We start from the raw sequence: 55,969 nt of genomic DNA, 5'->3' as shown, positions 1-55,969 counted from the left end.
ATCATCCTGACCAGGCCCGCGGTCGAGGCGGGGGAGCGGCTCGGGTTCCTGCCCGGCACCCTCTTCGACAAGATCGACCCGTATCTGCGCCCGCTCTACGACGCACTCCACGACATGCTGGACCCGGACTCGATCCCGCGGCTGATGGCGGCCGGGACGATCGAGGTCGCGCCGCTGGCCTACATGCGGGGCCGGACGCTGAATGACGCGTTCATCATTCTCGACGAGGCGCAGAACACCAGTGCCGAGCAGATGAAGATGTTCCTCACCAGGCTCGGCTTCGACTCGAAGATCGTCGTGACCGGCGATGTCACCCAGGTCGACCTGCCGAACGGCACCAAGAGCGGTCTGCGCCAGGTGCAGGACATCCTGGAGAACATCGACGATGTGCACTTCTCCCGGCTCACCTCGCAGGATGTCGTCCGGCACAAGCTCGTCGGCCGTATCGTCGACGCGTACGAGAAGCACGACAGCCAGCACAGACTGTGACATGTCACGCCACGACGGGAACCGGCCATGACATGAACCGGCTGTGACGCGAACTGGCTGTGACATTAACCGGCTGTGACATAAACCGAGAGAGTCCCCACGCACCATGTCGATCGACGTCAACAACGAGTCCGGAACCGAGGTCGACGAGCAGGCGATCCTCGATATCGCCCGGTACGCCCTCACCCGGATGCGGATCCACCCGCTCTCCGAGCTCTCGGTGATCGTGGTGGACACCGCCGCCATGGAGCAACTGCACATCCAGTGGATGGATCTGCCCGGCCCGACCGATGTCATGTCCTTCCCGATGGACGAGCTGCGTCCGCCGGCCAAGGACGACGAGGAGCCCCCGCAGGGGCTCCTCGGTGACATCGTGCTCTGCCCCGAGGTCGCCAAGCAGCAGGGCGACGAGGCGCCGACCCAGCACTCCATGGACGAGGAGCTCCAGCTCCTCACCGTCCACGGTGTGCTGCATCTGCTCGGATACGACCACGAGGAGCCCGACGAGAAGGCCGAGATGTTCGGTCTCCAGGCGGCCATCGTCGACGGCTGGCGGACGGAGAAGGGGCTGACAGGTCCCTCCCCGGCGCCGACCGTTTCATGACCACCCAGCTGATCGTCGGCGCGGTCGCCCTGGTCGTCGTCGCCTGGCTGGCGGCGAGCGCCGAGGCGGGCATCGCCCGCACGTCGACCTTCCGGGCGGCCGAGGCCGCCCGGTCGGGGCGGCGCGGCAGCGAGAAACTGGCGCAGATCGCCGCCGATCCCACCCGATATCTCAATGTGGCGCTGCTGGTGCGGGTGGCCTGCGAGATGGCGGCCGGCTCCCTCGTCACGTACGTCTGTCTGCAGGAGTTCTCCGAGACCTGGCAGGCCCTGACCCTCGCCATCGGCGTGATGGTCCTGGTCAGTTATGTCGCGGTCGGTGTGTCACCGCGCACCATCGGCCGCCAGCACCCGCTCAACACGGCGACCGCGGCGGCTTACGTGCTGCTGCCGCTGGCCCGGGTGATGGGCCCGGTCCCGCAGCTGCTGATCCTCATCGGCAACGCGCTGACGCCCGGAAAGGGTTTCCGCAAGGGGCCGTTCGCCTCCGAGGCGGAGCTGCGCTCCATGGTCGACCTGGCGGAGCAGGCGTCGCTCATCGAGGACGACGAGCGACGGATGGTGCACTCGGTCTTCGAGCTGGGCGACACCCTGGTACGCGAAGTGATGGTCCCGCGCACCGACCTGGTCTGCATCGAGCGCTCCAAGACGATCCGTCAGGCCACCACCCTGGCGCTGCGTTCGGGCTTCTCCCGGATCCCGGTGACCGGCGAGAACGAGGACGACATCGTCGGCATCGTCTATCTCAAGGACCTGGTCAGAAAGACCCACATCAACCGGGACTCGGAGACCGATCTGGTCTCCACGGCCATGCGCTCCGCCGTCTTCGTGCCGGACACCAAGAACGCCGGTGATCTGCTGCGCGAGATGCAGCAGGACCGCAATCACGTCGCCGTCGTCATCGACGAGTACGGCGGCACCGCCGGCATCGTCACCATCGAGGACATCCTGGAGGAGATCGTCGGTGAGATCACCGACGAATACGACCGCGAGCTGCCCCAGGTGGAGAATCTGGCCGAGGGCCGCTTCCGGGTCACCGCGCGCCTGGACATCGACGACCTGGGCGATCTCTACGGCCTGGACGAGTTCGACGACGAGGACGTGGAGACCGTGGGCGGTCTGCTGGCCAAGGCGCTGGGCCGGGTGCCGATCGCGGGCGCGTCGGCCGTCGTCGACCTTCCGGACGGGCGGCGGCTGCGCCTCACCGCGGAGTCCCCGGCAGGCCGCCGCAACAAGATCGTCACCGTACTCGCCGAGCCGGTCGAGGCGGCGGAGACCGCCGAGTGAGGGCAGCCGAGTGAAGGGGACACGGGCATGACACCGCAGGAACTCAGGTCCTTCTGCCTGGAGTTGAACGCCGCAGCCGAGGAGTTCCCCTTCAACCCGGAGACCTCGGTGTTCAAGGTCTGCGGGAAGGTCTTCGCGCTCACCCAACTGGACGGCGACCCGCTGCAGATCTCCCTCAAGTGCGATCCGGACGAGGCGGTCCGGCTGCGCGCCGCCCACGAGGGCATCGTGCCGGGCTGGCACCTCAACAAGCGCCACTGGAACACGGTGACGGTCGGGCTGCTGCCCGACCGTCAGGTCCGTGAGCTCATCGAGGATTCGTACGACCTGGTGGTGGCCGGTCTGCCGAAGGGCGAACGCCTCCGGCTCGACCGGCCCTGAAACAGCGACCGACCCTGACGCAGTGCCCGGTCACCGGCCGGACCGGTCGCCGGCCGCCGGCCGCCGGCCGCCGCACCTGCCGGTAGTTGCTGCCCGGACCGGCGGCGACCAGCAACCGGTCGCGGGCTGATCGTCACCGGCCGGGCGGGTCACCTTATGCTCGGCGTATGAGCGACAACACCGACACCGATGCCGGGGCCCTCGACGCCGAGGACCGCAAGATCATCACCCTGGCGCGCAGCGCACGGGCCCGTAACGGGGTGCCCGAGGGCGCAGCCGTGCGGGACGAGACGGGACGCACGTACGTCGCCGGCACCGTGGCCCTCGCATCGCTGAAGCTCTCGGCGCTCAGGACCGCCGTCGCGATGGCGGTGGCGAGCGGCGCGCGGTCGCTGGAGGCGGCTGCCGTGGTCGGCGACGCGGTGGCTGTGGCGGACGAGGACCGGGCCGCCGTACGGGACCTTGGCGGCCCGTCCACCCCCGTCCTGCTCGCCGCCCCCGACGGCACCCTCCGCGCCACCGTCCCGGCAGCCTGACCCCCGCCCCCGGCGTTCCCCAGGTTTACCTCCCAGGCTTCGTCCGGGGGACCCCCACGGAGGTGGCCCCAGAACGGGGTCGCTGAGGCGGCCGGTGCGTCTCCGGCTCCGAAGGAAGAAATCATCAGCCCGTCCTGCGGGCACCGCCCAGCGTTAGCTGGGGGACGCTTGAGGACAAAGCGGCCGCAGGCCGCCTCTCCCCGCCGGGACCCGAGGTCACAACGCGTCGGGGCCGCGCTCGCCCGTCCGGACCCGGACGATCGTCTCGACCGGCACGGCCCAGACCTTGCCGTCGCCGATCTTCCCGGTATGCGCGGCGCTCACCACCGCGTCGATGACGGCATCGAACTCGGCGTCCTCCACCACGACTTCGATACGCACCTTCGGCACCAGATCGATCCGGTACTCAGCGCCCCGGTACACCTCGGTGTGGCCCCGCTGACGGCCGTAACCGCTTGCCTCGGTGACGGTGAGACCGTTGACGCCGAGTTCCTGGAGGGCGGTCTTCACCTCGTCGAGCTTGTGCGGTTTCACAACCGCCGTGATCAGCTTCATCGCGTGACCGGCTTCATGGCTTGACCTTCTGCATCGCGGAGGCGGAGAGCGGGGCACCGTGTCCCAGCACGCCATGATCGTAGGCGCTCTCGGCATGCACCGTCAGGTCCAGGCCCCGATACTCGTGCTCCTCCTCCACCCGGAAGCCGGTCAGCCGGTCGATCGCCTTTCCGATGCCGTAGGTGACGGCGAAGGCGTACACCCCGACAGCCACCACGCCGACCGCCTGCCGGCCGAGCTGGCCGAAACCGCCCCCGTACAGCAGGCCCTCCGGACCACCGGTCATCGCCGAGGTGGCGAAGAGGCCGATGAGCAGGGTCCCGACGACGCCGCCGACCAGGTGCACCCCGACGACGTCCAGCGAGTCGTCGTAGTTGAGCTTGAACTTCCAGCCGACGGCGTACGAGCAGAGCAGGCCGGCCGCCAGACCGACCGCCAGCGCCCCGACCAGACCGACTGAACCACAGGCCGGGGTGATCGCTACGAGACCCGCCACCGCGCCGGACGCCGCGCCCAACGTGGTCGGGTGGCCGTCCCTGCGCTGCTCCACGAAGAGCCAGCCGAGCAGACCGGTGCAGCCCGCGGCGAGGGTGTTGAGGAAGGCCGCGGCCGCCAGACCGTTGGCACCCAGCGCCGAGCCGGCGTTGAAGCCGAACCACCCGAACCAGAGCAGTCCGGCGCCCATCACGACCATCGGCATGTTGTGCGGGCGCATCGCGTCCTTCTTGAAGCCGAGCCGCGGTCCGAGGACCAGACACAGCGCCAGCCCCGAAGCGCCGGAGCAGATCTCGACCGGCATCCCACCGGCGAAGTCCAGCGCCTTCAGGTCCGCGACGATCCAGCCACCGGGTCCCCACACCCAGTGCGCGACCGGAACGTATACGAGCAGCGTCCACACCGGGACGAAGATCAGCCAGGCACCGAACCGCGCGCGGTCCGCGATCGCCCCACTGATCAACGCCGCCGTCACGATCGCGAAGGTGAGCTGGAAGGTCGCGAAGAGCAGGGTCGGGACGGACCCCTGCACGCTGCCCGGGCCGATCCCGGCCATGCCGATGTGTCCGAGACCACCGATCAGCCCGGCGGCGGTGTCGTCGCCGAAGGACAGCGAGTAGCCCGCGATCAACCACACCACGGTGACCAGCGCGATCGAGACGAAGCTCATCATCAGCATGTTGAGCACGCTCTTGGTGCGGACCATGCCGCCGTAGAAGAGCGCGAGGCCGGGCGTCATCAGCAGCACGAGGGCGGTCGCGGCGAGCAGCCAGGCGGTGTCGCCGGTGTCGATACCGGCCGCCAGTGTGGTCAGGGGTGTCGCAGGCGTCGCGAGCGTCACAAGGGGGTCCACCTCTCCCGGTACGGTCCGTAGAGGGTCGCCTGTTTGCGTTTCCAGGTGGCTGCACCCGTGTTTCGTCCATATTTCGTGTTGCGGGAGCATTGCCGGAAGCTCACCGGGCCGTGGTCTGGTCGGCGGGGACCGGCCGATCGGGGAGAATGGGCGCCATGAGCGTTCACACCCAGACATCCGAAGCCGCCCACCGGGCCGGCTTCGCCTGCTTCGTCGGCCGCCCCAACGCGGGCAAGTCCACTCTCACGAACGCTCTCGTCGGCAAGAAGGTGGCGATCACCTCCAGCCGTCCGCAGACCACCCGCCACACGGTCCGTGGCATCGTGCACCGCCCGGACGCGCAGCTGATCCTGGTGGACACCCCCGGTCTGCACAAGCCGCGCACGCTGCTCGGGGAGCGCCTCAACGACGTGGTGCGGACCACCTGGGCCGAGGTCGACGTCATCGGCTTCTGCGTGCCCGCAGATCAGAAGCTCGGCCCCGGCGACAAGTTCATCGCCAAGGAACTCGCCGGGATCAAGAAGACCCCGAAGATCGCCGTCATCACCAAGACCGACCTGGTGGACGGCAAGCAGCTCGCCGAGCAGCTCATCGCGATCGACCAGCTCGCCGTCGAACTCGGCTTCGAGTGGGCCGAGATCATCCCGGTCTCCGCGGTCGGTGACAAGCAGGTCTCCCTGCTGGCCGACCTCATTGCCCCGCTGCTCCCGGTCAGTCCGCCCCTGTACCCGGAGGGCGACCTCACCGACGAGCCCGAGTTGGTCATGGTCGCCGAGCTCATCCGGGAGGCCGCGCTGGAAGGCGTACGGGACGAGCTGCCGCACTCCATCGCGGTCGTCGTCGAGGAGATGCTGCCCCGCGAGAACCGCCCGGCGGACCGGCCGCTCCTCGACATCCACGCCAACGTCTACATCGAGCGGCCGAGCCAGAAGGGCATCATCATCGGGCCCAAGGGGGCCCGGCTGAAGGACGTCGGCATGAAGTCCCGCAAACAGATCGAGGCCCTGCTCGGCACACCGGTCTTCCTCGACCTGCACGTGAAGGTCGCGAAGGACTGGCAGCGGGACCCGAAGCAGCTGCGGAAACTGGGCTTCTGAGCGGGCCTTCTCAGAGCGGGAGCAGCCGGGCTGCCGCCTTTCGCGCTCTCCTCGGTCAGGGCCTCCGCCTTGCCACGGGAAAGCAGCGAGTTCAGCCGGGGCATGTGGGTACCCGCCTGAGTGGTGCTGGACGAGCCAATGATCGCGCTCACTCTGCGGTCCTCGACGAGCCAGGCGGACAGCCCTTCGGAACCGAGCGTCGTACCGGTGCAGTTCTTCGGCGAGGAGTTCATTGCGCGGTGAAGCCACGAGGATGTGCGGCCCGAACCGGGGTCACGCCCCCTCTTTCAGCACCCGCGAGATCAGCGCCCGCTGCGCCTCGCTGAGGTGCGGGTCCGCGCAGTGGACCGTGCGGTCGCCCACCGTGATCCGGTAGTGGAAGCCGTCCGGCACCCCGGCGGGGGGCGCGTCCCGGCCCGTGCTGACCGCCTGGTCGGCCAGGACGTGCCACTCGTCCGCGTCGGGCAGGGCCGAGGTGTCCACCTCGGCCCGACGCGGAACGCCGGTGAATCCTCCCGTGCGGCTGACTTCGATACGCATGGGAACGGTCTACCCGCTTCTCGCTCGTTACGCGCCCGTCGGGACACCGACCGTGGACCAGGCCTTCACGACGGCCTCCTGCTCATCGCCGCTGCCGAACCGGGCCCGGGCGGCGGCCACGGTCAGCCGGGCGAAGTCCGCGAAGCTTGCGGCGGCCGGCAGTTCGCCGCCGGTCAGGGTGTCGTACCAGACCTGCCCGGCCCGCTCCCAGGCCTTGCCACCGAGGGCCGTGGCCAGCAGGTAGAACGCGTGGTTGGGGATGCCGGAGTTGAGGTGCACCCCGCCGTTGTCGTCGTCCGTGGTGACGTAGTCGCGCATGGTGGCCGGCTGCGGGTCCTTGCCGAGTACGTCATCGTCGTACGCGGTCCCCGGGGCCTTCATCGAGCGCAGCGCCACACCGGAGACACCGGGCGCGAGAAGCCCGGCGCCGATCAGCCAGTCGGCCCGGTCGGCCGTCTGGTCCAGGGCGTACTGCTTGATGAGGGAGCCGAACACGTCCGATACCGACTCGTTGAGCGCGCCGGACTGGCCGGAGTAGTCGAGGTTCGCGGTGTACTGGGTCACGCCGTGGGTGAGTTCATGGCCGATGACGTCCACCGGGATGGTGAAGTCGAGGAAGATCTCGCCGTCGCCGTCACCGAAGACCATCTGCCGGCCGTCCCAGAAGGCGTTGTTGTACTTCTGGTCGTAGTGGACGCTCGCGTCGAGCGGCAGACCGCTGCCGTCGATGGAGTGCCGCCCGTACGCCTTGAGGTACAGGGCGAAGGTCGCACCGAGCCCGGCGTACGCCCGGTTGACGGTCGCGTCCTTGACGGCCTCGTCGCCCTCGCCGCGCACCTTCCTGCCGGGCAGACCGGTACGGTGCCCGGCGTCGTACACCGTGCGCTGCGGGGTGTCGCCGGGGGTGGCGCCGGGCGCGACGAGGGTGGCGGCGAGCCGGCGGCTGCGGTGGCCGGCGTCCGCCTGGAGAGTGCGGCGGGCCGGTCCCGATACGGCGGGGTCGTCGGCGGCCGCCAGCTTCTCGAGGATGTGGGGCGGCACGATCGTGCAGAAGACGGGATGCGCGTTCATGTCCTGCAATGTGGCACTGTGTGGCAGCCATGTCACCTGTTGTGAAGCGGATTGCCGAAAACGAGTGATCAATACCGGGTGGCCGTTACCCCTCCGGCATCCCGCATGGTGATACGGCAGCGGCATTCCGGGCGCCGCTCCGCTAGGCTGCCGGACATCATGCGTTTCGGGCTGCTTCTCCTTAGCTGCCGCGGCGAGGGCCTGTAGTCGTAGGCCGACCCCCTCCCCGCGGAGTCTGGTGCTGCAGCGAGACCCAGTCGGCCTCTTCCGTTGGACACCCGAGGAGCCCTACGCAGATGTCGAATCCGACGCCGATCACCAACGCCACCCAGATGCAGCAGCCGTCCGGCATGCCGGTGCACAAGTACCGCCCGTACGAAGCGGTGGAGATCCCGGACCGCACCTGGCCCGAGAACCGGATCACCCGGGCCCCGCGCTGGCTGTCCACCGACCTGCGGGACGGCAACCAGGCCCTGATCGATCCCATGTCGCCCGCCCGCAAGCGCGAGATGTTCGATCTGCTGGTGAAGATGGGTTACAAGGAGATCGAGGTCGGCTTCCCCGCTTCCGGCGACACCGACTTCAACTTCGTGCGCTCCATCATCGAAGAAGAGGGCGCGATCCCCGAGGACGTGACCATCTCGGTCCTCACCCAGGCCCGCGAGGACCTGATCGAGCGCACCGTCGAGTCGCTGCGCGGCGCGCGCCGGGCCACCGTGCACCTGTACAACGCCACCGCGCCCACCTTCCGCCGGGTGGTCTTCCGCGGTTCGAAGGACGACATCAAGCAGATCGCGGTGGACGGCACCCGGCTGGTGGTGGAGTACGCGGAGAAGATCCTGGGGCCCGAGACGACCTTCGGCTACCAGTACAGCCCGGAGATCTTCACCGACACCGAGCTGGATTTCGCCCTGGAGGTCTGTGAGGCCGTCATGGACGTCTGGCAGCCCGAGGCCGGCCGCGAGATCATCCTGAACCTGCCGGCCACCGTGGAGCGTTCGACGCCGTCGACGCACGCGGACCGGTTCGAGTGGATGTCCCGCAAGCTGTCCCGCCGCGAGCACGTCTGCCTGTCGGTACACCCGCACAACGACCGCGGCACGGCCGTCGCCGCCGCCGAACTGGCCATCATGGCGGGTGCGGACCGCATCGAGGGCTGCCTGTTCGGGCAGGGCGAGCGCACCGGCAACGTCGACCTGGTCACCCTGGGGATGAACCTGTTCAGCCAGGGCGTCGACCCGCAGATCGACTTCTCGCAGATCGACGAGGTGCGCCGCACCGCCGAGTACTGCAACCAGATGGAGATCCACCCCCGCCACCCCTACGCGGGCGACCTGGTCTACACGTCCTTCTCCGGCTCCCACCAGGACGCCATCAAGAAGGGCTTCGACGCCATGGAGACCGAAGCGGCGGCGCAGGGCAAGACGGTCGACGACATCGAGTGGGCCGTCCCGTACCTGCCGATCGACCCCAAGGACGTGGGGCGTTCCTATGAGGCCGTCATCCGGGTCAACTCGCAGTCCGGCAAGGGCGGTATCGCCTACGTCCTGAAGAACGAGCACAAGCTGGACCTGCCGCGCCGGATGCAGATCGAGTTCTCGAAGATCATCCAGGCCAAGACCGACGCCGAGGGCGGCGAGGTGACCCCGCAGGACATCTGGTCGATCTTCCAGGACGAGTATCTGCCCAGCCCCGGCAACCCGGCGTCCCAGTGGGGCCGTATCCAGCTGCGCTCCGGCCAGACCACCACCGACACCGACGGCCGGGACACCCTGACCGTCGAGGCGGTCGTGGACGGTCAGGAGACCGCGCTGACGGGCACCGGCAACGGCCCGATCTCCGCGTTCTTCGCGGCGCTGGCCGACACGGGCGTGGACGCACGGCTGCTGGACTACCAGGAGCACACGATGAGCGAGGGCGCCAGCGCGCTGGCCGCCTCGTACATCGAGTGCGCGATCGACGGCAAGGTCATGTGGGGCATCGGCATCGACGCCAACACCACGCGCGCCTCACTGAAGGCGGTCGTCTCCGCGGTCAACCGGGCCGCCCGCTGACCCGTCGATCACCGGGCCACGACCAGTGAGCCATGATCACCACCGGGGACCGTCCGCTCGGACCCGATTATCTGTTCCGATTCGGTCCCGCGACGTGAACCCTCAGTGACCTGGCGTTTCTACCGGCCCCGGCCACCCGCGACGGTGGCCGGGGCCGAGTGATCTCGGGTCAGGGGCTGACGTCAGATCGCCAATGTGGCTAACATCACGTGCACGCGGCAATGATGCCGAGGTGTTACGGAGGTGAGCCGTGCTGCCAAGCAAGGGACGAAGCGGCAAGAAGTCGATCATCTGGGCCGTCCGCACCTCCTGGGACACCGTCGGCGACGGCGAGTTCTTCTGCGCCGACTGCGGAGGAGACCGCAACTACCGCCGTGTCACCGGCCATCGCCGTCTCACCGTCCTCGGCCTGCCGCTGCTGTCCCGGGGTCGCACCGGGCCGTTCGTCGAATGCACGGCCTGCGAGGCCCACTTCTCCACCGAGGCCCTCGACCACCCCACCACCACGCGCTTTTCCGCGATGCTGCGCGACGCCGTGCACACCGTCACCCTCGCCGTCCTCACCGCAGGTGGCATCTCCTCGCACACGGTCACCGAGACCGCCGTCGCCATCGTCAGGGCCGCCGGGTTCGACGAGTGCACGGAGGAGCAGCTGACCGCCCTGGTCGACGCGCTCGCCGCCGACACCGGCCGCTTCCTCACCGACGCCGAGCCGTGCGGTGCGGCGCTCACCATCGAACTCCACGAGGCGCTGCAGCCGTTGGCGCCGCATCTGGCGCCGGTGGGCCGCGAATCCATTCTGCTGCAGGGCGCCCGTATCGCTCTGGCGGACGGCCCGTACAGCCCGGCGGAGCGCGAGGTACTGGCCACCATCGGCGGGGCGTTGCAGCTCTGCGCCGATGACACCACCCGGTTGCTGGTGGCCGCGGCCCGTATGCCGTCCTGAACCGACCGGCCGTCCGGACGGCACGCTCGACGAGCACCGGCGAGGGGGCCGCGGCGTACGGCGTCGGATCCTCCTGGACCGCTTCTCGTTGCGACGGCACATCGAGAGCGAGAATCGTGCTTCCGCTCGCGCGGCCGAGTGCGGCGAGCAGGGTGGATTCTCCGACGGCTCGCGGGCCGTTCAGCACGATCTCCGGCCTGGGCGAGCGCTGCAGTCGGCACAACCCTCAAGGGGTGCGTGCCAGGGCGCGGAGGGCTGCGACCCGGTCGTGGACGTCGGGTCCGGTGTCGGTCTGGGTCTGGGGCTGGGTGCCGGTGGTGGTTGGCTGCGCGCCGGGTGAGGCGATGCGGCATGGGCGGCAGAGGCCGTCGGGCAGGGCTTCGGGGCGGCCGGGGGTGCCGCATGTGGTGCATTCCACCATCACGCGAGGGGTGGGCGCACCGGGTTTGCGGGCCGGGGGCTGGTGTGGCGGCATCTTGTGTGTGAGGCGGCGGCGGACGAAGCCGAGGGGCGAGTTGATGGGTCCGGCGGGTAGCCCGGCGGTGAGGACGTGGACGAGGTACGCCGGTGTCACTCCGCGCGCCAGCCATTGTTTCGCGAGGCTCTCCAGCTCCTCGCAGTCGGCCGCTGAGAGGGCCAGGCGGTGGTCTGCGCAGCCGAGTTGGGCCAGTGCCAGGTAGGCGGGTGAGGGGCGGCCCGGGTCTGGCTCCGGCTGTTGCGGCACGACGGGCGCGGGCGGCGCGGGCAGGGTGGCGGGCTCAGCAGTGACTGGCGGCCCAGGGGCCGGCGCCTCTGTCGGTGCCGGGGCTGAATCGGGTGCCGGCGGCGCGGGGTCCAGGTCTTCGGCTGCGGCGCGGCCGGCCTCGGCGGCGAGGAACGTCATCCACCACTCGTTGTCACGGGCGGTCCGTGACCAGAGCGTCCGGAACACCCAGCGGACCTGGTCGCCGGTCCTGGCAATGCAGCGCACTCGGCGCAGATGGCCTGCGACGGACAGTGCGGTGAGCGCGGTGCTGACGGCCTGCTGGCCGTAGGGCGGGAGTTGCTTGGCGAGGGTCTTGATCGTCATCGCGGCGCCGTCGGGGAGCCGGTCGACGAAAGCAGCGATGTAGCGCTCGCGCTCCGGCAGCAGCAGGAAGTCGTCGGGTCGGCGGGGAGCCTGGCCGGGGGCCGACCGCTTGCCGTAGCCGGGGGCCGCCATCGGGTGGGCGGGTAATGATGCGGGGGCGCGCAGGGCAGCGCTAAAGTTCTGGACAGCCACGGGATCGCTCACTTCGATCTTGGGGTCAGACCCTGGCTTGGTGCTGATAACACCACGTCGGGGTCGTTTAGTTGCACGCACCGTAGGCAGCCGCGCCCGCGCGCCGCAAGTTGGTCCCGGTTAGTCATATTTCCTCACCGTTAGGACGGTGGGGAGGCGGGGAGGCTTTCCCAACCCCCTACCTACCCGGTAAAGGAGGAATCTCGGGTCCCGAAGCTCGCGTCCCGGCGCTCCTGTTCCGGCGCTCGAAGCTTGGCCCTCGAACCCCGGGCTTCGGGAGCGTGACGGCGCAAGCGGGGAGCGGGTCAATTCCGACGACGTACGTCAAATATCGTACGGCGCACGGGTTTCTGGGAATGACAGGCGCGGAGGGAATCCGCCTGGTGTCTGACCCGGTCTCGACAGCGGGGGCGTCATGCGGCGGCAGGGGGCCGCGGACTGCTGTCGAGGTCAGCGGTTGATGGCTTGGATTTCGTCGACGGTGACGTCTTGGGTGGTGCCGAAGGTTCCGGTGGGGAGCGCAGTCGAGGCGGGGTGCCCGGTGCCGGTCCAGCTGATCTTCCAGGTGATCGTGGCTTTGAGCTTGTACGGCCCGTTGTTGCCCGAGGCGCGGAGATACGTGACGCCGCAGGGCGGGGTTTTGTCGGCGTTGCCCTTGACGTAGGGGGTGCCGATGGAGTCGTCGGCGTTGATGGCGCATTCTCCGGATGCGGGGTACAAATCGGCGTCCGACGTGCCAGGTTCGATCTTCAGAGAGACCGGTGTGGCGGTCGTCGTGGCCTGGATGTTCAGTACCGGCACTGAGGCGGCGACGGAGACGGGCTTGAAGTCGGTCTTGTCGAGCCAGGCCCAGGTGGGGAGGTTCACCTTGGTCGCGCCACTCGGGGCGAGCGTGACCTTGGTGTCGGGAACGCGGATTTCGGCGTAGGCGAGCTGCGACAGGATTTCGGGGGTGATGGCCTCTGGGATGTCTGCGGGTGGTGGGTCACCCTTGTCCACCCAGAAGATGGGTTTGTCGCAGGACAGCGCGCCTGGTTCTCCGATGCGTGAGTGGTCGACGTAGGAGTCCCACCAGTAGCCCTTGCCGGTTTTGGCTTTGTTGAAGTCCTTGTAGTCGCCGTCCTTTCCGTCTCCGTTTACGTAGTGATTACGTTGTGTAAGGTCCCACTGGGATCCCGTGGACGGGGCCTCCCAGATGGGCTCGAGGTATGCCTTGAGTTCGGCAGGGGAGTACTTCGGGGCATACCAGCACGGCGGAGGTGTCCAATTGCCTGCCGCGACGACCGGGCCAACGGTCGGACCCGTTCCATTATTGGAGCGGTTAAATTTGACGCCTGCTGAAGCGGAAATCGTCCCATGGTCACCGTCGTCCTGGGCGCTTCCGGACGTGGAGGCGTCGGACTCGCGACTGCCATCAGGCGAGGTTACTCCAGCCCATGCATCGAGAGAACTCATCACTAGTAGGATTCCTGAGAATGCGCATAGAACGAGCGCTGACCTACTCACTGCACGCATTTCGCCGCTCCTGCCGTCGAAACGATACGGGTGGTTTGCCAGACTCCGTCACTGTTCTTTTCGAGTTCAGTGTTGTAGAGGATGAAGTCGTTCTTCGATGGCACGGTCATCTTTGCTTTGCCGGTCTTGATTACCTTTGAGTACGCTTTGCTCTCGTCTGCGCAGAAAATCAGAGACGCCGAGTCGTTTTTGACGGTGGCTTTACGGTCGAAATAGTTGATGGAACCTGTCAAGGAATATCCGGCCTTCTTGAATTTCTCGATCCAAGTCGAGGCTGCTTCAAGCGCCCTTCCCTTGTTATAGAAATTCACGGCTGCGTATTTTGGGTCGCCGCCTGTGATGGCTCCGTTGACCGCTCGCATGCGCTCCGCACCATCGGCCAGGACTGCATCCTGTGCAGGGTCGCCGGTTCTTGCCGGTTCGAAGACCATCTTCAGGTCTGCTGGCAGGGTAACTTTCGGCCGCCCGGGAGCCGTCGAAGCCGACGGGCTGGGTGAGGAGGGCTTCGACGTTCCCGTGTCGGCGCCCGCGATCTTGTCCGAGTCCTTGGACTTGCTGTCACCACCGCCGCCGCACGCGGTGAGGAGGAGGGTCGCTGCAGTCGTGAGCGCGGCGGCAACGGGCAAAGATCGGCGGTTCACAGGCGACTCCCGGTGGGGCGATTGCGGACTATAGGTAATTGACGCTATCCGGACGGTACTTGGTTTCACCAGAGCGAACCCACTACAGAGCACCGGACACTTGTGGCTTTTGGGACGAACATGCTGGGGAAGTGGGAGGGGTAGCGGCGCGAGGGTGGTCGGTTGCCTGGGGGCCTGGGGCTGAGGCGGCTGCCCGTTGCGGCGAATGTTTCGCCTTGGTCACGCTTGGTTCAAGCTTCACGTATCCCGGAGGGCGCCCTTTGGGCGGGCGTCCCGTGCTCTCAGCGCCATCCTTCGATCGGAGGTCGCCCGCTGAGACCGGACTGATAGCCACGACCGTTTCGAAGTCGGTGACGGGAGCGAAGCCTGCCCCAGGGATTAGGGAAATCCAGAACGCTGAGGTTTCAACCGGGCGGAGATGAGGCTATGGCGCCGGCGTGTGCGGCGATTGCCGCAACCGCGTCATCGACGGGGATCCGAGCTATCCGAACGCCCCGGGACCTCACCTACTCTGCGGGGTGCTTCGTGATCCAGATGCGCGACGTCACGGCCCTTGAGCAGGCGGACAAACCGAGCCTGACGGGATCCTCATTTGATGAGGTACGAGCAGTGGACCCTCCAGGACGCCGACTGGCTCCGCTCGGTGGTGGTCAGTGCGACGGAAGGCGCGGAGGACTGTGGTCGGCGCATCCCTGTGCCTGCGTCGAGCCTCACACTTCTTCGTACTCGTCGACGAACTTGACGCCGCGAACGAACTCATCAATGTGCGGTTCGGCTGCGGCGAGCCTCCCGAGGTGTTCTGAGGAGACGAGAATCACCAGATCTAGGTTGCGTTGATCGTCGCGAAAGGCGTACCAAAGATTAATGGAAACGGTTTCGTCGGGGAGCATCACATGATTCCGTGAACGCAATCCCGATCCCAAGTGTTCTGTCTCAACTACTTCAGTCTGAGGCGGAATGACTACGTCGGGGCTATCGGCACGTGCAAGTCTCCGCAACGTGCTCGATCGCTCTCCTTCCGCTGGCCAGTAGGAAATATGCAAGGAAAGGCGCAAATCTTCCTGCGGGCTAGAAAAATACAAAAAGTGTTCGGTTCCGATTGCTGTTTCTTCGTAAACCTGACGTGCGCCGATGAGAATTTTAGATAGGCGCTTGACTTCGCTTCGTTTCTTGGGGAGATTGTTAAAGAAAAGAAGAGTTTCCGCTGCGAATTTAGCCCACTCTTTCTCACTTCCCCAAGATGTGTTCTCCCAGGAAATATTGGACGGTAGTTCCACCCAATACTCGAACTCTTCGTCGGTGCTGAGCCAGCTCATGTAACCTATTCCTTATGGAGCGTAGTCGTATAGGCCGGAATTGTAAAAGTTCCAGTCTTTCGCATCGCTGTAGGGCTTGATGTTTGGCTTACTGGGGGAAATATCGCTGCTTCCTACTGCCTTGTCGCCCAGGTCTATTGCGGTTCCGCTCACGAATAGACTGAGATTTTGTGCACCTGCCCGGGAGGTCTGACGTGCCGCTTTAAGCGTCGCTGTATCGGAGCCCCGTTTGGCTTCTTCTCTCGCTGCATATTTCAGCTGTGCCGCAGTTTTCGGATCGCCACCGGCGTTAAGAACTTCACGAGCGGTCGGTTTCGGCAACTGTTGTGCAGCGCCCTTCGCCTTGAGCTTCACGTTGTAAGCCTTGAGGTTCTTCGATGCAGCTCTTCTGGCGTTTTTTCCCTTCGCTTGCTGGACCGCAAGCTTGAGCGCCTCCCTCTTCGGGCTGTTTGCCATCGCGTCCGCAGTTGCCCTGCGGGCTGCCTGGGTGGAGGCCCGTTGCGTGGCGGCCGCGCCCTCTTCCACGCCGCGCGCTACCGCGCCGCCCGCCTTGAAGGTGAGCAGGCCCAGGATGTCGAACCCGACATCTCCCCAGCCGCCGTTGCCGGTGGCGGCCATGAGGGTGTGCATTCCCAGCGAGACGACGGAGGCCACGGTGCCGAAGGTCAGCAGCATGGGGGCTAGGGCCAGGAGGAGTTCTGGCATGACAATGCAGGCTGCGAGGACCGTAATGGCGAGCGCAACTATGGCGGCGATTGTTGCGACGTATCCGATGACTTCGAGTGTGATTTTGATTGCGTCGATATTTGCTTCGATGATGTTGGAGACCCAGCTCCAGAACCCGTCTTCCAGCGCATCATCGATAATGTCGCGAATTTTCTTGGCGATGTTCTTCGACTGAGTGTCATAGGATTCAATCGCATGCTGGTATTTTCTTTGCGCCGCCGCGAGATCGCTACGGGCCCGGTGAAGTTGTTCCTTCTTGTGCGAGTCCAGTTCGTCTTCGGCCTTCTTTGCCGCCTCCGAGTCCGGATCCGTGCTCCCCACCAGCTTTTTGATGTCCGCCTGGGCGCTCTTCGCCGAGCTCAAGGCGTCTGCCGTCGAGGTTTGTATGAATTTGAGGTCTGTCGCCCATTTTTCGAGTTGCGCAGAGACCCGCTCGTACCGGCCCGCTGATTTCTCCAGCTTGCCGCGGAACTTGTCCGCGCCGCTCTGCAGTTCGTCGACGTACTTGCCTTTGAGCGTCTTGTCGTCACTGATGGTCTTGAGCTTTTTGATCTGCAGGCGGATTTCCGCAGCCGTGGCCTGCATGTTCTTCTGGCCTGCGGTCACGCCATCCACGTCGCCCGGCGTCGGATCCGTGTCCCCGAGTGGTTGCCAGTCGGTCGGACGCCTCTTTGTCCCTGTTCCCATGGTGCGCTCCCCCGAAGCTCGCTTACCGCGGACCCTTGGCCTGACGCGCGAGCTTATTATCCGTCGACTCGAAACTTTCCCTGGTCGTGGTCACCAACTTGAGGACGTCATCGAGATTCGACAGCATCTGCTTGCGGTTGCCGGACCAGTTGTCCGCGAACTCGTGCATGGCGTCACTGAGGTGCTTGGCTCCGACGTCCTCGGCGAGCTCGTCCTGCCTGGTCCCGCACTTCCTGAACTCGCGCCTGATGTTCTTCAACGACCGCTCTGTATCCGTCAGAAGGTCGTAGTCCACCTTCAAGTTCGATTCGTCAGCCATGCGTTGCCCTCCCTCATGAATGATCACCATTTCGCAGAGCCTCGTCCCCGGTCAAGTAGGCCCACGTCGACGGTCGGGGTGTGTAGGCCGGTCCGACGGGCGGCGGTGATGGATCGCCTCGCTGGGTCAGTAGGCTGATCGACCATGAGCGTTGACTCGAAGCAGCCGATGTCCATTGCTGGTTACTCACTCGTACTGCCGCCCGGCTGGGTGCGGATCCCACTGCGGAACGGGTCGGAAGACGCAGTACGTCGTGCGGCGAAGCAGGTATTCCAGGGGGCGCACGAGGATATCCCGCGTGACGAGATGGGCAAGTACCGATTGAAAATTGAAGGAAAGCTGCGGGAGGTTGCCGCACAGGCAGCGAGGAGTGGCGGGGTCGACCTGTACCTGCCCACGTCACTGCGGGGCGGGGTCGCGACCCCCTGTTCGATTGTCGTTTCGGAAATGCGACTGCCCGGGGGCGAGTCCGTGGAAGCGGGGGACATGCTCCGACGGCTCACGGAGGATGCCGACTTCCGCGCGGCTGATGTCGACGGCTCGGCGGGCGCTCGAAGTGAACGTCTTCGCACGACCACTCTTGAACAAGGGGCCAAGGAGACGGCGCGCCACGTCGACTATGTGCTGCTGGTGCCGGGGAATTCCGGCCGATGGCTCAGCATCGCTTTTTCGACGCCGGGCGACGGTGATCCGGATGGTGAGTTCGCGCTGCTGCTCGTTGAACTCTTCGACGCGATCATGGCTACGTTCAGTTGGCAGCATCACACTGTGTGAGCGCGGGCGCCCGGGAGCCGCCGCTTCGGGAATCGTGCCACGGCGCCGCGCGTGTCGCCCGTACGGGACAATGGACCCCATGAGTCTGTTCCGGGACGACGGCATCGTGCTGCGGACCCAGAAGCTCGGTGAGGCCGACCGCATCATCACGCTTCTGACCCGCGGCCACGGGCGGGTGCGCGCCGTCGCGCGGGGGGTGCGGCGTACGAAGTCGAAGTTCGGCGCGCGGCTAGAGCCGTTCTCCCATGTCGATGTGCAGTTCTTCGCGCGCGGCAGTGAACTCGTCGGGCGCGGGCTCCCGTTGTGCACGCAGAGTGAGACCATCGCTCCGTACGGTGGCACCATCGCCGGGGACTACGCTCGCTACACCGCCGGCACGGCCATGCTGGAGACCGCGGAACGCTTCACCGACCATGAGGGCGAGCCGTCCGTGCAGCAGTATCTGCTGCTGGTCGGTGGGCTGCGCACACTGTCCCGGGGGGAGCACGCGCCGCATCTGATCCTCGACGCGTTTCTGCTGCGCTCACTCGCCGTCAACGGCTACGCCCCCAGCTTCGACGACTGTGCGAAGTGCGGCCTGGAAGGGCCCAACCGTTTCTTCTCGGTGGCAAGCGGCGGAGTGGTGTGCGGCGACTGCCGGGTGCCCGGCAGCGTCGTACCCTCTGCGGAGGCCGTCGGGCTGCTCAGTGCGCTGCTGACCGGGGACTGGACGACGGCCGACGCGGCCGAGCCGCGGCATGTCAGGGAGGGGAGCGGGCTGGTGTCCGCCTATCTGCACTGGCACCTGGAGCGTGGACTGCGCTCGATGCGGTACGTAGAGAAGTAGTGAGAGGAAGACGAGCTCATGGCACGACGCGGCATTCTGGGGCGCGGCAAGCGCGAGTACAAGGTGCCGGAGCCGCACCCGTCCGGCGCGCGCCCACCGAAGATCCCCGGCGAGCTGGTCCCGAACCACGTCGCGATCGTGATGGACGGCAACGGCCGTTGGGCCAAGGACCGGGGGCTGCCGCGCACCGAGGGGCACAAGGTGGGCGAGTCCACCGTGCTGGAAGTGCTCAACGGCTGTATCGAGATGGGCGTCAAGAACCTTTCGCTGTACGCCTTCTCCACCGAGAACTGGAAGCGCTCACCCGACGAGGTGCGCTTCCTGATGAACTTCAACCGCGATGTCATCCGGCGCAGGCGTGACGAGATGGACGAGCTCGGCATCCGTATCCGCTGGGTGGGCCGGATGCCCAAGCTGTGGAAGTCGGTCGTCGAGGAGCTGCAGGTCGCGCAGGAACAGACCAGGACCAACGATGCGATGACGCTGTACTTCTGCGTCAACTACGGCGGCCGCGCGGAGATCGCCGACGCGGCGCAGGCCATCGCACGGGACGTGGCGGCGGGGAAGCTCGATCCGTCGAAGGTCAACGAGAAGACGTTCGCGAAGTACATCTACTACCCGGACATGCCGGACGTGGACCTCTTCCTGCGCCCGAGCGGCGAGCAGCGTACGTCCAACTACCTGATCTGGCAGAGCGCCTACGCCGAGATGGTCTTCCAGGACGTCCTGTGGCCGGACTTCGACCGGCGCGACCTGTGGCGGGCCTGCCTGGAGTTCGCCCAGCGCGACCGCCGCTTCGGCGGCGCGATCGAGGAGGCACCGCCGGCATAACCGGGGGCTCCGCCCCCGCACCCCCGGTCCTCAATCGCCGGACGGGCTTGTTCTGGGCTGAGCCCGAATTCCAAGCCTGTCCTCGCCCGGAGGGCGTCCAAGGGGCTCAGCTCAACCCCGGCCGTCCTCCGCCAAGGAGCCCGCACAGTCGGCACAGGTCCCGAAGACCTCCACCGTGTGCGCCACGTTCACATACCCGTGTTGCGCCGCGATGGACTCGGCCCACTTCTCCACCGCGGGCCCCTCCACCTCGACCGCCTTGCCGCACGCCCGGCAGACCAGATGGTGATGATGCTCACCGGTCGAGCAGCGCCGGTAGACGGACTCGCCGTCGCCGGTGCGCAGCACATCGACCTCGCCCGCGTCGGCGAGTGACTGCAGGGTGCGGTAGACCGTGGTCAGGCCGACCGAGTCGCCGCGGTGCTTGAGGACATCGTGCAGCTCCTGCGCACTGCGGAACTCGTCCACCTCGTCGAGTGCCGCAGCCACCGCGGCCCGCTGCCGGGTCGACCGGCCCCGTACTGGTGCTCCCGCTGTCACAGGTGCCTCCTTGCCGTCCGTCGCCCGCAGATATGTCGGGCCATTGTGCCAGCTCGGTCAGGCTCCGACCGAGTCCCTCGGCTCCCGCATGGCCGGCACCGGGATGTCGCGCCCGGCGTCGGCCGCCTCGACGGCCCGTGCGCGCCGCCTCGCCAGCGGGGTGGCCAACGCGGTCAGGGCGATGAAGACGCCGATGGCCAGCAACACAATTGTCGCGCCGGGCGGGACGTCCTGGTAGTAGGAGACGACGGTTCCGGACAGGGTCGCGGCCGTGCCGATGACGACGGCCAGTGTGAAGGTCAGTGCGAACGACTTCGACAGCTGCTGGGCCGCCGCCACCGGAACCACCATCAGCGCGCTGACCAGCAACAGCCCGACCACGCGCATGGCGACGGTGACGGTGACGGCGGCGGTCACCGCGATCAGCAGATTGAGCGCCCGCACCGGAAGCCCGGTGACCCGGGCGAACTCCTCGTCCTGGCTGACCGCGAAGAGCTGCCTGCGCAGCCCGACCGTGACCAGCACCACGAAGGCGGCGAGCAGACAGATCGACGTCACTTCGCTGCTGGAGACGGTGGCCAGCGAGCCGAAGAGGTACGAGGAGAGGTTGGCGGTGGAACCGGTGGAGGAGATGTTGATCAGCAGCACACCGCCCGCCATACCGCCGTAGAAGAGCATCGCCAGCGCCACGTCGCCCCGCATCCTCCCGTAGGAGCGGATCAGCTCCATGGTGACCGCGCCGAGGACCGAGACCAGGGTCGCCATCCACACCGGGCTGCTGTTCAGCAGAAAGCCCAGCCCGACGCCGGTCATGGCGATGTGCCCGATGCCGTCGCCCATCAGGGCCTGGCGGCGCTGGACGAGGTAGATGCCGATGGCGGGGGCCGTGATCCCGACCAGGACAGCGGCGAGCAGGGCCCGCTGCATGAGAACGCTCTGCAGGATTTCCATGGTCAGCTCAGCAGTCCTGTGCGGGCCGGCTCGACGGCCGAGGAGTGGGGGTGTACATGGTCGTGACCAGGGAGAGCGTGCTGTCCGACGGCCTCCGGCGGAGGCCCGTCATGGGTGACGCAGGCGTCGCGCAGTACAACGGCCCGGTCGATCAGCGGCTCCAGCGGACCCAGTTCGTGCAGCACCAGCAGCACGGTCGTCCGCGCGGCGACCTGCTCGCGCAGGGTCGAGGCGAGGATCTCCTGGCTGGCCAGGTCGACGCCCGCCATCGGCTCGTCCATGATCAGCAGTTCGGGTTCGGAGGCCAGCGCGCGGGCGATCAGGACCCGCTGGTGCTGGCCGCCGGAGAGGGCGTTCACCGAGTCGCCCGTACGGTCGGTGAGCCCCACAAGCTCGATGGCCCGCGCGACCGCGGCCCGGTCCGCCCTGGACGGCCACTTCAGCTTCGTACGGGACAGCCGCCCGGAGGCGACGACCTCGCGCACGGTCGCGGGCACCCCGCCGGCCGCGGTGGTGCGCTGCGGCACGTAACCGATGCGGGCCCAGTCCCGGAAGCGGGCCAGCGGCGTGCCGAAGAGTTCGATCCCGCCGCCGGTGAGCGGGACCTGCCCGATCACCGCGCGGACGGCGGTCGACTTGCCCGAACCGTTGGCGCCGAGCAGGGCGACGACTTCGCCGTGGTGCACGGTGAGGTCGATGCCGCGCAGCACCGGGCGCGAGCCGAGGCTGGCTGTCGCTCGCCGCAGGGAAATAACGGTTTCGTGCTCCATAAGGCGTGCCTCCGGGGCCGGGATCGTTTCTGTCACTTCGCGCCGAGTGCCTTCTGGAGCGCGACGAGGTTGGACTGCATGACCTCGATGTAGTCATCGCCCTTGGACTTGCCGGTGATTCCCTCGAGCGGGTCCAGTACGTCCGTCTTGACGTGCAGGTCGCCGGCCAGGGTCTTCGCGGTGTCGGGGTCGGCGATCGTCTCGAAGAACACCGTGGACACGTGGTGTTCGGCGGCGAGCGTGTGCAGGTCCCTCATGCGCGAGATGCTCGGTTCGCTCTCCGGGTCGATGCCGCTGATGGCCTCCTCGGTGAGGCCGTAGCGCTCGGCGAGGTAGCCGAAGGCCGCGTGGGTGGTGATGAAGGTGTCGGACGTGCGGTTCTTGAGCCCGTCGGTGTACTGCTTGTTGAGCGCGTCGAGCTTCTTGACCAGGGCGTCGGTGTTCTTCTGATAGTCCGCCCGGTGGGCCGGGTCGGCGGCGGCGAGCGTCTTGTTCACGCCCTGGGCGATCCGGGCGAACCGCACCGGGTCGAGCCAGACGTGCGGATCGGCCCCCGCCTCGGTCTGCGAGTGCGAGTCGTTGTTGCCCGTGGTGTGGTGGTGGCCGTCCACCTCGGTGCCGTGCTTCTCGAGCGTGACCATGGAGGCGGCGTCGGCCGTGTGCCTGACGCCGGACTGCTTGATCGCCTCGTCGACGGCCGGCTGCAGCCCCTTGAGGTAGACGATCGCGTCGACGCCGGAGAGCGCGACGGTCTGCTTCGGGCTGAGCTCGAGATCGTGCGGCTCGACGCCGGGCTTCGTCAGATCGGTGACCGAGACGTGGTCACCGCCGATCTGCTGGGTCAGGTACTGCAGCGGATAGAACGACGCCACCACGTCGAGCTTGCCGTCGCTGCGGTCCGCCGCGGTGGGGGAACCGGAACAGGCGGAGAGCAGGACCATGCCGAGAGCGACTGCTCCGGAGACGGCGGCGGCGGGTATGAGGCGACTTACGTTCATGACAGTCATTTTCAACAAAACTGGAAACGATTGTCAACAAGCACCTCTCGGCAGCCGATCCGGGCCCCGGGGCCGGCCGATCCCGGCCCCGAGCGGGAACCGATTTGATCCGGGGGGTGCAGCCGCCGGTAACCTGAAGCATTCCGCTGTTCGTCATCGTCGTAATGAAGAGAGCACCGTGGCCGCCGACAAGATCGACACCATCGTCAGCCTGAGCAAGCGCCGTGGCTTCGTCTACCCCTCCAGTGAGATCTACGGCGGCCAGCGAGCCGCCTGGGACTACGGGCCGCTGGGTGTCGAGCTGAAGGAGAACATCAAGCGTCAGTGGTGGCGCTACATGGTCACCTCGCGCGAGGACGTGGTCGGTCTCGACTCGTCGGTCATCCTGGCCTCCGAGACCTGGGAAGCCTCCGGCCATGTGGCGACCTTCTCCGACCCGCTGACCGAGTGCACCTCCTGTCACAAGCGCTTCCGCGCGGACCACCTGGAGGAGGCGTACGAGGAGAAGCACGGCCACCTGCCCGCGAACGGCCTCGCCGACCTCAACTGCCCCAACTGCGGAAACAAGGGCACCTTCACCGAGCCCAAGAACTTCTCCGGTCTGCTCTCCACCCACCTCGGCCCGACCCAGGACAGCGGCTCCGTCGCCTACCTGCGTCCGGAGACCGCCCAGGGCATCTTCACCAACTTCGGCCAGGTGCAGCAGACTTCGCGCAAGAAGCCGCCGTTCGGCATCGCGCAGATGGGCAAGTCCTTCCGGAACGAGATCACTCCGGGCAACTTCATCTTCCGCACCCGTGAGTTCGAGCAGATGGAGATGGAGTTCTTCGTCAAGCCGGGCGAGGACGAGCAGTGGCAGGAATACTGGATGGAGCAGCGCTGGAACTGGTACCGCGACCTGGGCCTGCGTGAGGAGAACATGCGGTGGTTCGAGCACCCGAAGGAGAAGCTCTCCCACTACTCCAAGCGCACCGCTGACATCGAGTACCGCTTCCGCTTCGGCGGCGGCGAGTGGGGCGAGCTGGAAGGCGTCGCCAACCGCACCGACTTCGACCTCTCCGCGCACGCCAAGGCCTCCGGCACCGATCTCTCCTACTTCGACCAGGAGAAGGGCGAGCGCTGGACGCCGTACGTCATCGAGCCCGCGGCGGGTGTCGGCCGCACCATGCTGGCCTTCATGCTCGACGCGTACAACGAGGACGAGGCGCCCAACGCCAAGGGCGTGATGGAGAAGCGCACCGTGATGCGCCTCGACCCGCGCCTGGCACCGGTCAAGGTCGCGGTGCTCCCGCTGTCCCGCAACCCGCAGCTCTCGCCAAAGGCCAAGGGTCTGGCGACCGACCTGCGCAAGAACTGGAACATCGAGTTCGACGACGCGGGTGCCATCGGCCGCCGCTACCGCCGTCAGGACGAGATCGGTACGCCGTTCTGTGTCACCGTCGACTTCGACACGCTCGACGACAACGCGGTGACCGTCCGCGAGCGCGACACGATGAAGCAGGACCGCGTCTCGCTGGACCAGATCCAGTCGTACCTGGGCAGCCACCTGCTGGGCTGCTGAACGCCTGTACGTGAACTGACCGGCGGCCCCGGTCCCGCTTCGGTGGGGCCGGGGCCGCCGTTTCGGGCTCACAGACCTGCCGTGTGCCGCGCTTCCTCCGTCCTGCGCTTCCTCGACCGGGGCTGCGAAGCCGCCGGTGTCGAGATCGATAGTGAAGGGCGCCGGGATATGCACCTTCTCACCGATTCTCACCGAAGGGGAGGGTGAGATGCGAGGCGTATCCCCTGGCTGAGGGCGACTGGAAGACGGTGGTTTCCTCCTGCATGTCCAGCAGGAGTCATCATGCGCCTTCCCCATGGAGTAAGCCAGTCACCACTCACGGTAACGGCGGCCACTGACAGCGTGGTCCCCGTCGCTTCACGGGCCGTGCAGGCATCAGCGTGATGCGGGCTCCGGCTCGCCCTGCGACGCCGGCCCGGGGGCCGGGAGAGCGGTGGGCAGGTCGCACCGGCGGCGGATCGGGGAGAACCACAGGAGCGATGCCGCCGCCGGGAGCCCCGCGATGGTGATCCACAGTGCGGTGCGGGTGCCCAGCGCCTCGCCGAGCGCGCCGCCGAGGAGGGCGCCGAGCGGGATGGTGCCGTAATTGAGGAAGGCGGCGGACGCGCTGATCCGGCCCAGCAGCTCCTTGGGGCAGTACTGCTGCCGGAACGTCGAGGAGATGATGTTGCCCGCGATGACCCCGAACGAGACCGACATGTAGCCGATCAGGAAGAGCACCAGGCCCGGTCCCCGGGTGGTCAGCGGGATCAGCAGAGCCAGCGACGGAAGCAGTTCGAAGAAGAGCAGGGCGCGTGCGGTGCCGATGCGGGCGGCGAGGCGGCGGGCGGCGAAGGCGCCGAGGATGCCTCCGATGCCGCCACCGGTCATCAGCGCGCCGATGACGCCCGAGGAGAGGTGGACCTCGCGGACCAGGAAGACCACCAGGATCGACTGATAGGCCATCAGGGCCAGGTTGGCGGCGCCGCCGTTGACGGTCATGGCGCGCAGATACGGGTCACCGAAGGTCAGCCGGAGCCCTGTGCGGATCTCCCGGCCGAGTGCGCCGCGCGAGCGCGGGGCGACGGGACCGCGCGGCTCGCGGTACTTGATGCGCAGGACGCAGAGGAAGGACACCGCGAACGTCGCGGCGTTCACGAAGAGCCCGTTGGCCGCGCCGATCGCCTGGACCAGGAAGCCGCCTGTCCCGAATCCGGCGAGCTGGGCCGCTGACTCACTGCCGTGCAGTTTGGAGTTGCCTTCCGCCTGGTCCTCGGGCGCGACGAGGTGCGGGAGCAGCGCGGTGTACGCGGTCTGGAAGAAGACGGTGGCTGTGCCGACCAGCAAGGCGGTGACGAGCAGATAGCCGATCGTCAGCAGTCCCAGCCAGGCGGCCGCGGGTATCCCGGCGAAGAGCAGCAGTGCGGCGGCGTCGGCGACCAGCATGACGGGGCGGCGCGGCAGTCGGTCCACCCAGGCGCCGGCCGGCAGTCCGATGAGCAGCCACGGCAGCCAGGTGACCGCGGTGAGCAGGCCCACCTGGAAGGTGGAGGCGTGCAGGATCGTGACCGCGACCAGCGGGAGAGCGACCGAGGTGACCGAGGCGCCGTACTTCCCGGTGGTGGAACCGGTCCAGAGGTGCCGGAAGTCGCGGTTGCGGAGGAGGAGGCTGCGGGGGGCGGTGCGCTCGGTCGTGCCCGTCGTCGTCATGGCCCTGAAGGTACCTTGCAGAGACTCCTCTGCACAGTCATTTGCAGAGAAGTCTCTGCAATATTTCTTCGGGATGCCGTCGGCGGCTCAGTCCTTGCGTTCGCGGCGCGGGAACGCCTGGATCTGGATACTGACCGGCAGCGACCCGGGCGCGGGCGGCTCGTCCGCCGACGGGTAGTAGGTGTCGATCACGGCCATCAGCTCGGCGTTCAGTTGCTTCAGCCGGTCCGGCGTCAGGCGCAGGTCGTCCCAGTTGGAGATGGTCCCGGAGCGTTCCCACTCGTCCGGCCATGCCTGGGAGAGATAGGCGGTCACCCGTTGGAAGTGCTGCTGGATCAGCTCTTGCAGATACACGTCGACGGCTTCACGTGCCGTCGGGTCCTTGCGCAACTGCTCGGTGTGCAGCACCTGCCGGTCGTCGATCGCCCGCCACCAGCGCTCGCGCTTCGTACCGCGCTCCGCGTCCTCCTCGATGAAGCCGTGCTCGGCGAGATGCCGCAGGTGCCAGCTCACCGTGCCGGTGTTCTCCCCGAACTCCCGGGCCAGCCGGGTCGAGGTCGCAGGCCCGTCGCGGCGCAGTGACTCCAGGATGCGCACCCGCAGCGGGTGCGCGAGGGCGCGCAGGCTTCGGGCGTCGATGGTCCGTACGGGCTTGTCACTGGACATGCGGGCAGCGTAACCGGCCCTCAGTCCTGCTCTCCGGCTTCCCCCGGGGCTGTCACGTCACCGCCGCTGACGGCGCGTGCCGCGAGCCCGCGCAGCAGCAGATTGCGTACGGCTACGAACGCGTCCTCGATGCCGGGGCTGTTCCACTCCGCCGCGTACACCGGGTCGTGGAAGCGGTCGGTGGCATCGAAGACCGCGCGGGCCACAGTGGCGTGTTCGGCCTCGCCGACCGTGAACTCCCCGTCCTGGCAGCCGTCCGCGATGATCCGGGTGAGTTGCTCGGTCAGCACCTCGACATGGCGCTCCACCACGCTGCTGCTCTCGCCGGCCAACACGTTGTACGTGGCGAACAGTTCGGGGTCTCCGCCGGCCTTGTGCCGCTTGGCGGTGAACAGCGCGGTCAGCCAGCCCTCCAGCCGGACCGGCGCCGGGCCCGCCTGCCGGACGGTGTACTGGGCGAGCTCGACCACCGTGCGGTCCAGCCAGCGTTCGGTGACGGCCTCCCGCAGCGCGGCCTTGGTGCGGAAGTGCCGGTAGACGCTGCCGTGGCTGACGCCCAGCACCCGAGCCACATCGACCACCGTCGCCTTTGCTGGACCGTGGCGGCGCAGCACATCCTCGGTGGCCCGGAGAATGCGCTCGGGTGTCAGGACTTCGGGCGTCATCGGGTCTGCGCTGCCTTTCGGGGGACGGATCGCAGTCGACCGTACCCGCTGGTCAGCGCTCGCTGTCGAGGTGGGCCATCTGGGCTGCCGGGTAACGATCGCCCGCCGCGGCGTCGGCCGGGACGGCCCGCTCGATGGCGGTGAGGTCGGCGGCGTCCAGCGCCACGTCCACGGAGCCGATGGCCTCGGTCAGCCGGTCGCGGCGGCGGGCGCCGATCAGTGGCACGATGTCCTCGCCCTGAGCCAGCACCCAGGCGATGGCGATCTGGGCGACGGACACCCCCTTCTGCTCGGCGATCTTGCGCAGCGTTTCCACCAGATCAAGGTTGTGCCGGAGGTTCTCACCCTGGAAGCGCGGGCTCATGCCGCGGAAGTCGCCGGGGGCCAGCTCGCGGTCACGGGTGTAGTGCCCGCTGATCAGGCCGCGGGAGAGCACTCCGTACGCGGTGATGCCGATGCCCAGCTCACGGGTGACCGGCAGGATCGCCTCCTCGATGCCCCGGGAGATCAGCGAGTACTCGATCTGCAGGTCGGCGATGGGGGCGACGGAGGCGGCCCGGCGGATGGTGTCCGCGCCGACCTCGGAGAGGCCGACGTGCCGGACGTGACCGGCCTCGATCAGCTCGGCGATGGCGCCGACGGTCTCCTCGATCGGCACGTCCGGGTCCACCCGGGCGATCCGGTAGATGTCGATGTGGTCGGTGCCGAGCCGCTGGAGTGAGTAGGCGGCGAAGTTCTTGACCGCGTTGGGGCGGCCGTCGTATCCGGTGAAGCCGCCCTCGACGGTGCGCAGGGCGCCGAACTTGACGCTGGTGAGGGTCTGTTCGCGGCGGCCGGCGGGCGCGGTGCGCAGCGCCTCGCCGATCAGCAGTTCGTTGTGGCCCATCCCGTAGAAGTCACCCGTGTCGAGCAGCGTGATCCCGGCGTCGAGTGCGGCATGGATGGTAGCGATCGACTCGGCACGGTCGGTTTCGCCGTACATCCCGGACATGCCCATGCAGCCGAGGCCGAGCGCGGCGGTCTGGGGCCCGGTGGAGCCGAGCGGGCGGGTGGGGAGGGCGGGGGTGGTGGCCATGGACGGTCCTCCGGGACTGATGGCGTGGTGATCGCGGTCGGGTGGGCGGGTCAGCACCCACTCTTGCATGACAGATGACATATTTCAATATCTGTCATTCGGGTGGGCGCGGCGCGCCGGACGGCCGGAAAAATGGTGCGGCCGTCCCCGACGCGCCCGGTACGCTGACCGGCATGGCAAAGAGTCGTAACAACCTTCTTGGCGTGGGCGGGCAGCGCAAGAAGATGCCCCGCTCCGGAGCACAGAGCTCGGCGGCGGCGGGCGCCGAGGACCGCAGGTCCGCGGCAGACCAGAAGCAGGAACTGCTGCGGAAGATGCGCGAGCGCGCGGAGGGAAGCGAGACGCCGGAAACCCCCGCGACCTCCGGGACCCCCGCGGCCGACTAGCAGGACTGACAGCAGCAAGAACAGAAACCGGTGGGCCCGGATCGCGCCACGCGATCCGGGCCCACCGCTGTCCCACCGCGCCCCGAAGGGCTACCGCACCGCGCCGCGCGGCAGCCGCAGGCTGAGCAGCGCGGTGACGGCGACCGTGCCGAGCTGCAGCAGCAGCGTGATCGCCAGCGCCTCCCGCATGCCCATCGAGGAGTTCAGCGACAGGAAGAGGCTGCCGAGCGTTGCCACCCCCAGCGCCAGCGCGGCCTGCTGCGTGGTGGTCATCATGCCGCTGCCGACCCCGGCCCGGTCCGACGGCACGTCGGAGAGCACGATGCGCATCAGCACCGGCAGTTGCAGGCCCTGGCCGAAGCCGGCCACGGCGGTCCCGGGTGCCAGGGCGGCTATGCCCAGGTCCGACCAGCCCCACCACACGGTCGCCGCGAGTAGCGCGACCCCCACGAGCTGGATCAGCGACCCGGCGGTCACCACCCGGCTCCCGTACCGGCCGACCAGCCGGGGCCCGGCCAGCGAGGCCACGAAGAACGCGGCTGCCATCGGCACCAGCGCGAGGCCCGCGGTCACCGGCCCCATCCGCAGCCCCTGCTGCAGCGCGACCGCGATCACGAACATGAAGCCGCCGAAACCGATGGAGAACGGCAGCACCAGCGCCAGCCCGCGCCGCAGCGAGTCCAGCCGCAGCAGGCTCGGCGGCACCAGCGGCACCTCGCCCCTGCGGTCGGCCGCCCGCTCGGTGCGGAAGAAAGCGAACGCGGCGAACGGGAAGATCGCGAGCGAGATCCAGGTCCACAGCGGCCAGCCGGCCGCCCGGCCCTCGGTCAGCGGTGCGAGCAGGGTGACCAGTGAGACGCCGAGCAGCAGTGTCCCCGGGACGTCCACCGGCGCCGGCCGGTGCGACTTGGTCTCAGGCACGGAGCGAGCGGCAAGGACCAGGCCGACGACCGCAACCGGCACGTTGACCAGGAAGATCGACCGCCAGCCGGTCCCGGCGACATCGGCGGCCACCAGGACACCGCCGAGGATCTGCCCGGCGACCATGGAAAGGCCCGCGGTGGCTCCGTAGAGCCCCATCGCCCTGGCCCGCCGGGGTCCGGCCGTGGTGGCCTGGATGGTGGCGAGCACCTGCGGCAGCATCAGCGCCGACGCGGCGCCCTGCGCCACCCGTGCCCCGACCAGCGCCCAGGCGTCGGGGGCGAGACCGCAGGCAAGTGAGGTCAGCCCGAAGGCTGCCATGCCCAGCAGGAAGAGCCGGCGCCGCCCGATCATGTCCCCGAGCCGGCCGCCGAGCACCAGCAGAACGGCGTACGCGACGCCGTAACCGGCGACCACCAGCTCCAGCATGGCGGGGCCTGCGGCCAGGTCGTGTTCGATGGTGGGCAGCGCGACGTTGACGATGAAGAAGTCGATCAGTGGCAGCGCCGCCCCGAGCAGCACCGTGAACAGCCCGAGCGTGCCGAGCACCGGGGTGGGGTGGTCGCGCCGGGTGACGGTGGAGGTGACGGATGAGGTGGGTCGTACCGTTGTGTTGCTCACGGAGACGAGAATCCACCGTCTCGCAGCCTGGTACCAGAGTCTGCTTATCCTGGTACAAGCAGTACCTGGCAATGGGCTGAGCATTGCGGCACCCTGAGTGCATGAGCACCGTAGCGCCCGCATCCGATGTCCGCAGGCACGAGCTCGCAGAGTTCCTGCGCAGCCGCCGCGAACGCATCACCCCCGAGCAGGTCGGCCTGGCGCGCGGCACCCGCAGGCGTACCCCGGGGCTGCGCCGCGAAGAGGTCGCCCAGCTCTCCGCGGTGGGCGTCACCTGGTATACCTGGCTTGAACAGGCCCGGGACATCCAGGTCTCCCCGCAGGTGCTGGACGCCATCTCCCGCACTCTGCTCCTCGACCGGAGCGAGCGCAGCCACCTCTTCGCGCTGTCCGGTGCCGTCGACCCGGCGCCCAACACCGTCTGCCCCAGCATCACGCCCGCGCTGACGGCGGTGATCGAGCAACTCGACCCGATCCCGGCCTCCATCCAGAACAGCCGTTACGACATCCTCGCGTACAACACGACCTACGGCCGGCTGCTCTGCGACCTCGACGCCGTCGCGCCCGAGGACCGCAACTGCATGCTGCTCTCCTACACCAACGAGGAATGGCGTTCCTCGGTCGTCGATCTCGACGAGATGAACCGGGTGATGGCCGCGAAGTTCCGGGCGTCGATGGCCGAGCATCTCGCCGAGCCGGCGTGGAAGGCGCTGCTGAAACGGCTGGAGGCGCTGCCCGAGTTCCGCGAGCTCTGGGCACGCCACGAGGTGGTCGGCCCCGGCGGCAGGACCAAGCGTTTCCAGAACAGCGCGGTGGGCCCGTTGCTGCTGGATCACACCAATCTCTGGCTGGGACCGGAGTCCGGCCCCCGGCTGGTGGCCTACGTACCGGCCAACGCCGAGTCCCGTGAGCGGCTCGAGCGGCTCTACGCCTTGACGCCCGCCACGCTCTGAGCCGTCTCCGGCTCCCCGAGCCGCTCGGCGGTTCGCAGCGCGGTCCGCCGGGCCCAGCTGCCACTGGTCAGCAGTCCGAACACCAGGACGGCGGCCCCGCACCCGGTGATGATCCACCAGGCCGTCCTGCTCGCATCCGCGAAGCCCGCGGTGTGGGCGACGCCGCTCACCCCCGATGCCAGTACGGCACCGATGACGGCGACCCCCAGCGTCGAGCCCACCTGTCGGCTGGTCGAGGCGACCGCGGCCGCCACGCCCGCCTGGGCTCGGGGCATGCCGGAGACCGCGGTGTTGGTGATCGGTGCGTTCACCATGCCGAAGCCGATGCCGAAGAGCACGTAGCCGGTGAAAAGCAGCGCCGTGTTGGTCTCCGCGTCGAGGATCGCGAAGACCAGCCCGCTGAGCGCCATCGCGGTGCCCGCGATCAGCAGCGGCAGCCGCGGCCCCCGGTTGCCCACCAGCCGGCCGGACAGTGGCGCGCAGACGAACGTGAGCGCGGCCATCGGCAGCATGTAGAGCCCGGCGTGCAGCGCGGAGAGGCCGCGGACGTTCTGCAGGTACAGCGTGTTGAGGAAGAGGAAGCCACCGAGTGCGGCGAATCCGCAGACCGCGATCACCGTGGCCCCGCTGAACGGCGCGCTGTGGAAGAAGCGCAGGTCGATCAGGGGCTCGCGGCGCCTCGGCTCGTACGCCAGAAGCCCGGCGAGTGCGGCCACCGCCAGGGCGGCGAACGTCAGGATCAGCGGTGAGGTCCAGCCCGCCGAGGGCGCTTCGATGATCGCGTACGTCACCGAGCCGAGCAGCGCCATGACCAGCAGCTGCCCCACCGGATCCGGCCGCCGCGCCTTGGGGGCGCGGGACTCCGGCACGTAGCGCCAGGTCAGCAGCAGAGCGGCCAGACCCACCGGGAGATTGATCCAGAAGATCGAACGCCAGCCGACCGAGTCCACCAGCACCCCGCCGATCAGCGGCCCCGCGGCCATGGAGATACCGACCACGCCGCCCCACACCCCGATCGCCCGGGCGCGCTCGCGGGGCTCGGTGAAGGTGTTGGTGATGATCGACATCGCGACCGGGTTGAGCATCGAACCGCCGACGGCCTGCACCATCCGGAAGACGACCAGTGACTGAAGGTCCGGTGCGACGGAACACAGCACCGAGCCGACGGTGAAGATCACGAGCCCCGTCTTGAAGACCCTGCGGCGGCCGAGCCGGTCGGCCGTCGACCCTGCGAGCATCAGCAGCGACGCCAGGACCAGCGTGTATGCGTCGATCGTCCACTGCATCCCGGAGACCGAGGTGTGCAACTCCTTCGCCATCGAGGGGAGGGCGACGTTGAGGACGGTGTTGTCCAGGCTGACGATCAGCAGACTCATGCAGCAGATCGCGAGCACCAGCATTCTGCGGCGGTGACTGAGCTCGGGCATCCATCAATAGTACGGCTAACTAACGACTGCTCGGATACGCGACAATGGGTCCATGACCACCCTCTCCATCGGTCCGTACTCCGTGCAGCCGCCCGTCGTGCTCGCCCCCATGGCGGGCATCACCAATGCCCCGTTCCGCACCCTCTGCCGCGAATTCAGCGGCGGCAAGGGGCTGTTCGTCAGCGAGATGATCACGACGCGAGCGCTGGTGGAGCGCAACGCGAAGACCATGCAGCTGATCCACTTCGACAGGACCGAGACGCCGCGCTCGATCCAGCTGTACGGAGTGGACCCGGTCACCGTCGGCAAGGCGGTGCGCATGATCGTGGACGAGGACCTCGCCGACCACATCGACCTGAACTTCGGCTGCCCGGTCCCCAAGGTGACCCGCAAGGGCGGTGGCTCCGCGCTCCCCTTCAAGCGCCCGCTGCTGCGCGCGATCCTCAACGAAGCGGTGTCCAACGCGGGCGCCCTGCCGGTCACCATCAAGATGCGCAAGGGCATCAACGACGACCACCTCACCTATCTCGACGCCGGCCGGATCGCCGTCGACGAGGGAGTCACGGCCGTCGCCCTGCACGGCAGGACCGCCGCTCAGCACTACGGCGGCACGGCCGACTGGGACGCCATCGCGCGGCTCAAGGAGCACGTGCCGGAGATCCCGGTCCTCGGCAACGGCGACATCTGGTGTGCGGACGACGCCCTGCGGATGATGCGGGAGACCGGCTGCGACGGTGTGGTCGTGGGACGTGGCTGTCTGGGCAGGCCCTGGCTCTTCGGCGATCTGGTGAGCGCCTTCGAGGGCTCCGCGGTCCGGCAGGTGCCCACGCTGCGCGAGGTGGCGGCCGTCATGCTGCGGCACGCGACGCTGCTGGGGGAGTGGATCGGCGACGAGACCCGCGGAGTCATCGACTTCCGTAAGCACGTGGCCTGGTATCTCAAGGGCTTCTCCGTCGGCTCCCAGATGCGCAGGCAGCTGGCGGTCACCTCCTCGCTGGACGAACTGGGCGGCCAGTTGCACGAGCTGGACCTGGACCAGCCGTGGCCGGACGGCGCGGACGGCCCGCGCGGCCGTACGTCGGGCAACAACCGGGTGGTACTGCCGGACGGGTGGCTGAAGGACCCCTACGACTGCGCGGGAGTGAGCGCCGACGCCGAACTGGACACCTCCGGCGGCTGAACCCGCCCGCGCGGCGCCCCCGCACGCCGGCCGGGCGGCCCCATACGCCGGCCGGGCAGCCCCGCACGCCGACCGGAAGGGTCCGCTCATCTGTGCACGCGGCACTGAGTGCCGCCGGGTGCCGTCCTCGCCGGCCCCGGGAGCCGGGAACCGGATGCTCCGGACCCCGTCTGTCAGAATCGCCGCATGGCTGCCCCTGACGCTGATCACGGTTACCTGCTGGACAACCAACAGTCGGAGGCGGGTGTCCGCTTCGGCGCGCTGAGCGAGCTGTTCGATCCGGTGACGTTCCGGCACGTCGACCGGCTCGGGATCACCGGCGGGATGCGGTGCTGGGAGGTCGGCGCCGGAGGTCCTTCCGTACCCCTCGGACTGGCCGAACGGGTCGGCCCCACCGGCAAGGTGATCGCCACCGACATCGACGTGTCCTGGACCCGGGACATCAGCGACGGCGTGACCGAGGTCCTGCGCCACGACGTGGCGGCCGACCCACCGCCGCCCGGCGGCTTCGACCTCGTGCATGCCCGGCTGGTCCTGGTGCACGTCACCGACCGCGCCGAGGCGCTGCGCCGGATGATCCAGGCGCTGCGGCCCGGCGGATGGCTGCTCCTGGAGGACGCCGATCCCGGGTTGCAGCCCCTGCTGTGCCCGGACGAATCAGGCCCCGAGCAGCAGCTCGCCAACCGATTGCGCTCCGGCTTCCGCACCTTGATGGCAGCGCGCGGCGCGGACCTCGCCTACGGGCGCACCCTGCCGCGGCTGCTGCGCGAAGCGGGGCTGCACGACGTACGGGCCGACGGCTACTTTCCGATCACCTCGCCGGCCTGCGCCGTTCTCGAAACCGCGACCGTGCGGCAGATCCGCCGTCTGCTGGTGGCGGACGGGATCGCCACCGACGACGAGATCGATCGGCACCTGGCGAACGTCGCCACCGGACGCCTGGACCTGGCCACCGCCCCGATGGTCTCCGCATGGGGACGCCGCCCGTGAGGGTTCTCCGAGGTCCGAATCCTGATATCCGGGGGCTCATCAGGGCGTGATTCTCGCCACGCTTGATGAGGTCCACGCTCAAACGAGCGATTCGGGACGGGATGCATTTCTCAAAGGGTGGCACTGAGTGCCACCGCTCGATCGTTCCGTGCTCGAAGGAAAAGTTGCCGAAGGTGCGGGAGTGGCTACGCTACGTTTATCCAGCGCTTCATTGGGTTCAAGAGATGAACAATCGGGGGCGATCGGCCTATCGCCCGGATCGCTTTGGATCTGCTGGCAGACGAGTGGTTGCAGCCACATGACGCACAAGTGGACGTACCGAGGCGCCTTCGATCTGGGTATGTTCCTCGCCGTCAGGGCAGCCACCGCGTCCTCGAGGAGTCGAGACCCGTGTCGGAAAACAAAGACCCCCACGTAACGAAGTTCGTCTACGACTTCACCGAGGGCAACAAGGATCTCAAGGATCTGCTCGGCGGAAAGGGCGCCAACCTCGCCGAGATGACCAACCTCGGACTGCCCGTTCCTCCGGGCTTCACCATCACCACCGAGGCATGCAAGGTCTACCTCGACAGCGGCGACGAGCCCGCCGCGCTCCGCGACGAGGTCAGTGCGCACCTCGACGCCCTCGAGAAGACCATGGGCAAGAAGCTCGGCCAGCACGATGACCCGCTCCTCGTCTCGGTCCGTTCCGGCGCCAAGTTCTCCATGCCGGGGATGATGGACACCGTCCTCAACATCGGGCTCTCCGACAAGTCGGTGATCGGCCTCACCAAGCAGGCCGGCGACGAGCGCTTCGCCTGGGACTCCTACCGCCGCCTCATCCAGATGTTCGGCAAAACGGTGCTCGACGTCGACGGCGACCTCTTCGAGAACGCGCTGGAGGCTGCCAAGGACGCCAAGCAGGTCAGCGTGGACACCGACCTCGAAGCGGCCGATCTGAAGAAGCTGGTCCGCCACTTCAAGAAGATCGTCAAGCAGGAGGCGGGCCGGGACTTCCCGCAGGACCCCCGGGAGCAGATGGACCTCGCCATAAAGGCGGTGTTCGAGTCCTGGAACACCGACCGGGCCAAGCTCTACCGCCGTCAGGAGCGCATCCCCGGCGACCTCGGCACGGCCGTCAACATCTGCTCGATGGTCTTCGGCAACCTGGGCCCCGACTCCGGCACCGGTGTCGCCTTCACCCGCGACCCGGCCAGCGGCCACCAGGGTGTCTACGGCGACTACCTGCAGAACGCGCAGGGCGAGGACGTCGTCGCCGGCATCCGCAACACCGTGGCGCTCGCCGATCTGGAGCAGATCGACAAGAAGTCCTACGACCGGCTGATGCAGATCATGGAGACGCTGGAGACCCACTACAAGGATCTCTGCGACATCGAATTCACCATTGAGCGCGGCCAGTTGTGGATGCTGCAGACCCGGGTCGGCAAGCGCACCGCGGGTGCCGCGTTCCGCATCGCCACCCAGCTCGTGGACCAGGGACTGATCGACGAGGCGGAGGCGCTGCAGCGGGTCAACGGGGCACAGCTCGCCCAGCTGATGTTCCCCCGCTTCGACGACGGCGCCAAGGTCGACCAGCTCGGCCGCGGCATCGCCGCATCGCCCGGCGCGGCCGTCGGCAAGGCCGTCTTCGACTCGTACACCGCGATCAAGTGGTCCCGTTCCGGTGAGAAGGTCATCCTGATCCGCCGCGAGACCAACCCGGACGACCTCGACGGCATGATCGCCGCCGAGGGCATCCTCACCTCGCGCGGCGGCAAGACCTCACACGCCGCCGTGGTCGCCCGCGGCATGGGCAAGACCTGCGTCTGCGGCGCCGAGGAGATCGAGGTCGACACCAAGCGCCGCCGGATGACCGCACCGAACGGAGTGGTCGTCGAGGAGGGCGACATCGTCTCGATCGACGGTTCGTCCGGCAAGGTCTACGCGGGCGAGGTGCCCGTCGTGCCCTCGCCTGTCGTCGAGTACTTCGAGGGCCGGATGCACGCCGGAGCCGACGACGCCGACGAACTGGTCGAGGCGGTGCACCGGATCATGGCGTACGCCGACCGCCGCCGTCGGCTGCGGGTACGCGCCAACGCGGACAACGCCGAGGACGCGCTGCGCGCCCGGCGGTTCGGGGCCCAGGGCATCGGGCTCTGCCGCACCGAGCACATGTTCCTCGGCGAGCGCCGGGAACTCGTCGAGCGGCTGATCCTGGCCGACACCGACGACGAGCGGGAGACGGCGCTGGGGGCGCTGCTGCCGCTGCAGAAGAAGGACTTCGTCGAGCTCTTCGAAGCGATGGACGGGCTGCCCGTCACGGTCCGCCTCCTCGACCCGCCGCTGCACGAGTTCCTGCCCGATATCACCGAACTGTCGGTCCGGGTCGCGCTCGCCGAGTCCCGCAAGGACGCCAACGAGAACGACCTGCGCCTTCTGCAGGCCGTGCACAAGCTGCACGAGCAGAACCCGATGCTGGGTCTGCGCGGCGTCCGTCTCGGCCTGGTCATCCCCGGCCTGTTCGCCATGCAGGTACGGGCCATCGCCGAAGCGGCCGCCGAGCGCAAGAACGGCAAGAGCGACCCCCGTGCGGAGATCATGATTCCGCTGGTGGGCACGGTCCAGGAGCTGGAGATCGTCCGCGAGGAGGCCGACCGGGTCATCGCCGAGGTCGAGGCCGCCACCGGCACCGAGCTGAAGCTGACCATCGGCACCATGATCGAGCTGCCCCGCGCCGCGCTCACCGCGGGCCAGATCGCCGAGGCGGCGCAGTTCTTCTCCTTCGGCACCAACGACCTCACCCAGACCGTGTGGGGCTTCTCCCGGGACGACGTGGAGGCCTCGTTCTTCACCGCGTACCTGGAGAAGGGCATCTTCGGGGTCTCGCCGTTCGAGACCATCGACCGGGACGGTGTGGGCTCCCTGGTCCGCAGCGCCTGCGAAGCCGGCCGCGCCACCCGCCCCGACCTCAAGCTGGGGGTCTGCGGCGAGCACGGCGGTGACCCGGAGTCGGTGCACTTCTTCCACGAGGTGGGCCTGGACTACGTCTCCTGCTCACCCTTCCGCATCCCGGTGGCCCGGCTCGAAGCGGGCCGCGCGGCGGCGCTGTCGAAGGGCAGCGACAGCCGCTGACCACACTCCGGAGCCGCCGCCGGGTTCATCCTGACCCTCACCGACCCGGCGGCGGTTCCGGTGCAACAGACGGAGGGGCGGCAACCCGTGCGGGGGTGCCGCCCCTCCGCCGTGGGCCGGAACGGTCTCCGGGCCGATCGATGAGTTTTCTTCCGGCCGTGCGTCTACCTCTGTGCAAGGCGCACCGCACAGTGGGCCACGAACCCGGAGAGAGACCGTCATGCCTCAGCTGATCTTCATCAACCTGCCCGTCAAGGACCTGGAGGTCTCGAAGGCCTTCTTCACGAAGCTCGGATACACCATCAACCCGCAGTTCACCGATGAGAACGCCGCCTGCGTGGTCATCAGCGACACCATCTACACGATGCTGATCACCGAGCCGTTCTTCAAGCAGTTCACCCAGAAGGACATCGCCGACGCGACCGCGACCACCGAGGTCCTGGTCTGTCTCACCGCGGACAGCCGGGAAGCGGTCGACCAGCTCGTCGACACGGCTCTGGCCTCCGGCGGCTCACCCGCCAACGACACCCAGGAGCAGGGGCCGATGTACGGGCGTTCCTTCCAGGACCCCGACGGTCACATCTGGGAAGTCATGTGGATGGACCCGGCCGCCGTTCAGGGCTGAACTCCGGCGTACGACACCCCGGTGAGCTGCTCCGACGCCGCCCACAGCCGCTCGCCCGCCGTATCGTTCGTCGTCCACTTCGCCCGCCAGGACGGCGCGGGGGCGCCGCGCCAGGCCAGGAAGCGCGGTCCGGTGAAGGAATCGGGCCGCACGCCGGGCGCGGTGGCCGCGTACAGCGCGGGCAGCGCGCCGGCCTCCGCGGGCTGGGCGATCAGACGGTTACCGAGCAGCGCCAGCCGCTCGGCAGCCCGGCGGCCCTCCATCCGTACGCCGGCCGTCTGGAGATTGGTGTCCGCGTAACCGGGGTGGGCGGCGGCAGCGACGAGAGGGGATCCGGTGGCGGCAAGCCGCCGGGCCAGCTCGTGGACGAACAGCAGGTTCGCTGTCTTGGACCGCCCGTAGGCGATCCAACGGCGATATCCGTGCTCGCTGTTGAGGTCGTCGATATCGATGTTGGCCAGGGCGTGCGCGCCGCTGGACATACTCACCACCCGGGCGCCCGGGGTGGCCAGCAGCTTCGGCAGCAGCAGTCCGGTGAGGGCGAAGTGCCCCAGGTGGTTGACCCCGAACTGGGTCTCGAATCCGTCGGCCGTCCGCCGGTACGGGAGGGCCATCACACCGGCGTTGTTGATCAGCAGATCGAGTGCGCCGCCGGTGTACCCGGCGGCGAACTCCCGCACCGAGGAGAGGTCGGCGAGGTCCAGCGGCGCGAACACGGCCTCCGCACCCGGCACCTCCCGCCGGATCCGGGCCTCGGCCTCGGTGCCGCGAGCCTCGTTGCGGCAGGCGAGGACCACCCGCGCGCCGCGCCGGGCCAGCTCGCGCGCGATGACGTATCCGATACCGCTGTTCGACCCGGTGACCACGGCGGTGCGACCGCTCTGGTCCGGGATGTCACTGGAGGTCCAGCCCTTGGTCATGGGCCCAGCCTACGGCCGGGGCCGCCGCCCCGCCCGGTGCGCAACGCTCAGGCCGCCCGCACGGTGAACGACGGTACGGAGACCTGCTCGTCGTCGAGGCAGGCGCCGGTCGCCAGGTCGAAGCGCTGCTTGAGCAGCGGTGACGCCACGAAGGCCCGGCCCTCGTGGGTGCCGATCAGTCCGCGGGAGAGCACCTGCGCGCCACTGAAGGGGTCCCGGTTGCCGATGGCGTACGGGCGGGCGCCGCGGTCCAGGAAGAGGGCGACCTGACGGCCGTCCGGGAGCAGGGCAGCCACACCGCGGCCGGGGATCAGTTCGGAGCGGTCGCAGACCGGGAGCCAGTCCTCGTTCACCAGGAGTTCGAGAGTCATCGCGCGATCGTCCCTTCCAGGGCGTCAAAGCGTTCGAGGGTCAGGATCATCAGGTCGGGCTTGATCTGGTCGCGCTCGGGAACGAAGGCGACCGTCGGGTCCGGGGCGTCGGGGGCGTTGACGAAGGAGACGAAACGGCGCAGCCGTTCCGGATCGTTGATGGTTTCCGCCCATTCGTCGCGGTAGTTGGCGACATGCGCGGCCATCAACCCCTCCAACTCGTCGCAGAGTCCGAGCGAGTCGTGGACGACGACGTCCCGCAGGTGGTCGAGGCCGCCTTCCAGACGCTCCAGCCAGGCCGCCGTACGCTCCAGCCGGTCGGCGGTGCGGATGTAGAACATCAGGAACCGGTCGATCAGCCGGACCAGTTCCGCGTCGGACAGGTCCTGGGCCAGCAGATCCGCGTGGCGCGGGGTCGCGCCGCCGTTGCCGCCGACGTAGAGGTTCCAGCCGTTGGCGGTGGCGATCACGCCGAAGTCCTTCGACTGGGCCTCCGCGCACTCGCGCGCACACCCGGAGACCGCCGACTTCAGCTTGTGCGGCGCCCGCAGTCCGCGGTAGCGCAGCTCCAGGTCGATGGCCATCTTCACCGAGTCCTGGACGCCGTAACGGCACCAGGTCTGCCCCACACAGGACTTCACGGTGCGCAGCGCCTTGCCGTACGCGTGCCCCGACTCGAAGCCCGCGTCGACCAGCCGGGTCCAGATGAGCGGGAGCTGCTCGACCCGGGCCCCGAACAGGTCGATGCGCTGGCCGCCGGTGATCTTCGTGTAGAGGCCGAAGTCCCGGGCCACCTCGCCGATCACGATCAGCTTCTCCGGGGTGACCTCGCCGCCGGGGATACGCGGCACGATCGAGTACGAACCGTTCTTCTGCAGGTTGGCCAGGAAGTGGTCGTTGGTGTCCTGCAGGGCCGCCTGCTCGCCGTCCAGGATGTAGCCGCTGGCCTCGATGGCGGGAGCCAGGCTCGCCAGGATGGAGCCGACGGTCGGCCGGCAGACCTCGCAGCCCTCACCGCCGCGTGCCGTCTCCCGGCCGTGGCTGTCCAGCAGCTCGGCGAAGGTGTTGATCCGCAGGGTGCGGGCGATCTCGTACAGCTCGCTGCGGGTGTGCGGGAAGCAGCCGCAGAGCCCCTTGTCGCCGGTCTCCGGCAGCAACTGGCCGATCAGCTTGACGCAACTCCCGCAACCGGTACCGGCCTTGGTGCACTTCTTGACCTCGGGAAGCGTCGAGCAGGCGGTGATGGCAGCCTTGGTGACGTTGTGGCAGTTGCAGATCACCGCGTCGTCGGGCAGCGAGGAAGGGCCCAGGGTGACGGCGGAACCGGCGGGTGCGATCAGCTCTTCGGGAGGCACCGGAGGCACCGAACCGGTCAGCGGCCGCAGCATCGCGTAGGCGTCCGCGTCGCCCACCAGGATGCCGCCGAGCAGAGCGCCTTCGGGGGAGATCACCAGCTTCTTGTAGACACCGGATCGGGAGTCCGCGTAGACCACGTCCAGTGAGCCGTCGGCGTGACCGTGCGCGTCGCCGAAGGACGCCACGTCCACACCGAGCAGTTTGAGCTTGGTGGACAGGTCGGCGCCCGAGAACGCCTTGCTGTCACCGGCGATGGTGACCGCCGCGGTCTCCGCCATCTCGTAGCCGGGGGCCACGAGCCCGTACACCCGGCCGTCCGCAGCGAGCGCGCACTCACCTATCGCGAACACCGCGGGGTCGGACGTCCGGCACTGCTCGTCGACCACGATGCCGCCGCGTTCGCCCACCGTCAGACCGCAGTCGCGGGCCAGCTGGTCGCGCGGGCGGACCCCGGCCGAGAAGACCACCAGGTCGGTGTCGAGCGTCGAACCGTCCGACAGCGCCATGCCGTTGACCGTGCCGTCGTCCCCGGTGGTCACCTCCTGCGTGCCGACCCCGGTGTGCACGGTCAGGCCCATCGAGCTGATCGTACGCAGCAGCGCCGCGCCACCGCCCTCGTCGACCTGCACGGGCATCAGCCGCGGTGCGAACTCCACGATGTGGGTGTCGAGGCCGAGCCCGCTGAGCGCGCCCGCCGCCTCCAGACCGAGCAGCCCGCCGCCGACGACCGCCCCGGTCTTCGCGGTCCTGGCGTACTCCTCGATGGCGAGCAGGTCCTCGATGGTCCGGTAGACGAAGCAGCCCGTCGCGTCCTTGCCCGGCACCGGCGGCACGAAGGGATACGAGCCGGTGGCCAGCACCAGCGTGTCGTAGCCGAAGACCTGCCCGCTGCGCGAGGTGACCTTGCGGGCGGCGCGGTCCACGGTCTGCGCGGGGTCGTCGAGGTGCAGCTCGATGCCGTGCCGGTCGAGGAAGCCGTCCTCGACCAGCGAGAGGTCGTCGGGGGTGCGGCCGGAGAAGTACGAGGTCAGCTGGACCCGGTCGTAGGCGGGGCGGGGCTCCTCGCAGAGCACCACCACGCGGGCCGTGTCGGTCACGCCCTGCTCGGCGATGGCCTCGAGGAAGCGCTGGCCGACCATCCCGTGGCCGATGACCACGATCGTGGGAGTGGACATCTCAAGAGCCTCCAAGCAGATGGAACAGCGGGGTGGAGGGGAGCGGCTCGTCGCCCTCCCAGGTGCGGGCGAGCTCATCGACAGTGGTGAGGTCGCCGAGAAGTACGCCACCGACCAGCCGGTCGCCGCGGACGACGACCTTGCGGTACGCGCCCCGGGTGGCATCGGCGAGACGGACCACGTCATCGCCGGGAAGGGGAGTGGTCTCGCCGAAGGCGGCGAGGTCGAGGGGGCCCGAGCCCTGCAGAGTGAGCCGGGTCAGCGCCCGGGTGCCGGTGTACGAGGCGGGCTCACCGGCCAGCAGACCGGCCAGCACATCGGCCTGTTCCAGGGCCGGTCCCGCCAGGCCGTAGACCTGGCCCCGGTGCTCGGCGCAGTCGCCGATGGCGCGGATGTGCGGGTCGGACGTGCGCAGCTCGTCGTCCACCACCACGCCCTTGCGGACCTCGAGCCCGGCGGCCCTGGCCAGCCCGGTCCTGGGGCGTACCCCGCAGGCCAGCACGGTGAGATCGGAGCCGAGTACGTAACCGTCGGCGAGCTCGACGTCCCGCCCGCGCAGCCCGCGCACCCGGCACTCGGTGTGCACTTCGACACCCAGCGATTCCAGGTGTTCCCGGAGCAATCCGCTTGCCTGCAGGTCGAGTTGGCGTTCCATCAGGTGCTCGCCCTGCTGGGTCAGCACCACCTGCGCGCCGCGCTCGGCGAGCGCCCTGGCCGCCGAGACGCCCAGCAGCCCGCCGCCGATGACCACCGCACGGGTGCCTTGGGTGACCGCCGCGGCGAGCGCCAGACAGTCGTCCATGGTGCGGAAGGGGTGCACGCCGTCCGGCAGGTCGTCACCGAGCCCGCGCAGCGGCGGCAGCACCGGGTTCGAGCCGGTGGCCAGCACCAGCGTGGAGTAGGGGACGGCACTGCCGTCGTCGCACTGCACGACCCGGTCGGCCCGGTCGATCCTGACCGCCCGCACCCCGCGCCGTACCTCCGTCGCGGGGAGCGCGATGACCTCGGGCCCGTACCGGCCCGCGAGGACGTCGGCGAGCAGCACGCGGTTGTACGGTGCGTGCGTCTCCTCGCCCAGTACGGTGACGTGCGCGGCCGGCCCGGCCCCCGCCGCCAGTTGCCTGGCGAGCCGGGAGCCGGCCGTACCGCCGCCGATCACCACGATGTCCTTGACCATGACCACAGCGTGCGGTGCGGGTGTTACCCGTCGGGTTCCCAGCTGTTTCCCCGGGGACACGTTGCGCTCAGCGTCGGCGGGGGCGGAGTGTGAGGGCCCGGGGGGGTGGGGTAAACCGAACCATCCACTTCCGTGCAGGCACGATCGATCCGGGGCCGCCCAGCCGGAAGGCTGACCGCATGGACCTCACACAGCAGCCCCTCGCCGACCGAGGCGCCCGCCGTAGCCGTTCCGCTCACCTGGCCCGCGTCATTCTCCGCGAACCGTTCCGGGCCGGGACCTGGCGGCGTACGGCGTACATCCTCCTGGCCCTCCCCGTCGGCCTCCTCTGCTTACCGCTCGCGCTGGTCGGCGGCCCCGCGGGCCGCATCCAGCGCGGGCTCGCCCGCCGCCTGCTGCACCTGGACGTCGGAGAGCCCCCGCGCACCGGGCCGGTGGCCCTCGCGCATGCGGTGATCAGCACCCCGCTCAACCTCATCGCCGTGATGACCAGCGGCTACTTCTGGACCATCGTGGTGATCAACTTCGGCTTCCCGCTGCGGATCGACGGCGATCCGTCGCACTCCTGGGGTGGACCCACCATGGCGGGCGCCTGGGCGGTGCATGCCGCGGGTGGCGGGGTGACGTTCCTGTTCCTCACGCCCTGGGTCGTCAAGGGGTTCACGGCGCTGCAGGCGCGGCTGGTGAGCGGCTTCCTGGGCACCGACCGCACCGGCCTGCTGCGCACCACGGGCATCGCCCTCGGGGTCGCCGCCGTATGCGCCGTGCTTTCCGTCCCGATCATCCACCAGCTCTAAGTTGTCCCCCATGCGACAACGTCTGTGCGCCCTCCTCTACGCGGTACTGGCCCTGCCCATCGCCCTGGTGGGTATGGTGCTGGTCCTCTACGGGCTGCTGATCGGCGGAGCTCTCTCGGTCACCGCGCTCGGGCCGTGGCTGATCGCGCTGACGGTACGCGGGGCGGTCGGCATCGGAGCACTCCAACGGCGGCTCGCCGCAGCCCTGTTGGGCATACGCGTCGACCCGCCGGCGCGCCGTGCGGAGCCCGGCGCGTTCGGTTGGCGGCGGGCTGTGCTCGGAGACCGGGCCGCCTGGCGGGCGGTGGGGTGGGTGTTTGCGGCGCCGCTGACCGCGATACCCCCGCTGGCGGCCGTGGTGTGCGGATACGTCTACGGCGTGCTGTTCGCCCTGCATCCTCTCTTCAAGCGCTGGAACTACCGGACCGTCCACCATCCCGACGGCTCGGCGCACCACGTCTCGCTGGAGATCGCGAACGTCCAGCTCGACTCCTGGCCCAGGTGGCTGATCGTCGTGGCCGCCGGCGCTCTGCTCCTGTTCCTCGCCCCGTGGCTGGTGCGCTGCTCGCTGGTCCCGCACCGTCTGCTGCTGCGCACCCTGCTCGGCCCGGACGCGGCGGGACAGCGCATCCGCACCCTGGAGGAGACCCGCGCGCAGGCCGTCGACGGCGCCGCCGCCACGCTGCGCCGCATCGAGCGCGATCTGCACGACGGCACCCAGGCCCGGCTGGTCGGCCTGGGGATGCACCTCACCCTGATCGCCGAACTCGTCGCGGCGGACGCGGACCGTGACCAGGTGCTCGCCACCGTCGAAACGGCCCGCTCCAACGCCAAGCAGGCGGTGGCCGACCTGCGTGTCCTGGTCAAGGGCATCCACCCGCCCGTACTCGACCAGGGCCTGGACACCGCCCTCGCCACCCTCGCCGCGGACAGTCCGCTGCCGGTGACCGTCACCGCCGACATCGCCGAACGGCCGTCACCCGCCCTGGAGTCCATCGCCTACTTCTGCACCACCGAACTCCTCGCCAACGCGGCCAAACACAGCGCGGCCTCGCAGGCGCACGTGACGGTGCATGCCGGACATGGCGTCCTCCGTCTCTCCGTACGGGACGACGGACGCGGGGGAGCGGTGGTCGGTGCGGGCAGCGGCCTGACCGGGCTGCTGGCCCGGGTCCGTACCGTCGATGGCACACTGACCTGCGAAAGTCCCGCCGGAGGCCCTACGTTGGTGACGGTCACCCTCCCGTTCCGTTAGCACCGAGAGGCAGGCCGTATGCGCGTCGTCATCGCCGAGGACTCCGCGATCCTGCGCGACGGACTGGCCCAGCTGCTCACCCTGCGCGGGGTGGAGGTGGCGGCGGCGGTTGAGGACGCGGAAGCGCTGCTCACGGCGGTCGACGAACACCGCCCGGACGCCGCGGTGATCGACATCCGGCTGCCACCCGGTCACACGGACGAGGGCCTCCGCGCGGCCGTCGCCATCCGCCGGTCGTCACCCCGGGTCGGTGTGCTGATCTTCTCCCAGTACGTCGAGACGAAGTACGCGGCGCAGCTGCTCGGCGCGGGAACCGGCGGGGTCGGTTACCTGCTCAAGGAACGCGTCGTGGACATCGCCGAGTTCGTCGAGGCCTTGCGCCGGGTCGCCGCAGGCGGCACCGCGCTCGACCCCGAAGTCGTCGCCCAGCTCTTCGGCGCAAGCCACCGCGCCTCGGCGCTGGACACCCTCACCCCGCGCGAGCGGGAGGTGCTGGGGCTGATGGCCCAAGGCCGTACGAACCACTCCATCGCCGCGTCTTTGGTCGTCTCGGAGCGCGCCGTGGAGAAACACATCTCCAACATCTTCACCAAGCTGGACCTGCCGCCGTCGGAGACGGGGCACCGCAGGGTCCTGGCGGTGCTGCGGTACCTGGAGGTGTCGGGGACGTAGGCGTGTCGACTCCGGTACATCAACTGTCATACCGGTGAAACCCCTGGCCCGCCTTCCTGCCGAGGAGCCCGGCCTCCACCATGCGCTGCAGCAGGGGTGGTGGCGCGTAGAGGGGCTCCTTGAACTCGTCGAACATCGACTCCGCGATCGCCTGGGTGGTGTCCAGGCCGATCAGGTCGGTCAGGGCGAGCGGGCCCAGCGGGTGTGCGCAGCCGTGCACCATGCCGCCGTCGATGTCGGCGGCGCTGGCATAGCCGGACTCGAGCATCCGCACCGCGGCGAGCAGGTAGGGGACCAGCAGCGCGTTCACCACGAAGCCGGCCCGGTCGGTGGCTCGGATCACCTGCTTTCCCAGTACCTCGGTGAGGAACCGCCGGGTACGCAGTTCCGTCTCCTCACCGGTCAGCAGGGAAGGCACCAGCTCGACCAGGTCGAGCACCGGCACCGGGTTGAAGAAGTGGATGCCGATGACCTGCTGCGGACGGGTGGTCACCATGGCGAGCTTCGATATCGGTATCGACGACGTGTTGGAGGCGAGGATCGCGTCGGGGCGGCACACGACCTTGTCGAGGACGGTGAACACCTCAGTTTTGATGCGCTCGTTCTCCGCCACGGCTTCGACCACCACGTCCCGGTCCGCCAGTTCGCCGAGGTCGGTGGTGAGACGGAGCCGGCCGAGTGCCGCCCCGCGGTCGGCTTCCGACAGCTTCCCGCTGCGTACACCGCGGGCGAGGGACGCCTCGATGTGGCGTCGCCCGCGGGCCAGTGCGTCGGAGTTGATCTCAGCGACGACGACGTCCAGGCCGCCTCGCGCGCACACTTCGGCGATTCCCGAGCCCATGAGCCCGGCGCCCACGACGCCGATGTGGTGGATCGTCTCCATGCAGGTCTCCTTCCGGCCGCCCGCGGCAGGCCGATGGTCCCGATAGTGATGCTGGATGGGGCATGGCCGTCATTCTTCGTGCGCCGCCGGGACCGGGCCGGACGTCTCGAGCTCCGCTTCGGTTTCGTCCGCCACCATCGCCCGCTCACCCTCCAGGTCGAGCGAACGGCACACCAGCAGATAGACGCCGGTGGCGACGACCAGGCCCACCGGCATGGTGATGTCGATGCCACCGAGCCATCCGGCCACCGGGCCCATGGAGCTGCCGATCACCGCGAAGGGCATCATCGCGGCGAACCCGACGCCGTAGGCCAGCAGACCGCGCCAACTCCACCGGCCGTACGTGCCCCGGGGATTGAAGATCTGCCGGATGGAGTAGTGGCCGCGTCGCACCACGTAGAAGTCGACCAGGTTGATCGCGGTCCATGGGGTGAACAGGAAGCCCAGGACGGTCAGGAACTCCCCGAACTGCTCGATGAAGTGCTCGTCGGCACCGAAGGCGATCACGGTCGACAGCACCCCGATGACGATCAGGGCGACCACCCGTTTGGTCACCGTGGGCCTGGTCTGCTTGATCGAGTCCATGCTGGAGAGCAGGGTCAGACTGCCGCCGTAGAAATTCAGTGCCCCGATGGAGATCAGCGGCACCACGGTGATCACTAGCAGCGTCACGCCGAAGCCGGGGAACAGTGTGTTGCCGGCGGAGACCACCGAGTCCACCAGATCGGTCTTCGGAAACAACCCGGCGGCGACCGTGCCGACGAGCATCATCCAGGCGCCCCCGGCCCACGCGCCCACATAGGTCCACCAGAAAGACGATCGCACACCGACCGACGGCGGCAGATAGCGCGAGTAGTCCGACACGTAGATGGACCAGGAGAGCTGATACACCGCGGCGGTGAAGAACTGGATCAGGAACGGGGTGAGCGCGAAGGACCCCAGGTCCAGCTGCGCCGAGGTGAACGGGTTCGCCACCACGACGCCCACGGTGAACACCACGAGCGCGGCCAGGATGAGGTAGGTGAGCCAGCGTGAGGCCCGGTGGATGACGTCATAGCCGACCACGGCCAGCACGATGGCCAGGACCGCGTAACCGACGAAGCTCATGCCGGTCGGTACACCGGCCAGGTGCTGCATGGTGCTTCCGATCAGCACCTGGTTGAAGGCCGTGTAACCGATATAGGTCACCAGCGCCACCACCCACACCAGGAGTGCGCCCATGAAGCCGAACTGCGGCCGTGACTGCACCATCTGGGGCAGACCGATCTGGGGGCCCTGAGCGGAGTGGAAGGCCATGAAGAAGGTGCCGAAGGCGCCTCCGAGTACGACGGCTACAGCCGTCCAGATCATGTTGCCACCGAGTGTGACACCGATGGCGCCGGTTGCGACCGTCGCCAGGTGCGCGTCACCGGCGAACCACACCGGAAACAGGTGCCACACCTTGCCGTGCCGCTCCGCGAGCGGCACATAGTCGATCGAGCGGGACTCGATACCGAGTCTCCTGGCCGGCTGCGGGTGAGCCGAACCGGTCGTACTGGGGGTGCTGACTGCCATGTCGCTCCTCCTGAGGGGTGCGAGGACCGTTGTCGGCCCTCGCCGGCGGTCCTCCTTCCGCTGATCTGCCGGCTCAAGCCGTGCGGTTGAGCGCGGCGTACGCAAGCTGCTCGAGCAGCAGTGACGCCTCACGGGGCGCATCGGTGGCGGCGGCTATCACCTGCTTGGCGACGGAGACCGCCAACGGTGGCTGAGCGGCCAGCCCGCAGCCGATCTCCAACGCCCGGTCCACATGGCGGCCGGGGTCGCAGACTTCACTCAGCACGCCCCACGTGTGGGCCTCGGCCGCCGGCATCCGACGGCCGCGCAGCACCAGATCCCTGGTACGCGCCGGGCCGATGCAGCGGACCAGCCGGGTGATGCCGCCGGAACTGGGCAGAATGCCGATCCCGACCTCGGGCAGGGCGAACGAGGCGCTCGGGTCCGCGACCCGGATGTCGGCCGCCAGCGCCAACTCCAGTCCGCCGCCCAGGCAGTGACCGGCGATCGCGGCCACGGTCGGCTGGGGGAGGGCCGCGAATGCTTCGTACACCGCGCCCGATGTCCGGTAGTACTCGGCGATCGCCTCGGGAGTCATCTCCCTCAGCTCCCCCACGTCGGCTCCTGCGGAGAACACCCGCTGTCCGCCGGTGATCACCACTGCCCGGCTGGTGCGTACCTCCTCGGAGCGCAGCGCATCGAGCAGCCGGGCCTCCAGATGAGTGGAAAGCGCGTTGAGCTTGGCTTCCCTGCGCAACTCGACCACGGCCACGTCACCGCGCCGCGAGAGGTGAACGCTGCCGGCGGCGCTCATTCAGGACTCCGTGCGGAAGGAGAGCAGGCCGGACAGTCCGCGCTTGCCGATCTCGTTGCCGATGACCAGGCGCTGGATCTCGGAGGTGCCCTCCCAGATGCGGTCCACGCGCAGTTCGCGCCAGAGCCGCTCCACCGGGTAGTCGCGCATGTAGCCGCGACCGCCGAAGATCTGCAGCGTCCGGTCGACGACCCGGTTGGACGCCTCGGAGGCGGCGAGCTTGACGGTGGCCGCCTTCGCGTGCAGCGTCTTGCGGTCGCCGCCTTCGGTGAACTCCCAGGCGACCTGATGGGTCAGCGCCCGGTTGGTCGCGATGTCCACCACACAGTCGGCGAGCATCCCCTGGATCAGCTGACGGCTTATCAGTGTCTCGCCGCCCTGCACCCGCTGTCCGGCCCACTCGGTGGCCAGCGTCAGCGCGCGCTCCGCGGCACCGATGGTGCGCGCGCCGATCATCAGGCGCTCCTCGGTGAACCAGTCGCGGGTCAGTTCGTAGCCCTGGCCGATCCCGCCGAGCACGGCGTCCGCGTCGACTCGTACGTCCTCGAAGAGGAACTCCGGGTGCTCGTATACGAAGGTATGGGTGTAGCGGGGGGTCCGCTTGACCGACACTCCGGGGGTGTCCTTGTCGATCAGGAACAGCGTCGGGGCGTTCTGCGGCTGGACGTTGGCGAGCACGATCAGGAAGTCGGCCGCATCCCCGACGGTCACGAACCACTTCTCGCCGTTGATGCGGTATCCGTCGCCGTCCGGGACTGCGGTGGTGGCGATGCCCGACGGGTCGGAGCCGGCGTTCTCCTCGGTGATCGCCACGGCGTCGCGGCAGCGGCCTTGGATGCCGGGGAGCAGGTAGCGCTCGCGCTGCTGCGGGGTGCAGGCCCGCAAGCAGTTGGCGGGGCGCCAGACCGTGTCCCACAGCGCGTTGGTGAGCTTGCCGAGTTCGTCCTGCACCACGACCTGTTCCAGCACGGTCAGACCGGCGCCGCCCCACTCGGTCGGCATGTTGATCGCCTGCAGGCCGCTGGCCAGTACCTCTTCACGGATGGCCGCCAGCGCCTCGACGGGCAGCCCGTTCTCGGCCTCGCACTGGTCCTCGTACTGCATGATCTTGCCGGTGAGAGCGGCGGCACGCTGCTTGAGTTCGGCGAGCCTGGGGGTGAGAGCGAACTCCATGGTGTTTCTCCTGGGATGGTGCGGAGTGGATCGGACACTGGGTGGATCGGACACTGGGTGGATCGGACGGAGGAGGGGGCGGACGTGGCGGAATCGGGCAGTGCGGGGTCATGGACGGCGCGGGGGTCGTGCCGGAGTGGGGTGGTGCCGGGGTCTGTGCTCAGCCGATCGGCACGATGCGGGCATCCAGGCCCTGAGCGCCGCCCGGCGTCGCGAGCAGCGGATTGACCTCGAGTTCGGCGATGTCCGGGTGGGCGGAGGCCACCTCCGTGATGGCGGCCACCGCGTGCGCCAGCGCATCGAGGTCGACGGCCGGCCTGCCGCGCACGCCTCGCAGGAGGGCGGCGGTGCGCAGCCCCGAGAGCATCTCCAGGGCCTGGACGGGTTCCAGCGGAGCCAATGCGAAGGACACGTCGCGGAGCACCTCGGTGGTGACGCCACCAAGACCCACCATGGCGACCGGGCCGAAGCGCGGATCGCGCCGCACACCGACGATCAGCTCCACGCCGTCGCTCAGGTCCGCCATGGCCTCCACGCAGAAGCCGGGCGAATCGAGCCGGACGGCCATGTCGGTCACGGCGTCCCGCACGGCCCGCTCTCCCACGAGCCCCAGCGCGACCCCGCCGGAGTCCGACTTGTGCAGAAGACCCAGGGCTTTGATCACCACCGGACAGCCGATGGCTGCCGCCGCCCGCACTGCCTCGTCCGCGGTATGCACCAGCCGGGCATCGGGGAACGACACACCGGCAGCGCGCACCAGTTCCCGCGCGGTCCAGTAACCGTCGTCGGGCACCCGGGGCGCCGGATCGGGCAGTGCCTTCGGCGGGTGCGCCGGCAGGGCATGTCGCGCGAGCAGGCCCAGACTCCGTGCGGCGTCCTCCACCGCACGGAACACCGGGAGGCCTTGCCGCCGTAGCTCGTCGGCGGCCGGGCTGTCGGCGCACATGGTGTGGATCACCACCGGCTTACCCTTGTCGCGGACCTTCTCGCCCATGGCCCGCGCGGTGGCGATCTCGGCACGGGCCAGTTCGGGACCGTATCGCCCGTATCCGCCGAAGTAGCCGGTGACCAGGACGCTGTCGACATCGGGATCGGCGAGCAGCAGGTCCAGCGTGGTGCGGAAGGAGGTGATGTCCTGTTCTCCTGCCCCGGCCAGGTCCACCGGGTTTCCCACCCCGGCCGATGGGGGCAGCAGATTCCGTAGCGCGTCGGCCAGTTGAGGGGTGAATTCCGGTACGGACAGACCGTGCGCCTCTGCCGTGTCGCAGGCAACCGAAGCATGGCCGCCGCCGTCGGCGAGCACCGCGACCCGGCGGGCGGGGGCCGGACCGAACCGGTGCAGCAGGTGCAGCAGGTCGGCCATCTCGTGTGGGCTGGACACCCGGTCGACACCGGCGGCCCGGCAGGCGGCGTCGATGACGGAGCTGTCGCTGGTCAGGGCTCCGGTATGGGACTTGGCGCCGCGTGCCGAGGCTGCGCCGCCGCCCACGGTCAGCAGCACCACGGGTTTGCCCGCGGCCACCGCGTCGGCGGCGGCGGCCACGAAGGCCCGGCCGTCGCCGAAGTCCTCGCAGTACACGGCGATCATGTCGGTGCCGGGGTGATCGGCGTAGGCGCGGACCAGGTCCGCGACCCCGAGATCAGCCTGGTTGCCCAGCGAGGCGAAGCGGGAGAACCCGAGGCCACGGTCCTCGAGAATGCCGCTCAGCTCCAGCGCCATGTTGCCGCTCTGGGATATCAGTCCGACAGAACCGGCCGGCAGTGGGTTGGAGGCCAGGTAGAGGCCGCTGGTGCTGTCCAGGACGCCCAGGCAGTTGGGGCCGAGCAGGACTGCTCCGGCTTCCCGGACCCGGGTGGCGAGCGCCGTCTGGAGCAGTCGTCCGTCCTCGCCCAGTTCCCCGAAGCCGGCGGTGATGCCGACGATCGCCCGTACACCGGCGGCCAGGCAATCGTCGACCGCGGCCTCGAATCCGGCGGCGGGCACGGCGATGACCGCCAGGTCGACCGGCCCCGGAACCTCCGCCAGGCTGCGGTAGGCGGGCTCGCCGAGCACCGGGCCACCACGGCGGTTGACCAGATGGACGGGGCGGTGGTCCCGCATCCGCAGGGCCTGCACGCTGATCCAATTGCCGTACTTGGAACGGTCGTTGCTGGCTCCGATGATGGCGACGGCCCGCGGGGAGAACAGCGGGGAGAGGTCGCGGGCCGACGCGGGGTCTGCGCAGGATCCGAGAGGAACGGTGAACGTCATGGCTGAGCCTCCGGCAGGGGCTGGGGGACGGGGTGACCGGTACCCCAGGCGTCGGTGCCGCCGTCCACGACGACGGTCGTGCCGGTGATGTAGGCACCCCCGGGAGAGGCGAGGAAGGAAATGACGCCGGACACGTCCTCCGGGCGGCCGAGCCTGCCCAGCGGCACGGCCTGCGCCCAGCGTTCGCGGTCGGCCGTTGTGTAGTTGCCGTCCAGGCCCTCGGTGGCGATGGTTCCGGGCGCCACGCACACGGCGCGGATTCCGTAGCGGCTCCACTCCAGGCTGAGTCCCGCCGCGAGATTCTCCACGGCGGCTCGGGCTGCCGACGCGTGAACCATGCCCGGGATGCCCCGGCGCGGGGAGAACGCGATGAAGAAGACAGCGCCCGAGCGCTGCGGGATCATCGCCCGCAGTGCCACTTCGCGGGTGACCGCCCAGGTGGCGTCGACCGCCAGTCGGTGCACCGCGCGCCAGCCCTTGGGGCTGATGTCCTCGGCGGGAGCCGAGAACTGGCCGCCCGCGTTGTTCACCAGGATGTCGATCCGTCCGTACTCCAGCAGGGCGCGGTCGACGACCTCGCTCACCTGCTGCTCCTCACGGATGTCCACGGACAGCACGAGGCAGTCGCCCCCGGCCGCGGCGATCGTCTGCCGGACGGCCTCCAGTGGCTCGGCCCGACGGCCGCAGACCACGACCTTTGCACCGCCGGCTGCCAGGTCGAGCGCGGTGGCCCGGCCGATCCCGGTCCCCCCTCCGGTGATCAGGGCGACTCGGCCGGCATGTACGTCGGACCGGAGCACCCCGGTCGACGGCGTGGGGGCACCCGGCGGCGATACGCCGTCGGACGGGAGTGGAGCGCTCCGCACGGAGGCCTCCTCGGTCGAAGAAAAGGTTTGACTGATGCGTCAGTTAGCCCCTTCCGAACTACCGCTGTCAAGGGCTGGCGAGGAAGTTGGCAGCGGAAATTCGGGGGCTTGAGGCCTCGCCGATCACTTGTCTTTGACTGACGCATCAGTAATATGTGGGGAAGAGTCCGAGGCGCAGGCCGCAGCGGAGCACGGGGACCGAAGGACTGGGGAGACGGTATGGCCGCGCAGCCGCGCACGGACGAGGACCGCCGCGAGTCGATCCTCGAGGCGACGTGGCAGCTGATCGCCGAGCGCGGCTTCCACGCGGTGCGCGTCTCTGACATCGCTCGCGTCTGCGGAACCAGCACCGGCACGGTGCACTACTACTTCCCCGGCAAGAACGACGTGCTCACCGAGGCCCTCAAATACTGTGTGGATCAGGCGTTCATGCGGCAGAGCATCGAGCTGCGGGGCATCACCAGTGCCCACGAGCGGCTGCTCAAGCTGATCGACATGCAACTGCCCCGGATGGGCCGGGTCCGTGACGAGTGGTCGATCTGGCTGCAGTACTGGGCGGAGGCGGTGATCCGCCCCGAATTCCGGCCCGCTCACAACGAGTACTACGCGCGCTGGCAGGAAACGGTCGTACGGACCGTACGCCGCGGCCAGTCCCAGGGCGTCTTCCGGACCGATGTGGATCCGGAGAACGCGGCTCGCCGGCTCACCGCGCTCACCGACGGTGCTGCCATCCAGGTACTCACCGGTGCTCCGGGCATGACCACCACGGTGATGCGCGAACTGCTGGTTGACTTCGTCGCGCGCGAGCTGGCCGCACCGGCCGCGCGCCGGCCGGCCGACTGCCCCGAACCGGCATGACCCCCGTGGCCCCGGCGATCCGCCCGGGGAGATCCCCGAAACCAGCAGCTCATTGTGGCATCGGGGGCGTAGGGGACATGCCGTAATCGAAGCCGGGGCGGCCAAGTCCGCGTTGCTTCACCGAGACCGCTTGCACGCTCAGCGGCATCGGCTCTCGGCTCTCGACGCCCGAGTCTCGGGAGTCGATAGCCGGGGCGGGGCGTTCACTCCTTCGGGGTATCACCGAGGGGTGTCACCGGAAGCTTGAGCTTCGAGATGCGGGCGTCGGGATACGAGCGCCGAGACTCGAGCTTCTTCTTAAAACCGTCAGGTAAAACAGGGTGGTTGGGAAAACCATCCCCACCTCCCCGACCCGTCACGGCGAGCAAGTACGACTAATCCGGACCAGGTTGCGGTGCGCGGGCGCGACTGCTTACGGTGCGAACACAAACGACCCCGACGCGGTGTTGGACGCACCAGGCCGGGGTCTCACCCCAAGATCGAAGGAACCGATCTCGTGGCTACCCAAAACTTTAGCTCCGCCCTGCCCGCGCCCGCAGCACCGCACCAGCACCCGATGGCCAAACCCGGTTACGGCAAGCGCTCCGCACCGCATCAACGACCGCCCACCGGTGGCGACTTCATGGGGCTGCCGGAACGGGAACGGTCCATCGCCGGGCTCATCGACCCGCTGCCCGACGGCGCGGCGATCGACGTCAAAACACTCGCCAAGGAACACCCGCGCCACGGCCAGAAAGCCGTCGGCTCCGCCCTGACCGCCCTCGCCGTGGCAGGCCACCTGCGCCGGGTACGCCGCCCCGAAGGCGAAGGCGACCAGGTCCGCTGGGTCTTCCGCACCTACTGGTCGCGCACCGCCCGCGACAACGAGTGGTGGCTCGCCTTCCTCACCGCCAAGGACGACCGCGCCACCGGGAGCCGGCCCGAGACCACGCCGAA

General features: G+C 68.7%; 52 protein-coding genes and 1 pseudogene (1 of these 53 cut by a window edge). 23 read left to right on the top strand and 30 right to left on the bottom strand.

From position 1 onward, the window contains the following. From AB0M87_RS04155 to AB0M87_RS04135, 5 genes are all read left to right on the top strand, one after another. Positions 1-489, top strand: partial view of a PhoH family protein gene (locus tag AB0M87_RS04155; protein WP_365849987.1) — the 3' end only. 519 nt of this gene lie to the left of the window's left edge; 489 of the gene's 1,008 nt are visible here — the last part of the coding sequence; the start codon falls outside the window, past its left edge; it ends in the stop codon at positions 487-489. A 106-nt stretch (positions 490-595) separates the two neighbouring features. Beyond that, a complete protein-coding gene (gene ybeY, locus AB0M87_RS04150) occupies positions 596-1,093 on the top strand; it encodes an rRNA maturation RNase YbeY (protein WP_365849986.1) in 498 nt (165 codons plus the stop codon). After that, complete coding sequence (locus tag AB0M87_RS04145) at positions 1,090-2,379, top strand: hemolysin family protein (protein ID WP_365849985.1); 1,290 nt, start codon at positions 1,090-1,092, stop codon at positions 2,377-2,379. Before ybeY ends, AB0M87_RS04145 begins: the two co-directional genes overlap by 4 nt. Positions 2,380-2,406: 27 nt before the next feature. Further along, complete coding sequence (locus tag AB0M87_RS04140; protein WP_365849983.1) at positions 2,407-2,760, top strand: MmcQ/YjbR family DNA-binding protein; 354 nt, start codon at positions 2,407-2,409, stop codon at positions 2,758-2,760. A gap of 167 nt (positions 2,761-2,927) precedes the next feature. Beyond that, positions 2,928-3,296: a cytidine deaminase gene (locus tag AB0M87_RS04135; protein ID WP_365849982.1), complete on the top strand. Its 369-nt coding sequence runs from the start codon at positions 2,928-2,930 to the stop codon at positions 3,294-3,296. Between the two features lie 216 nt (positions 3,297-3,512). Here AB0M87_RS04135 and AB0M87_RS04130 read toward each other — a convergent pair whose 3' ends face one another. Next, positions 3,513-3,851: a P-II family nitrogen regulator gene (locus AB0M87_RS04130; RefSeq protein ID WP_365849981.1), complete on the bottom strand. Its 339-nt coding sequence runs from the start codon at positions 3,849-3,851 to the stop codon at positions 3,513-3,515. A 13-nt stretch (positions 3,852-3,864) separates the two neighbouring features. Next, positions 3,865-5,160, bottom strand: a complete 1,296-nt coding sequence (locus AB0M87_RS04125; RefSeq protein ID WP_365850943.1) for an ammonium transporter — start codon at positions 5,158-5,160, stop codon at positions 3,865-3,867. Between the two features lie 194 nt (positions 5,161-5,354). On the opposite strand from AB0M87_RS04125, the gene era reads away from it, so the two are divergent. After that, entirely contained in the window at positions 5,355-6,296 is a 942-nt protein-coding gene (gene era, locus AB0M87_RS04120; RefSeq protein ID WP_365849980.1) for a GTPase Era, read from the top strand. Between the two features lie 273 nt (positions 6,297-6,569). Here era and AB0M87_RS04115 read toward each other — a convergent pair whose 3' ends face one another. Together AB0M87_RS04115 and AB0M87_RS04110 are read right to left on the bottom strand one after the other, a co-directional pair. After that, positions 6,570-6,836 (bottom strand): protealysin inhibitor emfourin, encoded by a 267-nt coding sequence (locus AB0M87_RS04115; RefSeq protein WP_365849979.1) that lies wholly within the window; start codon positions 6,834-6,836, stop codon positions 6,570-6,572. A gap of 27 nt (positions 6,837-6,863) precedes the next feature. Beyond that, a complete protein-coding gene (locus AB0M87_RS04110; RefSeq protein ID WP_365849977.1) occupies positions 6,864-7,907 on the bottom strand; it encodes a M4 family metallopeptidase in 1,044 nt (347 codons plus the stop codon). A gap of 296 nt (positions 7,908-8,203) precedes the next feature. Here AB0M87_RS04110 and leuA point away from each other — a divergent pair, with 296 nt between their 5' ends. Beyond that, positions 8,204-9,961: a 2-isopropylmalate synthase gene (leuA, locus tag AB0M87_RS04105; protein ID WP_365849975.1), complete on the top strand. Its 1,758-nt coding sequence runs from the start codon at positions 8,204-8,206 to the stop codon at positions 9,959-9,961. Between the two features lie 250 nt (positions 9,962-10,211). Beyond that, complete coding sequence (locus tag AB0M87_RS04100; protein WP_365849973.1) at positions 10,212-10,907, top strand: TerB family tellurite resistance protein; 696 nt, start codon at positions 10,212-10,214, stop codon at positions 10,905-10,907. Between the two features lie 226 nt (positions 10,908-11,133). On the opposite strand, the gene AB0M87_RS04095 is transcribed toward AB0M87_RS04100, so the two are convergent. From AB0M87_RS04095 to AB0M87_RS04070, 6 genes are all read right to left on the bottom strand, one after another. Continuing rightward, the gene (locus AB0M87_RS04095; RefSeq protein WP_365849972.1) at positions 11,134-12,168 is read right to left on the bottom strand and encodes a MarR family transcriptional regulator; all 1,035 of its coding nucleotides are present in this window, start codon (positions 12,166-12,168) and stop codon (positions 11,134-11,136) included. A 450-nt stretch (positions 12,169-12,618) separates the two neighbouring features. Further along, on the bottom strand, positions 12,619-13,623 hold the full coding sequence (locus AB0M87_RS04090) for a hypothetical protein (RefSeq protein ID WP_365849970.1): 1,005 nt from the start codon (positions 13,621-13,623) through the stop codon (positions 12,619-12,621). Between the two features lie 47 nt (positions 13,624-13,670). Continuing rightward, positions 13,671-14,324, bottom strand: coding sequence for a hypothetical protein (locus AB0M87_RS04085; protein WP_365849969.1), 654 nt, complete (start codon positions 14,322-14,324; stop codon positions 13,671-13,673). Positions 14,325-15,034: 710 nt separating this feature from the next. Further along, entirely contained in the window at positions 15,035-15,640 is a 606-nt protein-coding gene (locus tag AB0M87_RS04080) for a hypothetical protein (protein ID WP_365849967.1), read from the bottom strand. A gap of 12 nt (positions 15,641-15,652) precedes the next feature. Next, the gene (locus tag AB0M87_RS04075; RefSeq protein WP_365849966.1) at positions 15,653-17,053 is read right to left on the bottom strand and encodes a hypothetical protein; all 1,401 of its coding nucleotides are present in this window, start codon (positions 17,051-17,053) and stop codon (positions 15,653-15,655) included. A 22-nt stretch (positions 17,054-17,075) separates the two neighbouring features. Beyond that, on the bottom strand, positions 17,076-17,372 hold the full coding sequence (locus tag AB0M87_RS04070) for a hypothetical protein (protein ID WP_365849964.1): 297 nt from the start codon (positions 17,370-17,372) through the stop codon (positions 17,076-17,078). Between the two features lie 144 nt (positions 17,373-17,516). On the opposite strand from AB0M87_RS04070, the gene AB0M87_RS04065 reads away from it, so the two are divergent. From AB0M87_RS04065 to AB0M87_RS04055, 3 genes are all read left to right on the top strand, one after another. Next, complete coding sequence (locus AB0M87_RS04065; RefSeq protein ID WP_365849962.1) at positions 17,517-18,146, top strand: hypothetical protein; 630 nt, start codon at positions 17,517-17,519, stop codon at positions 18,144-18,146. Between the two features lie 79 nt (positions 18,147-18,225). Continuing rightward, a complete protein-coding gene (recO, locus tag AB0M87_RS04060; protein ID WP_365849960.1) occupies positions 18,226-18,972 on the top strand; it encodes a DNA repair protein RecO in 747 nt (248 codons plus the stop codon). An 18-nt stretch (positions 18,973-18,990) separates the two neighbouring features. Continuing rightward, the gene (locus AB0M87_RS04055; RefSeq protein ID WP_365849958.1) at positions 18,991-19,803 is read left to right on the top strand and encodes an isoprenyl transferase; all 813 of its coding nucleotides are present in this window, start codon (positions 18,991-18,993) and stop codon (positions 19,801-19,803) included. A gap of 111 nt (positions 19,804-19,914) precedes the next feature. Here the strand turns inward: AB0M87_RS04055 and AB0M87_RS04050 are convergent, their stop codons facing one another. The 4 genes from AB0M87_RS04050 to AB0M87_RS04035 are packed head-to-tail and all read right to left on the bottom strand — an operon-like array spanning position 19,915 to position 23,062. Continuing rightward, positions 19,915-20,343: a transcriptional repressor gene (locus AB0M87_RS04050; RefSeq protein ID WP_365849957.1), complete on the bottom strand. Its 429-nt coding sequence runs from the start codon at positions 20,341-20,343 to the stop codon at positions 19,915-19,917. Positions 20,344-20,400: 57 nt separating this feature from the next. Continuing rightward, complete coding sequence (locus AB0M87_RS04045; protein WP_365849955.1) at positions 20,401-21,294, bottom strand: metal ABC transporter permease; 894 nt, start codon at positions 21,292-21,294, stop codon at positions 20,401-20,403. A gap of 2 nt (positions 21,295-21,296) precedes the next feature. Next, positions 21,297-22,064, bottom strand: a complete 768-nt coding sequence (locus AB0M87_RS04040; protein ID WP_365849954.1) for an ATP-binding cassette domain-containing protein — start codon at positions 22,062-22,064, stop codon at positions 21,297-21,299. Between the two features lie 32 nt (positions 22,065-22,096). Beyond that, entirely contained in the window at positions 22,097-23,062 is a 966-nt protein-coding gene (locus AB0M87_RS04035) for a metal ABC transporter substrate-binding protein (protein WP_365849953.1), read from the bottom strand. Positions 23,063-23,240: 178 nt separating this feature from the next. Here AB0M87_RS04035 and AB0M87_RS04030 point away from each other — a divergent pair, with 178 nt between their 5' ends. After that, positions 23,241-24,623, top strand: coding sequence for a glycine--tRNA ligase (locus AB0M87_RS04030; RefSeq protein WP_365849951.1), 1,383 nt, complete (start codon positions 23,241-23,243; stop codon positions 24,621-24,623). 375 nt (positions 24,624-24,998) lie between these two features. Here the strand turns inward: AB0M87_RS04030 and AB0M87_RS04025 are convergent, their stop codons facing one another. From AB0M87_RS04025 to AB0M87_RS04010, 4 genes are all read right to left on the bottom strand, one after another. Further along, a complete protein-coding gene (locus tag AB0M87_RS04025; RefSeq protein WP_365849950.1) occupies positions 24,999-26,312 on the bottom strand; it encodes an MFS transporter in 1,314 nt (437 codons plus the stop codon). 87 nt (positions 26,313-26,399) lie between these two features. Beyond that, complete coding sequence (locus AB0M87_RS04020) at positions 26,400-26,978, bottom strand: helix-turn-helix domain-containing protein (RefSeq protein WP_365849948.1); 579 nt, start codon at positions 26,976-26,978, stop codon at positions 26,400-26,402. Positions 26,979-26,998: 20 nt separating this feature from the next. Then, positions 26,999-27,643: a TetR family transcriptional regulator gene (locus AB0M87_RS04015; RefSeq protein WP_365849946.1), complete on the bottom strand. Its 645-nt coding sequence runs from the start codon at positions 27,641-27,643 to the stop codon at positions 26,999-27,001. 52 nt (positions 27,644-27,695) lie between these two features. Next, positions 27,696-28,718 carry an aldo/keto reductase gene (locus tag AB0M87_RS04010; protein WP_365849944.1) on the bottom strand — a complete coding sequence of 341 codons (1,023 nt, stop codon included), beginning with the start codon at positions 28,716-28,718 and terminating at the stop codon, positions 27,696-27,698. A 173-nt stretch (positions 28,719-28,891) separates the two neighbouring features. Between AB0M87_RS04010 and AB0M87_RS04005 the strand changes: the two genes are divergently transcribed. Next, entirely contained in the window at positions 28,892-29,104 is a 213-nt protein-coding gene (locus AB0M87_RS04005) for a DUF6243 family protein (protein WP_365849942.1), read from the top strand. Positions 29,105-29,194: 90 nt separating this feature from the next. Here AB0M87_RS04005 and AB0M87_RS04000 read toward each other — a convergent pair whose 3' ends face one another. Continuing rightward, complete coding sequence (locus AB0M87_RS04000) at positions 29,195-30,646, bottom strand: MFS transporter (RefSeq protein ID WP_365849941.1); 1,452 nt, start codon at positions 30,644-30,646, stop codon at positions 29,195-29,197. Between the two features lie 101 nt (positions 30,647-30,747). On the opposite strand from AB0M87_RS04000, the gene AB0M87_RS03995 reads away from it, so the two are divergent. Next, positions 30,748-31,599: a helix-turn-helix transcriptional regulator gene (locus AB0M87_RS03995; protein WP_365849940.1), complete on the top strand. Its 852-nt coding sequence runs from the start codon at positions 30,748-30,750 to the stop codon at positions 31,597-31,599. Here the strand turns inward: AB0M87_RS03995 and AB0M87_RS03990 are convergent. Further along, entirely contained in the window at positions 31,572-33,026 is a 1,455-nt protein-coding gene (locus tag AB0M87_RS03990) for an MFS transporter (protein ID WP_365849939.1), read from the bottom strand. The genes AB0M87_RS03995 and AB0M87_RS03990 overlap by 28 nt on opposite strands. 52 nt (positions 33,027-33,078) lie before the next feature. Between AB0M87_RS03990 and dusB the strand changes: the two genes are divergently transcribed. The 4 genes from dusB (at position 33,079) to AB0M87_RS03970 (ending at position 38,932) form a co-directional block, all read left to right on the top strand. Further along, a complete protein-coding gene (dusB, locus tag AB0M87_RS03985) occupies positions 33,079-34,206 on the top strand; it encodes a tRNA dihydrouridine synthase DusB (RefSeq protein WP_365849937.1) in 1,128 nt (375 codons plus the stop codon). A gap of 186 nt (positions 34,207-34,392) precedes the next feature. After that, on the top strand, positions 34,393-35,196 hold the full coding sequence (locus AB0M87_RS03980) for a methyltransferase domain-containing protein (protein WP_365849936.1): 804 nt from the start codon (positions 34,393-34,395) through the stop codon (positions 35,194-35,196). A 390-nt stretch (positions 35,197-35,586) separates the two neighbouring features. Continuing rightward, positions 35,587-38,307 carry a pyruvate, phosphate dikinase gene (gene ppdK / locus AB0M87_RS03975; RefSeq protein WP_365849934.1) on the top strand — a complete coding sequence of 907 codons (2,721 nt, stop codon included), beginning with the start codon at positions 35,587-35,589 and terminating at the stop codon, positions 38,305-38,307. A 220-nt stretch (positions 38,308-38,527) separates the two neighbouring features. Further along, positions 38,528-38,932, top strand: a complete 405-nt coding sequence (locus tag AB0M87_RS03970; RefSeq protein ID WP_365849933.1) for a VOC family protein — start codon at positions 38,528-38,530, stop codon at positions 38,930-38,932. Here the strand turns inward: AB0M87_RS03970 and AB0M87_RS03965 are convergent. From AB0M87_RS03965 to AB0M87_RS03950, 4 genes are read right to left on the bottom strand one after another with little or no spacing between them, the layout of a single operon-like run. After that, entirely contained in the window at positions 38,923-39,852 is a 930-nt protein-coding gene (locus AB0M87_RS03965) for an oxidoreductase (protein ID WP_365849931.1), read from the bottom strand. The two genes, AB0M87_RS03970 and AB0M87_RS03965, sit on opposite strands and share 10 nt — an antisense overlap. Positions 39,853-39,899: 47 nt before the next feature. Then, entirely contained in the window at positions 39,900-40,223 is a 324-nt protein-coding gene (gene nirD, locus AB0M87_RS03960) for a nitrite reductase small subunit NirD (protein ID WP_365849929.1), read from the bottom strand. Then, positions 40,220-42,754 (bottom strand): nitrite reductase large subunit NirB, encoded by a 2,535-nt coding sequence (gene nirB / locus AB0M87_RS03955; RefSeq protein ID WP_365849928.1) that lies wholly within the window; start codon positions 42,752-42,754, stop codon positions 40,220-40,222. Before nirB ends, nirD begins: the two co-directional genes overlap by 4 nt. A gap of 1 nt (position 42,755) precedes the next feature. Then, positions 42,756-43,931 (bottom strand): FAD-dependent oxidoreductase, encoded by a 1,176-nt coding sequence (locus AB0M87_RS03950; protein WP_365849927.1) that lies wholly within the window; start codon positions 43,929-43,931, stop codon positions 42,756-42,758. A gap of 179 nt (positions 43,932-44,110) precedes the next feature. Here AB0M87_RS03950 and AB0M87_RS03945 point away from each other — a divergent pair, with 179 nt between their 5' ends. Genes AB0M87_RS03945 through AB0M87_RS03935 form a run of 3 tightly spaced genes read left to right on the top strand, consistent with a single transcriptional unit; the run spans position 44,111 to position 46,655 of the window. Then, complete coding sequence (locus AB0M87_RS03945; protein WP_365849925.1) at positions 44,111-44,728, top strand: hypothetical protein; 618 nt, start codon at positions 44,111-44,113, stop codon at positions 44,726-44,728. A 10-nt stretch (positions 44,729-44,738) separates the two neighbouring features. Next, positions 44,739-45,983: a sensor domain-containing protein gene (locus tag AB0M87_RS03940; RefSeq protein WP_365849923.1), complete on the top strand. Its 1,245-nt coding sequence runs from the start codon at positions 44,739-44,741 to the stop codon at positions 45,981-45,983. Positions 45,984-46,001: 18 nt separating this feature from the next. Further along, positions 46,002-46,655, top strand: a complete 654-nt coding sequence (locus AB0M87_RS03935; protein ID WP_365849921.1) for a response regulator transcription factor — start codon at positions 46,002-46,004, stop codon at positions 46,653-46,655. 19 nt (positions 46,656-46,674) lie between these two features. On the opposite strand, the gene AB0M87_RS03930 is transcribed toward AB0M87_RS03935, so the two are convergent. From AB0M87_RS03930 to AB0M87_RS03905, 6 genes are all read right to left on the bottom strand, one after another. Next, positions 46,675-47,538: a 3-hydroxybutyryl-CoA dehydrogenase gene (locus AB0M87_RS03930; protein WP_365849920.1), complete on the bottom strand. Its 864-nt coding sequence runs from the start codon at positions 47,536-47,538 to the stop codon at positions 46,675-46,677. 69 nt (positions 47,539-47,607) lie between these two features. Next, the gene (locus AB0M87_RS03925; protein ID WP_365849918.1) at positions 47,608-49,092 is read right to left on the bottom strand and encodes a cytosine permease; all 1,485 of its coding nucleotides are present in this window, start codon (positions 49,090-49,092) and stop codon (positions 47,608-47,610) included. A gap of 73 nt (positions 49,093-49,165) precedes the next feature. Beyond that, the gene (locus AB0M87_RS03920) at positions 49,166-49,885 is read right to left on the bottom strand and encodes an enoyl-CoA hydratase/isomerase family protein (RefSeq protein WP_365849917.1); all 720 of its coding nucleotides are present in this window, start codon (positions 49,883-49,885) and stop codon (positions 49,166-49,168) included. Further along, a complete protein-coding gene (locus AB0M87_RS03915) occupies positions 49,886-51,058 on the bottom strand; it encodes an acyl-CoA dehydrogenase family protein (RefSeq protein ID WP_365849915.1) in 1,173 nt (390 codons plus the stop codon). Between the two features lie 160 nt (positions 51,059-51,218). Next, positions 51,219-53,309: an acetate--CoA ligase family protein gene (locus AB0M87_RS03910; RefSeq protein WP_365849914.1), complete on the bottom strand. Its 2,091-nt coding sequence runs from the start codon at positions 53,307-53,309 to the stop codon at positions 51,219-51,221. After that, positions 53,306-54,175: an SDR family oxidoreductase gene (locus AB0M87_RS03905; RefSeq protein WP_365849912.1), complete on the bottom strand. Its 870-nt coding sequence runs from the start codon at positions 54,173-54,175 to the stop codon at positions 53,306-53,308. The genes AB0M87_RS03910 and AB0M87_RS03905 overlap by 4 nt, the downstream gene beginning before the upstream one ends. Before the next feature lie 219 nt (positions 54,176-54,394). Between AB0M87_RS03905 and AB0M87_RS03900 the strand changes: the two genes are divergently transcribed. Continuing rightward, positions 54,395-55,033: a TetR/AcrR family transcriptional regulator gene (locus AB0M87_RS03900; RefSeq protein ID WP_365849910.1), complete on the top strand. Its 639-nt coding sequence runs from the start codon at positions 54,395-54,397 to the stop codon at positions 55,031-55,033. A 496-nt stretch (positions 55,034-55,529) separates the two neighbouring features. Further along, a pseudogene (locus tag AB0M87_RS03895) lies at positions 55,530-55,969 on the top strand (MarR family transcriptional regulator); the annotation flags it as partial.

The sequence above is a fragment of the Streptomyces sp. NPDC051320 genome (genome assembly GCF_040682175.1).
GTDB lineage: Bacteria > Actinomycetota > Actinomycetes > Streptomycetales > Streptomycetaceae > Streptomyces.
This window is presented reverse-complemented; position numbering and strand designations above follow the sequence as displayed.

What these genes read in the sequence shown, in the direction of transcription:
- AB0M87_RS04070 (WP_365849964.1), bottom strand. Translation starts at nt 17,372, where the DNA reads ATGGCTGACGAATCGAACTTGAAGGTGGACTACGACCTTCTGACGGAT.
- AB0M87_RS03925 (WP_365849918.1), bottom strand. Translation starts at nt 49,092, where the DNA reads ATGGCAGTCAGCACCCCCAGTACGACCGGTTCGGCTCACCCGCAGCCG.
- AB0M87_RS04015 (WP_365849946.1), bottom strand. Translation starts at nt 27,643, where the DNA reads ATGACGCCCGAAGTCCTGACACCCGAGCGCATTCTCCGGGCCACCGAG.
- AB0M87_RS03910 (WP_365849914.1), bottom strand. Translation starts at nt 53,309, where the DNA reads ATGACGTTCACCGTTCCTCTCGGATCCTGCGCAGACCCCGCGTCGGCC.
- AB0M87_RS04065 (WP_365849962.1), top strand. Translation starts at nt 17,517, where the DNA reads ATGAGCGTTGACTCGAAGCAGCCGATGTCCATTGCTGGTTACTCACTC.
- AB0M87_RS03965 (WP_365849931.1), bottom strand. Translation starts at nt 39,852, where the DNA reads ATGACCAAGGGCTGGACCTCCAGTGACATCCCGGACCAGAGCGGTCGC.
- AB0M87_RS04005 (WP_365849942.1), top strand. Translation starts at nt 28,892, where the DNA reads ATGGCAAAGAGTCGTAACAACCTTCTTGGCGTGGGCGGGCAGCGCAAG.
- AB0M87_RS04135 (WP_365849982.1), top strand. Translation starts at nt 2,928, where the DNA reads ATGAGCGACAACACCGACACCGATGCCGGGGCCCTCGACGCCGAGGAC.
- AB0M87_RS04090 (WP_365849970.1), bottom strand. Translation starts at nt 13,623, where the DNA reads ATGAGTTCTCTCGATGCATGGGCTGGAGTAACCTCGCCTGATGGCAGT.
- AB0M87_RS03920 (WP_365849917.1), bottom strand. Translation starts at nt 49,885, where the DNA reads ATGAGCGCCGCCGGCAGCGTTCACCTCTCGCGGCGCGGTGACGTGGCC.
- AB0M87_RS03945 (WP_365849925.1), top strand. Translation starts at nt 44,111, where the DNA reads ATGGACCTCACACAGCAGCCCCTCGCCGACCGAGGCGCCCGCCGTAGC.
- AB0M87_RS04010 (WP_365849944.1), bottom strand. Translation starts at nt 28,718, where the DNA reads ATGGCCACCACCCCCGCCCTCCCCACCCGCCCGCTCGGCTCCACCGGG.
- AB0M87_RS03995 (WP_365849940.1), top strand. Translation starts at nt 30,748, where the DNA reads ATGAGCACCGTAGCGCCCGCATCCGATGTCCGCAGGCACGAGCTCGCA.
- AB0M87_RS04145 (WP_365849985.1), top strand. Translation starts at nt 1,090, where the DNA reads ATGACCACCCAGCTGATCGTCGGCGCGGTCGCCCTGGTCGTCGTCGCC.
- AB0M87_RS04035 (WP_365849953.1), bottom strand. Translation starts at nt 23,062, where the DNA reads ATGAACGTAAGTCGCCTCATACCCGCCGCCGCCGTCTCCGGAGCAGTC.
- ybeY (WP_365849986.1), top strand. Translation starts at nt 596, where the DNA reads ATGTCGATCGACGTCAACAACGAGTCCGGAACCGAGGTCGACGAGCAG.
- AB0M87_RS03980 (WP_365849936.1), top strand. Translation starts at nt 34,393, where the DNA reads ATGGCTGCCCCTGACGCTGATCACGGTTACCTGCTGGACAACCAACAG.
- AB0M87_RS03930 (WP_365849920.1), bottom strand. Translation starts at nt 47,538, where the DNA reads ATGGAGACGATCCACCACATCGGCGTCGTGGGCGCCGGGCTCATGGGC.
- AB0M87_RS04075 (WP_365849966.1), bottom strand. Translation starts at nt 17,053, where the DNA reads ATGGGAACAGGGACAAAGAGGCGTCCGACCGACTGGCAACCACTCGGG.
- AB0M87_RS04130 (WP_365849981.1), bottom strand. Translation starts at nt 3,851, where the DNA reads ATGAAGCTGATCACGGCGGTTGTGAAACCGCACAAGCTCGACGAGGTG.
- recO (WP_365849960.1), top strand. Translation starts at nt 18,226, where the DNA reads ATGAGTCTGTTCCGGGACGACGGCATCGTGCTGCGGACCCAGAAGCTC.
- AB0M87_RS03915 (WP_365849915.1), bottom strand. Translation starts at nt 51,058, where the DNA reads ATGGAGTTCGCTCTCACCCCCAGGCTCGCCGAACTCAAGCAGCGTGCC.
- AB0M87_RS04040 (WP_365849954.1), bottom strand. Translation starts at nt 22,064, where the DNA reads ATGGAGCACGAAACCGTTATTTCCCTGCGGCGAGCGACAGCCAGCCTC.
- AB0M87_RS04045 (WP_365849955.1), bottom strand. Translation starts at nt 21,294, where the DNA reads ATGGAAATCCTGCAGAGCGTTCTCATGCAGCGGGCCCTGCTCGCCGCT.
- AB0M87_RS03900 (WP_365849910.1), top strand. Translation starts at nt 54,395, where the DNA reads ATGGCCGCGCAGCCGCGCACGGACGAGGACCGCCGCGAGTCGATCCTC.
- AB0M87_RS03935 (WP_365849921.1), top strand. Translation starts at nt 46,002, where the DNA reads ATGCGCGTCGTCATCGCCGAGGACTCCGCGATCCTGCGCGACGGACTG.
- AB0M87_RS03950 (WP_365849927.1), bottom strand. Translation starts at nt 43,931, where the DNA reads ATGGTCAAGGACATCGTGGTGATCGGCGGCGGTACGGCCGGCTCCCGG.
- nirD (WP_365849929.1), bottom strand. Translation starts at nt 40,223, where the DNA reads ATGACTCTCGAACTCCTGGTGAACGAGGACTGGCTCCCGGTCTGCGAC.
- AB0M87_RS04115 (WP_365849979.1), bottom strand. Translation starts at nt 6,836, where the DNA reads ATGCGTATCGAAGTCAGCCGCACGGGAGGATTCACCGGCGTTCCGCGT.
- era (WP_365849980.1), top strand. Translation starts at nt 5,355, where the DNA reads ATGAGCGTTCACACCCAGACATCCGAAGCCGCCCACCGGGCCGGCTTC.
- AB0M87_RS03940 (WP_365849923.1), top strand. Translation starts at nt 44,739, where the DNA reads ATGCGACAACGTCTGTGCGCCCTCCTCTACGCGGTACTGGCCCTGCCC.
- AB0M87_RS04110 (WP_365849977.1), bottom strand. Translation starts at nt 7,907, where the DNA reads ATGAACGCGCATCCCGTCTTCTGCACGATCGTGCCGCCCCACATCCTC.
- AB0M87_RS04055 (WP_365849958.1), top strand. Translation starts at nt 18,991, where the DNA reads ATGGCACGACGCGGCATTCTGGGGCGCGGCAAGCGCGAGTACAAGGTG.
- AB0M87_RS04080 (WP_365849967.1), bottom strand. Translation starts at nt 15,640, where the DNA reads ATGAGCTGGCTCAGCACCGACGAAGAGTTCGAGTATTGGGTGGAACTA.
- dusB (WP_365849937.1), top strand. Translation starts at nt 33,079, where the DNA reads ATGACCACCCTCTCCATCGGTCCGTACTCCGTGCAGCCGCCCGTCGTG.
- leuA (WP_365849975.1), top strand. Translation starts at nt 8,204, where the DNA reads ATGTCGAATCCGACGCCGATCACCAACGCCACCCAGATGCAGCAGCCG.
- AB0M87_RS04020 (WP_365849948.1), bottom strand. Translation starts at nt 26,978, where the DNA reads ATGTCCAGTGACAAGCCCGTACGGACCATCGACGCCCGAAGCCTGCGC.
- AB0M87_RS03990 (WP_365849939.1), bottom strand. Translation starts at nt 33,026, where the DNA reads ATGCCCGAGCTCAGTCACCGCCGCAGAATGCTGGTGCTCGCGATCTGC.
- AB0M87_RS04025 (WP_365849950.1), bottom strand. Translation starts at nt 26,312, where the DNA reads ATGACGACGACGGGCACGACCGAGCGCACCGCCCCCCGCAGCCTCCTC.
- AB0M87_RS04140 (WP_365849983.1), top strand. Translation starts at nt 2,407, where the DNA reads ATGACACCGCAGGAACTCAGGTCCTTCTGCCTGGAGTTGAACGCCGCA.
- AB0M87_RS03970 (WP_365849933.1), top strand. Translation starts at nt 38,528, where the DNA reads ATGCCTCAGCTGATCTTCATCAACCTGCCCGTCAAGGACCTGGAGGTC.
- nirB (WP_365849928.1), bottom strand. Translation starts at nt 42,754, where the DNA reads ATGTCCACTCCCACGATCGTGGTCATCGGCCACGGGATGGTCGGCCAG.